This window comes from Myxococcales bacterium (assembly GCA_016703425.1).
GTDB lineage: Bacteria > Myxococcota_A > Polyangia > Polyangiales > Polyangiaceae > JADJCA01.
Genome location: JADJCA010000001.1, coordinates 1,036,262 through 1,093,932, shown reverse-complemented (window position 1 = coordinate 1,093,932; position 57,671 = coordinate 1,036,262). Strand labels below are relative to the sequence as shown.

Below are 57,671 nucleotides of genomic sequence, written 5' to 3'. Positions count from 1 at the left end.
GGGGACGATGCGCTTGAAGCCAGAGGCCGTCGGATAGGAGTTGCCACCCGGCGCCTGGTTGGTGTGCGCCACGCCAACGGCCGTCTTGTAGACCGGCGTGTCGGCGGCGTTGAGGCCCGCGCCGCCGTCGACGAAGGCCTCCGCCACCGGGAGGTTCATGTGCAAGCCGGTGCCAGCCGCGTTGCCGCCCGGCTTATGGCAGAAGCCGCAGTTGTTGTAGTAGAAGCCCATCGCGCCGTTGAACTTGCCGGTCGTGTCTTCTGCCACCGCGAGGCTCGTTGGGTGATCCCAGCTCGTGAGGAGGTTGTCGGCCTTGAGGGAAGCGAGCGTGAGACCCGTGGCTCCAGCGCCGCCGAGGCTCCACGCGTCGAGCGACAAGAACTTGTCAACGTGGCCCGTGTGGCAGGGCGCGCACGCGGAGTTCGACGGGACCTCGTAGGTCGTGCCGGGCTTCGCCGGGTTTGCGATGACGGTGCCGTCGTTCATGAGCGTCGCCGTGGACTCGTCGTCGGCCCACCGCCACACGGAGAAGATCCACTCGGAGGGCCCGGCCTTCCACGTCCGGCGCGTCTCGATGCGCTTGCCGTTCAACTGAAACTCTTTGTAGACCATCGTGCCGACGGGGAAGATCCACTCATCGGGGGTGCCGGGGCCGCCGCCGCCGGTGTCGATCTTGGTTCCCGCCGGGAGGAGCATCCAGCGCTGCTTCTCGGAGCCGTCGCTGTAGAGCTTGTAGGCCGGCACGTAGTTCTTGTGCGTGGCGGCCACGGTCTTTGTGGCGAAACACGCGTAGAGGCCCGTGCAGCGGATGTCGGTAGGCACTTGTTGCGCGGCTGTGGAGGTAGCGCCGCTGCCCCCGGCGTCCGTGTTGCCGGCGTTCTTGGTGCAGTCGAAGACCGGGTCAGCGCAGGCCGGTGCGCTGTCGGGCGTGCCCGTGTCGGGCGTCGTCGTGGTGCCGTCGGTCTTCGTCGAGGTGTCCGAGCCCTGAGCCACGTCGCTACCGCCGTCGGTGCCATTGCCCGGGGTGACCGTTGGGTTCGTCTCCTCGTCGCTCGAGCAACCCGCGTAGGCCGCGGCCGTCACGGCGAGAGCACTCAGCGTCATGACAGAAGCGCGTGATACCGATAAGCGACGACCCAAAGCCTTCATGAAACCTCCCGGGGAAGAACCGCTGATGCTACGGCGGAGCTTCGCCAAATCGCAGCAATTTTTCCTGCGCCGCGCGTGTTTGGTCGCACAACCGGCCACGGAGGGCACGCCGGAGAGCGCAGCGCGGCCACGCCAGCGCGCGGGCCGGTTGCCCCCGACGCGCGCGCCGGCGGCGTCGCGGCCGAGCGACCGATGTGCTACCCCGACCTTTCCGTTTGGAGGCGTCATCATGAGTGAAATCGTTGCCGTTGTGGCCCGAGAGATTCTCGATTCGCGTGGAAACCCGACCCTCGAGGTCGAGGTTCAAACGGAAGGCGGCCGCGGCCGCGCCGCGGTGCCGAGCGGGGCCTCCACCGGCGAGCACGAAGCGCTCGAGATGCGCGACGGTGACAAGAAGCGGTTCCTCGGCAAGGGCGTCAAGAACGCCGTCAAGAACGTCAACGAGACGCTCGCCCGTGTCGTCGTCGACATGGACTCGCTCGACCAAGCCGCCGTCGATCGTGCCATGCTCGAGGCCGACGGCACGCCCAACAAGTCGAAGCTCGGGGCCAACGCCATCCTCGGCGTGTCGCTCGCCGTGGCGCGCGCCGCCGCCGACGACATGCAGCTCCCCTTGTGGCGTTACCTCGGCGGCGTCGCCGCGCGCGTCTTGCCGACGCCGCTCATGAACATCCTCAACGGCGGCGCCCACGCCGACAACGGCCTCGAGATTCAGGAGTTCATGATCGTCCCGGCGGGGCTGCCCAACTTCGAAGAAGCGCTCCGTGCTGGCGCCGAGGTGTTCCACGCGCTCAAGGGCATCTTGAAGGAGAAGGGCCTCACCGTCGCCGTCGGCGACGAAGGGGGCTTCGCGCCGCGCGTCGATACCAACGAGGGCGCGCTCGCGCTCGTCGTTAAAGCCATCGAGGCGGCCGGCTACACGCCCGGCAAAGACATGTTCGTGGCCCTCGACTGCGCCGCCAGCGAGTTCTTCGACAAGAAGACTGGCAAGTACACCTTCGACAAGAAGGCCGTCTCGCCGGAGGAGCTCATGGGCATCTACGAGAAGCTCATCAAGTCGTTCCCCATCGTGTCCATCGAAGACGGCTTCGCCGAAGACGACTGGCCCACGTGGAAAGCCTTCACCGACAAGGTCGGCAAGGACGTGCAGCTCGTCGGCGACGATCTCTTCGTGACCAACGTAGAGCGCCTCCGCCGGGGCATCGACACGGGCACCGCCAACGCGATCCTCGTGAAGCTGAACCAAATCGGTTCGCTCACCGAGACGCTCGACGCCATCCGCATGGCCACCGAGGCCGGCTACCGCAGCATCATCAGCCACCGCTCCGGCGAGACGGAAGATTCCTTCATCGCCGATCTCGCCGTCGCGACCAACGCGGGCCAAATCAAGACCGGCAGCTTGTCGCGCTCGGACCGCGTGGCGAAATACAACCAACTCCTCCGCATCGGCTTCGAGCTCGGGCAAGGCGCCGTCTACGCCGGCAAGGGCGCCTTCCGCAAAGCTGTCTGAGCGGGCGGCTTCCCTGATGGCCCTCGCGTGCGGCCCCTCTTCTCGAGGGGCACGCACGTTTACGGTCCGAGCTTCGCGCGCATCGCGTCGACGAGCGAGTCGACGCCGCCGGTCACCGACAAGCTGCCGATTCGCTGCGCGATGCGCTCGGTGATCTCCAGCTCCTTCAAGCGAAGCAGCGTCGGGTTGCCCTCGAGGAGCTTCGCCGTGTTGAGGAGGCTGCGCGTGGCGGCCGTCTCTTCGCGGCGCGCGATGGCCGTGGCCTCCGCGCGCTTCTCGGCTTCAATGACCTGGTTGAACAGGGTGCGCATGTCGCCCGGCAGGACCACGTCACGAAGACCCGCCGCGATGAGCGAGAGGCCGCGCTCCGCGAGGGCCGGCGCCGTGCGGGAAACCAACGCCGCGCCGAGCGCGCCCTTCTTGAGGAGCAGCTCGTCGAGCGTGAGCGCGCCCACTTCATCGCGTAGCGCGAGCTGGAGCTCGCGGTAGAGGGCCTCGCGGCCGTCGGCCAGCGTGCGCACCATGAGGCGCGCATCAAGGACCGCGAAGCGCACCGAGAGGTTGATGCGGAGCGACACCTTGTCCTTGGTCATGAGCTCCTGGCCTTGAACCTCCACGAGCTGCTGACGCAGGTCGACGTGGGCGAGCGCGAGCTGGCGCACGGCCTTCCAGAAGACGTGTCGGCCCGGCGCGAGCAAGTCAGCGATGGCGCCGTCGACGAAGAGGACGCCGCAGAAGCCCTCGGTTACCTCGAAGACCTCCAGAAATCCCGCTGCGTCGCCGCTTCGGCTCACGGCCTCCTTCGCCGGGTGCACGACCGACAATGAGCTCGCGTCCACGACGTCGACGCGCAGCACGTCCTCGGCGAGGCGCAAGAAGACATGGACCCCCGGGGCGAGAAAGCGCTCGAAGTTGCCGTGAGCGAACACGAGCCCGCGCTCCGCGTCGGCGATCTTCACGACGAGGAAATGGGGCGCCAGCTCCGGCAGTTCGGCGAAGGCGCGCGCGTCCGGGAGATCGACGTAGGGCGTCAGCGTGGAGAAGCGTTCGACGCGCGGCGCCGGTCCGAAGCCGCGGAGCCGGTGACGGCCGGCGGCGAGCCAGCGGTCGAAGAGGCCCCCCTTCCAGACGATGGCGCGTTCGTGCTCCTTCAGCGTGAGGTCGATGGAAAACATGGGCGGACTCCGTGGATGGGAAGGAAACGGCTCGGTGCGAAGGCGGGAAGTTGAGGGACGCGAGTGCTCTCGATGGGAAATGTCACCCCTCGGTCGAACGGCGCCGCGGCGACAGGGAAGGGAACATCGCGCACGCGCGATCGGTCTCGCCGGAGCGAGTCGCGTCGTGCGAAGCGACGTTGCAGCTTCCAAGCGGCCGTGAGAGTCGGGCCGGCGCACGCGCCAACTTCGCGCGTGCTGAGGCTCGCTCTCGTGGTGCTCAGCTCGGCGAGGGGTGACCGTTCCTTTTGCGACCTTGCAGAGGGATTTGAACCCGGTTGGTTGGCGCGTCCGTTTTGACCCGACGGGTGAACCACGAGGCACACGGTGCTGCGGCTCCGGCGGCGGTTGCGTCGACGGGTCATGGTGCAGCCCGCGTGCCGCAGGCCGGTCACGTCGCGAGGAGTCGAAACGCGCAGGGGGCGCAGGGCGGCAACGATTCCTGTGGATAGCCCATATCAAAATGGATAAGTCGCGCGCTCGGCCCGGCGGCGCGCGACCCGGGTACCATCGGCGCAATGGCTTCTGGGAGAGCGCCCCGCGTAGGTCGTCCGCATCGGGCCCGTCTGGCTTCTGCTCTGGTTTCTATTGTTCTTGTTGGCGGGGCCTCGTTGCCGGCTTGCGGTTCGGCCGCCGCAGACCCGGCGCCGGCGGCGGGCCCGGTGGATGCCGCCGCCCCCGCCGACGCAACGGTTTCGACGACGCCCGACGCGGCTCTCGCCGAAGGCTGTTCCGATGGCGTGAAGAACGGCGACGAAACCGGCGTGGACTGCGGCGGGACGTGCGCCCCCGCGAAGCGCTGCGCCGACGGCGCCGCTTGCCGAAGCGGAAACGACTGCGCCTCGTCGGCATGCAACGGGACCTGCCAGGCGCCCTCGTGCGCCGACGGCGTGAAGAACGGCACCGAGACCGGCTTTGACTGTGGCGGCTCCTGCGCGCCGGTGAAGAAGTGCGGCACCGGCGTCGCGTGCACCGTGAACGGCGACTGCGTCTCGGACGCCTGCGCCGGTGGCCTCTGCGCCGCATCCTCCGCGCAGTGCGGCGACGGCGTTCAGAACGGCACCGAGACGGGCATCGACTGCGGCGGCTCTTGCGCGCCGCTCAAGCGATGCGCCGCCGGCGCCTCCTGCGGCGCGCCGTCGGACTGCAACTCGGGCGTCTGCACCCTCGGCAAATGCGCTGACTGCACCGCTGCCTCGTGCATCGCGACGGACACCTGCGTCGCAAAGGTCTGCATCCCGGCGCCGACGTCTTGCGGCGCACTCCACGCGTCCCATCCCGCAGCGACCGACGGCGTCTATCGCATCGACGCCGACGGCGCAGGGGCCGGAGCGCCCTTCTCGGTGTATTGCGACATGACCACCGCGGGCGGCGGCTTCACCGCGCTGCCGCTGCGCTTTGCCGACGCCGCGTTCTGGACCGTTTCGCAGAGCGGCGCAGCCTGCGTCACCGTCGGTTCCAAGACCAACGACGGCGTCTTCGAGCAAACTTTCTCCTCAAACGATCCGGGCTTCGCCACGACGACGCTCCGCTTCGTGCCACCGGTGGCCGTCAGCGAGGTCCGCTTCGTGGACTTCAACCATTCACCCGGCGGGAGCGGCAACTCGATGGACTTCACCGTCGGCGGCGCCGTGCCGCCGGCGAACTCGTCGGAGGCCTGGCACTTCACCAACGCGGCCGGCGCGAGCGTGGGCCTGATGTTCGCTGCGGCATCGAATTGCTCGGCGCCGTATGTGAGCAGCGGCGGCTATTGCAGCCGCGACACGAACCTGGGGGGCGCGCTGTTCAGCTACCAAAACACGGTCACTTTCTCGTCCGCCGCCACCGTCTTCCAGATGCTCGTCGTCCAAGGTTGTGCTTCGGGCCTGACCAACTTGGCCTCCGAGGGGGAGCGCCTCTATGTCAATGTTCCCCCCGGCGGCGACGGCGTCTGGCGGAAGGGCATTTTCGTCCGCTGAGGCGTCGGTGCTTTCCGGCCTCCGCCGCGCTCGTCGGCGCTCCGCGGCCGGCGTTCTTGCTATAGTGCGCGCCTCAACGAACAGCCCGGTGGAACACCCTTCCGCCGGACACTCCGAGGACATGGCGATGGCGAAGGCGAAGGTTTCCGTAATCAAGGTCAAGCCCGAGACGATCCTCACGGACATCGAGCGGCTCTGCGAGCTCGCGGACATGAAGTCGGCGCTCGAGAAGGGCAAGACGACGATCCTGAAGGACAACATCTCGTGGCACTACCCGTTCCCGGGAGCCAACACGACGCCGTGGCAGATGGAAGGAACGATCCTCGCGCTCAAGAACGCGGGCCTCGGCGACATCACCTGCGTGCAGAACAAGACCGTCGTCACCAACGCCTTCAAGGGCGAGGACCTCAACAACTACGTCCCGCTCTTCAAGAAGTACGCGATCCCCGTTCTCTACAACTTCCGCGAGAACGACATGAAGTGGGTCGAGTACCGGCCCAAGGCGAAGATGCACGTCTTGCACAAGATCTTCCCCGAAGGCATCCGCATCCCCGACTACTTCTTCGGCAAGAACATCCTTCACCTGCCCACGGTGAAGTGCCACATCTACACGACCACCACCGGCGCCATGAAGAACGCCTTCGGCGGCCTGCTCAACACGAAGCGTCACTACACGCACTCGTGGATTCACAAGACGCTCGTCGACCTGCTCGCGATCCAGAAGGAGATCCACTCGGGTCTCTTCGCCGTGATGGACGGCACGACGGCGGGCAACGGTCCCGGCCCGCGCACCATGTTCCCGGTCATCAAGGACTACATGCTCGCGTCGTCGGATCAGACGGCCATCGACGCCGTCGCGGCCAAGATGATGGGCTTCGATCCCATGAGCCTCGAGTTCATCAAGGTGGCCCACGACGACGGCCTCGGCGTCGGCGACCCGCGCGACATCGAGATCGTCGGCGACGACATCTCAAAGGAGAGCTGGGGCTTTCAGGTGGGCGACAACGGCGCCAGCAAGGTCGGTGACCTCATGTGGTTCGGCCCCATGAAGCGCTTTCAGAAGATCTTCTTCCACACGCCGCTCGTGAACGTCTTCATCTTCGGGAGCGAGGCGTACCACGACTATTACCGCTGGCCGCTGAAGGACAAGAAGACCTTCGAGGACTGGAAGCGCGACACGCACTGGGGGCAGCTCTTCGGCGCCTACGAAAGGGGCGAAGCCGACCGGCTCATGAAAAAGACCTCCGGCGGCGCTGCGAGCGCCAGCGCCTAGGATCGGAGGGACTCGTGCCGGGTCGCATCGTCACGCACCTCCTCCCCACGGGGGAGTTCGACCTCCTCCCTGAGGTGGAGCGCGCGGCCTCGCTCGGCACGTTTGTCTGGCAACCAACGGGGACGGTCCAGTGGTCGCTGGGCATGATCGCGCTCCTCGGCTTCGACCCCGAGCAGCCGATCGAGGCGGGCCAGTTTTTTATCCGCGTCCACGAGGACGACCGCGCGCGCGTCACGGAAGCGTTCACACAAATGGTCGCTGGCGTCGACGTCCCGCCCGTCGTCTACCGAATCGTCTTGCCCGATGGGCGCGAGCGCCAATTGCGCGGTCACGCCATCGTCAAACGTGACAACGAGGGGCGGCTCGTGCGCGTGATCGGCACTCTCGTCGACGTCACGGCACAAGCGGCCGCGACCCGCGAGCTCGAGCAAACGCTCGAACGCTTGGCCGACACGCAAAGGTGGGCTGGCGTCGGCTCCTTCGCCTTCGACCTGCAAACGGGCGCCGTGGAGTGGTCCGACGAAGTGAGGGCGCTCTTGGGCGTGCCACCGGGGACACCCAGCGACGATGCCGAGCGGTTCATTCTTCCTGAGGATCGGCCTCGTCGCGGCGAGTGGCTTCAACGCATCGCCAACGGCGAGACGCCGCCACCGCTGTACGTGCGCATCGTGAGGCCCGACGGCAGCGTGCGCCATGTGGAGTCGCGAGGGCACCTCACGAAGGGGCCCCAAGGCCCGCGCGTCGTTGGCGTGGCCATCGACGTGACGGCGCGTGTGGAGCTCGAAGAGCAGCTCAGGCACGCCGCGAAGATGGAGGCCATCGGCAGCCTTGCCGCCGGCGTCGCCCACGACTTCAACAACTACCTCACGGCCATGGGTCTGCAGTTGGCGCAGGTCCAGCGTCGCGGCCTCGATTCACCGGCGGCGCTGACGCCGGCCCTCGACGCCATCGATCGATGCGCGAACCTCACGCGCCAGCTCTTGTCCTTCGCGCGGCGCCACCCGACGACGTTCAAGCCCGTCGAGCTGACGGGCGTCGTGCGACGGACCGCGCTGCTCTTCACGGGCCTCGCCGGCACCATCACCGTCGAGGTCGTCTTGCCGGACGAGCCGATCTACGTCGAAGGCGACGACGCTCAACTCGAGAGCTCGCTCCTCAACATCCTCGTGAACGCGAAGGATGCGGTTACCGACGCAGGTCACATCAAGGTCGCGCTCACGCTGGAAGGTGAGGGGAGCGAGGAGGTCGCGCGGCTGGCGGTCAGCGACGACGGTGCAGGCATCGCCGCCGAGCACCTGCCGCGCATCTTCGAGCCTTACTTCACGACGAAGGAGCTCGGACGCGGCACCGGGCTCGGGCTCGCCGCCGTCTACGGCACCGTGCAGCAACACGGCGGCACAGTGCACGTGGAGAGCGAGCTCGGCTCTGGTGCCACCTTCGTCCTCCGCTTGCCGACGCGGGACATCCCGTCGAGTCGCTACAGCATGGCGCCGCCGTCGCTGCGGGCGCCGCTCCCCGTGGGGGCGCAAGTCCTCGTCGTCGAGGACATGGAGGCCTTGAGGCGCGTGGTGGCGCGGGCGTTGCGCAGCGCCGGAGCCACCGTGTGGGAGGCCAAACACGGTCGTGAGGCGCTGGCGGTGCTCGAGGAGCAGCCGACCGTTGAGCTCGTGCTCACCGACGTTCGCATGCCCATCATGGGCGGTGTGGAGCTGGCGCGTTCGCTCGCGGCTGGGGCGGGCGCCCCGGCGCTCGTGTTCATGACCGGGTTCGCCGACGTCAGCGATTCGAACGACCCGGTGATGCGCGGCGTGCCCGTGCTCTACAAGCCCATGACGGAGGCCGACATCCTCCGCCTCGTCGGTCGCGAGATCACGGCCCGCCGTCGCCGCCTGGAGGCGTGAGCGGCGGGGGCCGGCGTTCGTGCGGTGTGGCTCTGCGCCCTCCGGCGTCGATGTCGCGCCGCCGTAGGCCTATTGCCGGGTGAAGTCCCGGCCCTCGCGCTCGAGGTATTCGTCGTAGGCGCCGCCGTAGACGACGAGCTCCGCCGCCTGACGCGTCTCGCCGGTGCCGTGGGTCTCGTCGCCCGCGCTTGGGCGGAGCTCGAAGATGCGGTTCGCCAGTGAGCCCACGAAGTGGCGGTCGTGGCTCACGAAGACGATGGTGCCCTTGAAGGGTTGAAGGCCGTCGAGCAACCCCTCGATGGACTCGATGTCGAGGTGGTTCGTCGGCTCGTCGAGGATGAGGACGTTGTTCTTCAGCAAGAGCAGCTTGGCCAACATGAGGCGTGCGCACTCGCCGCCGGAGAGGGCCTCCGTTTGCTTGAGGGCCGCGTCGCCGGAGAAGAGGAGCCTTCCGAGGGTTCCGCGGACGTTCTCCTTGGTGGCGGACTCGTCGAATTGGTAGAGCCAGTCGTAGGCCGTGAGGCCCTTCGCGGTGGCGCCGATGGCCTCGTGGTGGTCTTGCGCGAAGTAGCCGACGCTCGTGTCGTGGCCCCAGCGCACGTCGCCCTTGTCGGGCGACAGCACGAACGAGCGCGTGTCGTTGTCGAGGTCCGCGAAGGCCCCGACCATGAGCTTGAGGAGCGTCGACTTGCCGATGCCGCTCTGGCCAATGACGGCGATGCGATCGCCACGGTTCACGTTGAGCGAGAGGTCCTTGAAGATCTCTTTCTTGCCGAAGGCGTGGTTCACGCCTTCCATGCGGAGCACGTCGCGCCCGCTCGGCTTGTCGACCTCGAAGCGGATGAAGGGCCGAACGAGGCTCGTGCGTTTGCCGCCGCGCGCTTCCATTTGCTCTTCGAGCTTTTCGATCTGCTTGAGGCGGCTCTGCGCCTGGCTCGACTTGGACTTGTGGGCGCCGAAGCGCTGCACGAAGCCCTTTAGCTCGTCGATCTTCTTGCCAGCGGCGGCGTTCTGCTGCTCGGCGCGCTGCTTGTTCTCATACTTCTGCTCGACGAAGTCGTCGTAGCCGCCGGTGTAGATCATGATCGTCTGGTAGTCGACGTCGGCGATGTGCGTCGCCATGGCGTTCAAGAAGTGGCGGTCGTGGGAGACGACCACGAGCGTGCCTTTGTAATCGAGCAGGAACTTCTCGAGCCAACGGATCGACTCGAGGTCCAAGTGGTTGGTGGGCTCGTCGAGCAGGAGGACGTCGGGGCGTCCGAAGAGCACCTGCGCGATGAGGACGCGCAGCTTGTAGCCGGAGGCCAAGGTGTTCATCGGCCGGGCGTGGACGTCCGACGGGATGCCCAGACCCACGAGCAGCTCCGCCGCGTCGCTCTCGGCGGTGTAGCCGTTCTCTTCGGCGATGACCCCTTCGAGTTCGGCGAGGCGCATGCCCACCTCGTCGGTGACCTCGCCGGCGAGGAGCGTCTCCTTCTCGCTCATCGCCTCCCAGAGGGGCTTGTTGCCCATCAAGACGGCGTCGAGGATGCGCTGCGCGTCGTATTCGTAGTGGTTCTGTTTGAGAACGCCGAGCCGAAGCTTGCCGGGGATCGAGATGGTGCCCGTATCGGTGTCCTCGATGCCCGACAGCATCTTCAGCAGCGTCGACTTGCCGGCGCCGTTGGCCCCCGTCAGGCCGTAACGCTTGCCGGGGTCAAACTGCATGCTCACGTCGGTGAACAGGATCTTCGGACCGAATCGCTTGGTGACTTTGTCGAGCAGGATCACGGAAACCTCGGGGGAGCCGGCGCGCGTTTGCCGGTCGGCGTCGATCTACCACGGGTCCTGACCGGCTGGGGCCCGCGAAAAGCCGCGGCGAAGGGCGCCGCGCTTTGCCGGACGCCGCCTCCGACCTTTGCCCCGGTCTCTGCAAAGACCACGGCCCGGAACCGCGCCCCGACCGCGCCCCGACCCCGCCCCGACCACGCCCCGAACCACGCCCCGACGGAGGCGCCCCTGAGCGATTGTGGCGCTCCGAAGGAGTGTCCTGATAACGTGGTCGGTAGCGTGAAGGGGCCCTGGGCGTACGTCGGAGAGCTCGTCGAGCTCCACAAGGTCACCGATCCCGTCGAACGACGAAGCACGTGGCGCCAGTCCATGGCCACGCTCGGTCGCTTCGGCGCGGAGGATGGCCCCAGTCCGCTTGAAGCGCTGAACCCCGACGCGCTCGCTCGCGGCGTTCAGGCAGCCCTCGCCGCCGGCCTCGTCGACGACCTCGATTGGTTGGCGGCGCCGGCGGCCGGCGTCGCGCTCTACGCCCTCGCGGCAGCGCTGCCCGTTGGCACCGAGCAACGCGAGCTCGGGCGCCGCGTGGTCTCGCGCCTCCACGGCGGCAACGCCGAGACCTTCGTCGCCATGGCGACGCGCATGGCGCTGAGCGGGGGCAAAGGCCTCGGCAGCGCCGCGGTGCGCGCCCGTGTGGGCCTCGTCAGCGACTTGCCGCTCGCGGCGGGGGTTCGCGACGGCGCCTTGGCCCTCGGTCTCGCGTCAGGCCGCGAGCTCGCCCGCGAGTGGCTCGGGGCTCCGTCGACCGGCTCGCTCCACAGTCGACGGTTCGCCGCCCGGCTCATCGAGCGGGCCGCCCGCGAGGTGTCTCGACGTGCGCTGTCGGGCGAAGATCACGCGCTCCGCGTCTTCCGCAGCGACGCCGTGAAGGAAGCCTGGAAGCGGCTCATCGAGGATCGCGAGTCGCTCGTCTGGCGCCATATCGCGACGGCCCGCGGCCTGCTCGCGCCGTTCATGCCCGAGCTGGAAGAAGCCGTCACCACGGGGCTCCGCCCGGAGCGAGGCGCCACCGACTGGCGCCGCGCGGCGACGTCGGCGGGCGCCATGATCGCGGTCCGCCCCGAGCAAGCCCTTCGTCTCTTGAAGCAGCTCGTCCAAGGGCCCCGTCCTCGAGCGCGATCCGGGGACCGCCGCCACGATCTCGTGGGGCCTCGCGCGCGCCGCGGAGGCCGAGCCGGAAGCGACGAAAGAGGCGCTGTTGCTCGTGGCTCGCCGCGCGCCCGTCGAGGTCGGCGAGAGCCTCGCGGAGCTGCGGGCCGAGCTCGTGGGCTTCGACAACCCGGTGCCCGAGCTGATGCACGCGGCCGCTGAGCTTTCGCGCCGAGCGCTCGGCGACGCCAAGAGCGACGACGACGCGGAGCGCGCCCTTCGCGCCGAGTTGGCGACCGAGCTCTCGAGCGTTCCGGAAGGCTCGTTGCGGCAGCGCGTGGCGTCGGCCCTCTCGGCCTACTCGCACAGCGGCGCGAAGGCGGCGCACGCGGCGTCGCGCGACGTCATCGAGCGCATCGACGAGGCGCTCCGCGAGCTCGACGAGCTGGGACCTGGCGGCGAAGGCGCCTCTGCGCGTCGCACCGGTACGACGCGCCTTCGCGACCTTGACCTGGCGATCCTCGAACGCGGAACGCTCGACCTCCTGCTCCGTCTCGGCACGCCCACCAAGGGCGCCGCCGACGACACGAAGGCCCTTACCGAGTCGCTCGATGGTCTGCGCGAGCGGGTGGGCCTCTTCATCTTGGCCGCCGAGAAGAGCGCGACCGGCGCCGATCAACACCCGACGCTTCGGTTCCGCCGCCTCCGCACCCTCGTGCATCTCGTCGACGGCGAGGTCGGTGCCGACGACCGCGACGCGAGCCATCGGCGCCGCTGGGCCAACGTGGCAAGCTCGCTCTTGGAGAGCGCGAGCCAAGGTCCGCCGCCGGCGTTTCGTCGAACGCTCATCGCAGCGCTGGCGCGCTCCCTCGACGCGCTCGTTCGCGCAGACCTCCTCGATCCCGCCGACGTGGTGCTCCTCGCGGCGACGCACTTCGATCAGAAGGGTGACTTCGAAATGCTCGAGGAGGCGTCGATGGACGTCGACCTCGTTCAGGCGCTCCACCGCTACGGCGAGTTCCTCGGGTACCGCGCGAAGACCGCCTCCATGCCGCCGGACTCGATGTTGCCATCGCTCCGAACGCCGCCGCCCGAGGTCATGAAGCTGCGCATTGGCCTGGAAGCGCTGGATGCTCTCGGTCGCGACCTGGCCATCCCGACGAGCCGTGGCGAGGCGCTCCGCACCGCGCTCGTGCGCGTCGGTGCGGCGCTGACGGCGCTGCTTCGCGCCCCGACGCTCAAGGCCGTCGCGTCGGGCGACTCCGATGTCGTGAGCTCGCTCGAGCTGGCCTTGGGCTCCATCACGCAGCTCGTCTTGGGGGCGCGCGGGCGCCTCGACCCAGAGCGAAGCAGCGTTCCGCCGACGTCGGCCGTCGAGGGGCCGTCGTTGGCGGTGGCCGCCGCGCGCGTGGTCTCCGGCGCGGAGGAGGCGAACCGGCTTCGCGCCGAAGGGATCACCGATTGGCTCCGAAGCCTCGAGAGCGTCATGCCCAAGGCGATCCTCGAGCTGGTCTCGGGCGTCGCCGGCAAGCTCGCCGAGGTGCCCGTCGACCGCCCGAGCCAAGAGATGAAGGCGGTGCGCGTCGCCCAAGAGGCCGCGCTTCCGGCTTGGATTCCGCCGCGCCGCACGCTCGGGGGGTTCTACATCCTTCGCGCCTTGGGCGCCGGCGGCACGGGCTCGGTCTTCGTGGCCAACCGCGTCGAAGATCGCCACGACGAATCGGCGGAGCGTTTCGCCCTGAAGGTTCCCGACTACTCGCCGCAGGCGGCGCGGCTCCTCTCGGAGGTCGAGTTCCTTGCGCTCTTTCGCAGCGAGGCCTCGGCGCTCCTGGCGATCCCGACGCATCCGAACGTGGCGCGCTTCGTCACCTTCGACACGGCGGCGCGGCCCAAGCCGATCTTGGTCATGGAGCTGGTCGAGGGGCTCACCTTCGAGCGCGTCATCCAAGCGCGCGCCCTCGACATGGGCCGCTCGCTTTCGATTTTGGACGACGTCTTGAAGGGCCTCTCGGCGATGCACTCGGCGCAGATCGGTCACCTCGACGTGAAGCCGGCCAACGTGGTCTTGCGCGGCGGAGAGACGGGCGTGCTCGTGGACTTCGGCCTCGCGGGACGCCACGTCAGGCCGGGCTGCGCGTCGGGGCCCTATGGCGCGCCCGAAGTGTGGACCGCCTCGGCGGAAGAGGCGTCGGCGCTCACGCCGATGGCCGCTGACGTCTACGCCTTCGGCTGCTTGGCCTTTGAAGCGCTCACGGGGCAAATGCTCTTCGAGGCCCCGAACGACACGGCGCAAATCGCGCTTCACCTGGCGCACGACGGCTTTCCGCCAAGGCTCCGCGACTTCTCCGCGAAGCCGGGGATGTCGGGCCTCGCAGAGCTGCTCTTCTGGACGCTCCGCCGCGAGCCCGCCAACCGGCCGCGCATCGATCGCGTCCGCGACGACTTCCGCCGCGTGGCGTTGCCGCTCTTGGGCGCGAAGTGGCCCCTCGTCTGATTGGGGCCGGGATGGAACCCAAGCCATCCCGCATCGGGCCTCCGTGACCGCCTCTCCGCTCGTTTCGCTGAAGCTGCTCCTCCACGAGCGGCGCGCTCGCGTCGTCCCCCGGCAGGGACAGGACGGCGCGCCGTTCGTTGGGCCTGGCGTCGATCTCTTGAACGAGCGCTTCGAGACGCTCGTGCGCTTGTGCCCGCCGCTCTTCCAGTGGTTCTCGGCGCGCGAACCTGGCATCGCGCTTCGCTCGCTGTCGCTTGACTTCGTGAGCCCGCGCCTGCTCGCGACGTATTTCCCCGCCGGCGTCGCCGAAGGGGACAAACCCTTCGTGATGCGGGTCGATGCACCGCAGGTCTACGAGCTGCTGACGCTCGCGAGCCCCCTTTCGGACGCCGCGCGGCGAGAGGCGTTGGCGGTGGCGGCGCTTCGAGACGCAGCGACGAGCTCGGGCGCGCGCTAGCGCTACCGGCCGCGCTCCGTCTCCGAGTTGACGATGGCCTCGAAGGCTGCGGCGTCGAGATGTTTGGGAGAATACGTTCCGCCCGCCGCCTTGAGCTTGGCGTAGAACGACCGCAAGTGATTGCGAGAGCCGCGCGTCAGGTTGTCATAGGTCGTCGCGATATCCTCGTGTGAGAGCCCGACTCGGGCGGCGTCGATGTCGTGGATGTCGAGCTCCTCGATCTCGACGCCGACGGTGAGGGCGGCTGCGTACGAGACGTTGCCGCTCGCCACGAGGGCGTCGTAGAGGCTTTGCAGCGTGGGGTTCGTGAACGCACCGGCGGCCTTGCCGACGGCCGGATCGCCCAAGCCATAGCGGGTAAGCAGCGTGGCGATGGCGTCCATATGGGTCTGCTCACTCGCCCCGATGTTCGTGAACATGGGGTCATGTGCGGCGAGCGCGGCGTAGACGTCGCGAGCCAGCTTTTCTTCTTCTCGAATGAAGGCGAGCGAACTCTGCTCGCTCGAAGACAGCGCGACGCCGGACGAGGCCCCTACCGGCGCCGCAGACGGGCCGCCCCCGGCTCCATTCCCGGAATCGGCGCTGCAGGCAACGGAGAGAGCCATCGAGAGCAGCAAGCCAGCTTTGAGCACAAGGTGGTGGACCATGACGTGACCTCCGTCTTCTGGGAGCCGCCCCGTGCTCCAAAGGGTTCGCCCTGGGTGTGCGCGCGCAGGACGGGCGCGTCAGTCGTCGAGCCGCTCGAGCTCGTCGTCGATGCGGCGATCGAGGTCGTCGGGCGGCCCGGCGGTCGCGGTGGTCGGCGATTCGGCGCGGCGCCAGCGTCTCATCATCAGCGCCACACCTGCGGCGCCGGCGAGCAAGCACGCGGTCGAGAAGAGCAACATCGCCGTCCGCGGATCGGCGTTGCGCGGGAGCGCCCGTACCCGGTCGCCGAAACGTCTCGCGAAATCTTCCTCGATGGCGGAGGGGGACTCCCCCGCCGCAAGCCGGGCCTTCACCTCCGAGCGGAGCTCGGACGCCATCGGTGAGTCATGGACGTCGAGCGTCTGGACGTAGCAGCAGGGGGCGAGCAGACGCGCTTCGAGTCGGGCTTCCTCCCCGGCAGGGGCGTCGGCAGCGGCCGCCGCGGCCGGCGGAGCCTGGACAAGAAGGAACATCAGCAGTGCTAGCGTTCGCGCGGCGTAGGCCATCCCGGTGAGAGCCGACGGGGACTCGCGAAGGGTCGTCCCCAGAGCGTCCCGCGGCGCGGCCGACGGCCACGAGACGCCCAACTCAGGGCGCGTTCACCCGAGACCCCCGCGCCCGAAGCGCGATATGCTCCCGCGCCATGACGAAGCCGCGCGCGCTGCTCCCTTTGGGCCTGATCCTCTTCGCTGCCGCCTGTGACGATCCGAAGCCCGACGTCAAAGCGGCGCCGAGCGCCACCGCTTCCGCAAAGGCCGCGCCGGTGGTCGCTGTGCCGAGCGCGGTCCCCTCGGCCGCACCCGTGGCGAAGAAGCGCGAGTTCTCCTGCGACGCCGCGTCGATCACGTTCAACCTGCCAGGCCTCGAGCAAGAGGTCAGGAAGAAGACCGGCAAGGACGCCGGCACGATCACCAAGAGCGATCTCGCCACCATCAAGTCCATCAACCTGACGCAGGGGCAGGTCGACTACCTCGATCCTTGCGTGTTTCCGTACCTCACGGGCGTGAAAGACATCTTCCTCGGCCCCGGCGATCTCGAAGACTTGAAGGGCCTAGAGCCTCTCACGCAGCTCATCTCGCTCCGCGCCGCCATCAACAAGGTGAAGGATCTGAAGCCGCTCTCGCGCATGACCAAGCTCGACCGCCTGGACGTCTCCCGCTCGCAGGTCGAGAACATCGAGGCCATCGGCAACATGACCGACCTGACCGAACTGGCCCTCGACGACACCCTCGTGGAAGATCTCTCGCCGCTCGCCAAGTGCACCAAGCTCGAGCGCATCAGCATCAAGGGCACGCGGGTCAAAGACCTTCGCCCGCTCCTCGGCCTTCGCAAGCTCAAGTCCCTGTCCATCAAGGGTTCGCCCATCACCGACACCAACGTTCTCGCGCCGCTCCGCGCTTCGGGGCTCAAGATCGAGACGGGCTGAGCCATGAAGTGTCCTCGGTGCGGCATCGGCCTCGGTCCCACGCGCTTCGATTGGATGCACGCCTGCGCCCGTTGCGGTGGCGTATTTGCGGCGAAACACGGCCCAGATCTCGACGCGCGCGCGGCCGAGGCTGCGGCGGAAGCGAGCCTCGCCGCCAAGGTCCGTGCGTCGTCCGCGCCGTTGGCCTTGTGCCCGGTGTGTCACGCTCGCACCGAGCGCCAGCTCATCGGTGCCGTAGAAGTCGACGAGTGCGGCGCCCACGGGACTTGGTTTGATCGGGGTGAAGTCGAGGCGGTGATGGCCGCAGGTTCCGCCGCCGGGCCGCGCCGCGCCAAGGTCGCGGCCGCCGTCGGTGCCGTCGCTGCGGCCGGCGGCGCCGTCGCGCTCTCTCAAGCGGTGGGCCAACAGGCCGGTAACAGCGTTCTGGGCGACTTGACGCGTTCAGGTGTCGAGACCGCCGCTGAGGTCGCCGTCGACGTCGCGCTCGACGTCGGCGTCGAAGGATTGCCAGTGGTCATCGACGCCGCCGGTGAGGTGGCCGGCGCCGTCGTCGAGTTCGTGGCGGGCCTGCTCAGCAGCTAAGCCAGCCTGTGGGCTGTGGGGGGCCAGGCGCTCGCGTCAGAAGCAGACGGGGCTGCCGGCGACCGAGCCCGGGCAGAAGTTGCCCGTGGCGTTGCGCCAACGGCTGACCTTGCACGCCGGTGCGTTGACGAAGGAGTTTGTGCTCACAAAATCGGGGCCCGTCATGTCCGAGTCCCAACCGAGCAGGATGCCGGTGTCACCGGCGCCGTCCTTGACGGTCGTGTTCTGAATGAACGCGTCGTCTGGGCGCCCCGACAGGATCAAGATCGTCGCGTCGTTCTCGGCAGGGCCGCAGCCGAAGCCTTGCGCTCCGCTCGGCGCGCCGGCGTATTCGAAGGTTGCGTGCGCGACGCGGTTGCCGGTGCTCGGGGTGTGCGAGAAGTAGAGGTTGCGCCAGTCACCGGCCGCAGGCGGCGACTTCGCGGACGTGAACAAGATCGGCGCGGCGGCGGTGCCCTCGGCGACGATGACGCCTTGGCGCTGCGGCGAGGTGCCGATCTGAAGGCCGCTGTCGCCCGGGTGATCGAAGCGCACCGTCACGCCCGGCTCGATGGTGAGCTTGACGGCAGCGCCGTCCACGTACGGGGCGACGCGGAGTCGCCCCGCCATGCGGTAGGGGACACCGCGCGCCTTCAGCGTGTCGTCCAACATGGCGGTGTTGCCGGCGGCGATGACCACCTCGTTGCTGACGTTGCCTGTAAACTGCACCTTGGGCAGCGTGCCCACGGCACCGGGCTCGAGGCGGATCGGAAACGGGGTGTCGGCGCGGCCCGAGTCGGTCACGACGACGTCTGTCGAGTCGTCGGAGAAGCCAGACGTCCGCTGGAAGTTGAAGGCGTGGCCGCGCGAGGCCTTCACGGTGACGTCGACGGCGCGAACGTTCTTCGTCACCGGCGGGAGCGTGGCTCCGACGCTTTGGCCGTAGGCGAGGATGACGCCGCCGCCGTTCTGATCGCTCGAGGGGTTGGCGCCATCGGAGAGCGTCACGGTCTCCAGATCGACTTTGCCCGTGACGTCGACGGTGAGGCCCCGCCACGGCTTGAGCGGATCGGCGGCCGCGAAGGTGATCCCGCGGCGAAGCACTGCGCCCGCCGCGTCGACGCCACGCTCGCCGCGCGCGATGACGGCGCCGGCGATGTTCGGGGTGTTGCCGATGGTGAGGCCCACGCCCTCGGCGAACGTGACCGTCGCGCAGGGCTCCACCGTGACGTTGGCGGTGATGCGCACGTTGACGGTCACCTTGTGCGGGCTCGCCGCGGCGGTCCACGTCTCGTCGGCGGTGATGTCGGCCTTGTGTTCGGTCCCGGGCCCTGTCGGTGCCGCGCACGGGGCAAGGACCTTTCCGCCATCGGGGCCCGCCGCGTCGGTCGCGCCGTCCGCCGTGCCGGTCGTGACCGCGCTGTCGGGAAGGCCAGCGTCGAGGGTGCCCGCTGGATTCGCGGAAGAGCTGTCCTCGACGCAGGCGCTCGCCAAGAGGGTGAAAGGAAGGGCCGAGGCAAGGAGGCGCAATGCTTGGGTATTCACACGCGTTCTTTACCACGCCGCGCCCCTCGGCGACGAATCCACGGGGCGCTGCGCAGATCGCGCCGTCGCGCGCAGGTTGGCGCCGCTTGACGGAGGCCCGAGGCTCGCCCACCCTCCGACTTTCATGCGTCCCAAACGCAACGCGCTCGCCATCGAGCTCACGGGCTACTGCAACCAGAAGTGTGGCTATTGCTACAACGACTGGCGTGGCGACAAGAAGGACTCCCAGGCCCTCCCGACGGCGCAGCTCCTCGAACTCATCGAGCGCGCCGCCACGGAGGTCGAATGGGATCACGTCACGCTTACCGACAATGAGCCTTTTGCGCGCGCCGACCTCTTCGTCCTACTCGACAAGCTGAAAAAGCACAACCTTCGCGCCCTCATCATCTCGAACGACGGCCTCATCACCGAGGTGCACGCCAAGCGGCTCGCGCCCTACCGTCCGTACTTCGTGCAGATCACGTTGAACGGGCCCGAGCGCGAGCTTCACGAAGAGCACGTCGGCCGCGGTCACTTCGACGCGACGCTGGCGGGCATCAAGGCCCTTGTCGCCGAAGGCGTCGCCGTCTCCGGTTGTGTCGTCGTGACGCGAAAGAACGCGCACAGGGTCGGCGACATCCTCGCCCTTTGGCATTCACTCGGCGTGCGCGACGTCGCGCTCTCGCGCTATTCGCCTGCCGGGTACGCCTCGGAGCAGGTCGCGGAGCTCTTGCCGTCGCGTACCGAGCTCCTTGGCGCGTTGCGAGCCGCGGAGCCTTGGGCTCGCGATCGCGACATGAAGCTTCAAGTCACCATGCCGGTGCCGCCTTGCGTCGTGGACCCGAGCGAGTTTCCGAGCATCCGCTTCTCGTCCTGCCCCATCGGCACCGAGGCCCAAGAGTTCGCGCTCGGCACCGACGGCAACCTCCGAAACTGCACGCTTCACACCGACGTCGTCGGTGAGACGAGCCGTGGCGAGAGCTTCGCGTCGGCGGTGTCGGCGCCTCGCGTCGCCCAGTATCGCGATGTCACGCCCGACTTCTGCGAGCCGTGCCCCAAGCGCGCCCAGTGTATGGGCGGTTGCGGCGCCGCGGCGGTGAGCGTCTTTGGCGCGCGCGGGCTCGATCCGTTCGTGGCGCAACACGTCGACGACGCCTTCGCCGCGAACCTCTCGGCGTCCCGCGCGGGAACCACCAGCTTCGTGCCCGCGGGCCGCCTCGCGCGGCGCGTCGCGCCTCTGTCGTGAGCGCGTCGTGAGTCGTCCGCGCGTCCTTCTCCTGTGGCCCGGCTCCGACGGCGCCGCCTCCGGCAACTTCGGCGTGCCGCAGCTGGTCGGCTTGGGGACGTACCTCGAAGCGGAGACGCGCGCCGAGGTGACGCTCGTCGACCTCTCCTGCGAGCGCGCCTTCGGCAAGGTGGACCTCCCGAAGCTCTTCGAAGGGGCGGACGGCAACGGCTACGACGTCGTGGGCTTCTCCTGCTACTCGTCGTTCGACTATTTACCCCTGTGCGCGCTGGCAGAGCTCGCACGCGTGAAGCTGCCCAGCGCCATCCTGGTGGCCGGCGGCTACCACGTGAGCGCGCGGCCCGACGACTTCGTCTTCGACGGCTCACCGTTCGACGTGGCCGTCGTTGGGGAAGGGGAGCGGCCTCTCGCCAAGGTCGTGCGCTCGGCCGCCGGCGGCGCGCCCCTCCGCGGCGTCGTCCTCGGGCCCGACCCGATTTTGTCGCTCGACGAGCTCCCGGAGAGCAACTGGTCGCTGCTCTCGCGCTACCAACCGATCGCGCGACGCGTCGCGAGCCAGGTGGAGGTCTACCTCTCGCGCGGCTGCCCCTTCGACTGCGCATTCTGCATGGAGAAGGCGAAGCGCGAGGTGAGTTGGCGCGGCTTCTCCGTGGATCGCGCGATCCAAGAGCTTCGGAACCTCCACGCGTTTCTCAATCCGGGTGGCGGTCCCGGCGGAGACTGGACCGTCTACTTCGCCGACGCCCTCTTTGGCATGCCCAAGGCGTGGCGCCGCGCCTTCTTGCAGCGCCTCGCGAGCGAAGGGTTTCCCGTCCTCAAGCACTGGCTCCTCATTCGCGTCGACATGGTCGACGAAGAAGACATGCGGCTCTTCGCCGACGCGAACTGCTCGCCCGGCTTCGGCCTCGAGTCCGGCGATCCCGACATGCTCGCCACGATCCGCAAGGCCGGGCGTCTTCACGACTACCTCGAGCGCATGCTGGAGATCAGCGAAGTGTCGCGGCGCTTCGGCGTGCCCTGGGGCGCGAACGTCATCGTCGGGCACCCCGGCGAAACGGAAGAGACGCTGCGGCGCTCCGCGGCGTACATGCGGAAGCTCTTCCTCGAGCCCGAGTCGACCATGGGCTTTCTCTCCGTCGATCCGTACCGGTTCTACCCCGGCTCACCCATCGACGATGAGCGGCAGGAGTACGCGGCGCGTTTCGGAACGCGCATCCACAGGCCCGAGTGGTGGAAGGACGGCGATCAGGCGTTCCTCTCCGAGTGGGTCGACCCGTCACGCGAGCTGTCGTACCGGCGCCGCGACGAGCTGATGACCGAGGAGTTCGCGCCCATCTTGCGTGAGCTGCCGGCGCGCTTCGCGCTGCAAGGGCCGGCACGGCCGTATTTCCTGCGCGCCCTCGAGGGGCAAGTCGAGCAGTTCTCCGATTCCGTGAGGCTCGCGTACGCCGATCGCTACTACGCGTGGCAGAAGTACACGGGCCAGAGCCGAGCGGCCCAGCGCGAGCTCGAGGGCGACGCGGCGGCGGCGGCCTTGTGTCAGCGCGAGCGAGAACGCTCTCTCTCGGACGTTGCGTCGCGCGCGACCGTCTCGAGCGACGTCCGCGCCGCGCTCGTGGAGACGCCGCGAGAGCTTCATGCGCCGCTCGACGCGCTTCGCGCGAGCACGCGGGACGTGGCCATCGCGCTCGACGGGAGCGGCGCCGCCACCGTGAGCGCGATGCACGCGTACGCGCGGACGTACGAGCTCGCGCAGATCCGCGCCGGGGCTCGCGTCCTCGACTTGGGTGCGGGCACCGGTTACGGCACCGCGCTGCTGGCGCGCCTCGTCGGACCTACCGGCCTGGTGCGCGGCGTCGAGCTCGACCCGGCCCTCGTTGCGCGAGGCGCTCCGCTCCTCCGCGCCTTCGCGAACGCGTCGCTGATCGCGGGCGACGCGTTCTTGGAGGCGTCGTGGCAAGTTGATCGCGGGCGCGCGCGCGCGCGATGGGACGCCGTCGTGGTCGGCTTCGCCGTGGCGGAGATCCCGCCGGAGTTTTTCGAATGGATGGGCGACGCGACGCTGGTGATCCCTCGTGGCCCGCGCGGCGCGCAGCGGCTCGTGGTGGCGCGCCGCGTACGCGCGCGAGGGCAGGGGCTCGAGGGGGCGGCCGCGCCCATCCGCATCGAGGAGCACGATCGCGTGGAGTACGTGCTCGCGCGTCGCGAGGTGCCGGAGCCGGCGCCGGCTCGCACCGAGGCTGACGCCGAAGCGGCGCACGTCGTCGCGCCGCCGGGCAAGGTGCGGCTTCCGGTGGTGCGGGCGCCACGCCCATAGACGAACGCCGTGGTCCGGCGCGAACCGCCGCGATCCGTGGCGCAAAGCGCGCTTCTTCGCTACCGTCTCGCGCCCGTGAGCTCTTTCAAAGTTGTCGCCCGTTCCCAAGACCTCCTAGGGCAGGGCCCCCACGCGCTCGCCGCCGGCGACACCGATCTCGTCGTCTTGCGAACGCCCGGCGGGCAGCTTCGCGCCTTCGAGGGGCGCTGTCCCCATCGCGGCGCGCTCCTCGGTGAGGGAGAGCTCCACGACGGCGTGCTGGTTTGCCGCAATCACCGCTGGCGCTTCGACGTCGAGAGCGGTCGCCGCGACGGCGGCCCCGAGTGTTTGGCCGCGTGCCCCATTCGGGAAGAAGGCGGCAATGTGCTCGTCGATGTCACGGCGCTCACCGAGGCGCGCGACGCCGCCATCCTCGGCGAGAACGCGCGCCGCGTGGAGGAGTTGCCCGGCCCGCCGCAGCTCCCGCTCATCGGCTCGTCGCATGTGCTCGACCCCGACCGTCTCCACTTGCAGCTCGAGGCGTGGGCGCACGAATACGGAACGCCCTACACGTTCAGCATCGGGCCGCAGAAGACCGTCGTCTTCAGCGACATGAACGAAATGGCGCCGATGTTCCGAGAGCGCCCCGAGCGCTTTCAGCGCGGGTCAAACCTCGCGCCGGTGTTCAGGGAGCTCGGCGTCGAGGGGGTTTTCTCCGCGGAGGGCGCCGCGTGGCGGCCGCAGCGGCGCTTGTCGATGGAGGCCCTCTCGCACCGGCACCTTCGCGGCTTCTACCCGACGCTCGCGACGGTGGCGGGCCGCCTCAGGGCGCGCTGGCTGCGCGCAGCGGAGCGCGGCGAGTCGCTTGATTTCGCCGAGGAGCTGAAGCGCTTCACCGTCGACGTCACGACGCAGCTCGTCTTTGGCTACGACATCGACACCATCGGCAAAGAGGACGACGTCATCCAAGAGAAGCTGGGGCTCTTGTTCCCTGCGTTCAATCGGCGCCTGTTCGCCGTCATTCCCACGTGGCGCGTCGTGCGCATGCCGTCAGACCGCGCCGTCGATCGCGCCGTCGCCGAGCTCCGCGAGTGGATCGGCGGATTGGTTCGTGCGTCGCGCGAACGGCTGGAGGCTGATCCGGCGAGGGCGGCGTCACCGGCGAACTTCCTGGAGGCGATGCTCGTGGCGCGCGACGAGCGCGGCGAGCCTTTTAGCGACGATGCCATCTTCGGCAACGCGATGACCATGCTCCTCGCTGGCGAGGACACGACGGCGTACACGCTCGCTTGGGCCGTCCATCACCTGCTCGATGCGCCAGCGGAGGTGAAGGCCCTTCGCGAGGAGCTGCGCAGCGTGCTCGGCACGCAGCCGGTGCCTCCCGACATCGAGGTCGCGAACCGGCTCCAATACGCGGGCGCCATCGCCAACGAGGCGATGCGCATCCGTCCCGTGGCGCCGATGTTGTTCTTCGAGCCGACGCAGGACGCCGTCGTGGCGGGCGTGGCGCTCAAGAAGGGAACGCTCGCGGTCGCGCTCATTCGCGCCCCGGCCATGAGCGAAAAGAACTTCGCCGCGCCGCAGGAGTTCAGGCCCGCGCGGTGGGTCGATGGCGCGGGCCTCGACGGACCGCACGAGGCGGGAGCCCACCAACCCTTCGGGTCGGGCCCGCGCATCTGCCCCGGTCGAACGTTGGCGCTTTTGGAGATGAAGCTCCTCTTGGGGACGCTGTTTCAAACGTTCGACGTCGCGCGGGTCGGTGACAAGCGCGACGTCACGGAGGTGTTCTCGTTCACCATGATGCCGCGGGGGCTCAACGTGAAGCTGCGCCGACGCGGGCTCGCGGTGTAAGCGAGGCGGGGGTGGGGCGTGGCGAGCGAGAGAAGCTGATGGTGGCCGCCCGGCACGCCGGTGTTCTCCTCGCCCTCGCCGTCGGGTGCGCGCCGACGAAGGCGTCCGGTCCTCCGGCCCCTGACGCGCAGACCGCGGACCCAAGTGCCGCCTGCCTAGATCTCCCGGATGCGGCGGACTGGCGCGTCCTCCCCCTGCCGAACGCCGACCGTCGGTATCCCGTCGCCGTGTTTCGGTTCGACGACGCTCGTGACTGCTTTGTCCCGGTCATGGCCGAGCTGCCGGGCTTGTGCATGCGCATCGCTGTCTCAACAACGGGGCAACTTGGCAGTCGCTGCGTCTTCTCGGCGCAGGCGACCTCTACTACATGCTCTGGTACAGCGGAGCCGAGGCGTTTGGCGCAGGCTGGGTGGCCGGGGACGACGCGCCGCTCGACGACGGGGTGCGATGCCGTAGAGACCATCCAGCTGCCACCGAAGAAGTGAGCGACGCGGGTGGTTTGTCGCACCGCCGCATTGCAGGCCCGCTTTGTCCTGGGTGAGGGGACGTTCGACGTCGCGCGGGTCGGTGACAAGCGCGACGTCACCGGAAGTGTTCTCGTTCACCATGATGCCGCGGGGCTCAACGTGAAGCTGCGCCGACGCGGAGGCTCGCGGTGTAAGCGAGGCGGGGGTGGGCCAGGCTCGCCAAGACTGTCGACAACGGCGCTCATAGCGTTACGTTCGGCGCTACCGCTCCGGGAGGAATCAGGATGGACGCAGCCACCGCTAACGATCACGCCTTGGTCCAAGCCGCGCTCGACGCGGCGACCGACGAAATTGGTGACCGGGTGACGAGCGCGCTCCACAGCGGAAAGGCCTTGGGCGAACTCGCCGTCGTGGTGGATCGTGCCTTCGACGGCGGCCTTTCGATCGAATGCGTCCTGCGCACCGAGGTCGCTCGGCGGCTTGGCAAAGACGCGCGCCTCGGCGGCAGCGCTCAAGCCACTCTGGTCGCCGCGTGCAAGGCGGCGCCGCACGACGAGCTCCCCATCGTGCTTTTCGTGCAGACCGAAGGGTACCTGGCGGTCGGCATTCGCCGAAGCCAGGGGGCTCTCTACACGGTCCACTGAGGGGCGAGGTCGGGGTCGGGGTCGGGGTGACTAGGGTCCTACGGACCCGTCGACATGACTGGACGCCGTCCCCTGCGTGGGCTCCGTCCAGTAATGGTCGAGGTCGAGGTCGAGGTCGAGGTCGAGGTCGAGGTCGAGGTCGAGGTGGTACAGTCTAAGGAGATGGTAACCCTCGAGATAGGTCGTCAAGCGGAGATAGAGGTGACACTCCGGCATGCGAACAACGGCGGAAGTGCCGTGGTTTGGAAAGCGAAGAGTGTCTTGGAACAACAGATCCACTGGTGCTTCGCTACCGCGCGGGCGAGCGAATGACGGAGCTGAGTCGGGAGTACGGCGTGAGCCGGAAGACCGGCTACAAGTACGTCGAGCGCTACGAAGCGCGGGCGATGCCGGGCTCGTGGACCTTCGCAGCGGCCCAAAGCAGACGCCGGCGGCGCTGGCGGAACAGTTCGTGAGCCTCATCGTCGACGCGCGGCGGCGGCTCCGACGTGGGGTCGAAGAAGCTCAGGGTGCTTCTGATGTCGGAGCACCCGGCGTAAAGCTGCCGAGCCAGAACAACGGTTGCCAACGTGCTTCGTCGCCAACAGCTGACAGTGCCGCGACGTCGTCGCGGCGGGTGGCGGCTTATCGCGCGCCGCCCCGACGGACGCGAAGGGCCCCAATTCCAGGCTGTGGTGCATGGACTTCAAAGGGCAGTTTGAGCTCGGAGACGGAACGGTCTGCTACCCGTTTACGGTCACGGACGCCTTCAGCCGGTACGTGCTCGTGTGCGAGGCCTTCGACGGGACGGCCGGCAAGGGCGTGCGAGCGGCACTCGAGCACATCTTCAGGGAAAAAGGCCTGCCGCGAGCTATTCGAAGCGACAACGGCGACCCTTCGTTTCGCCGCGTGCGCTCTTTGGATTGAGTCGACTCGGAGCGTGGTTCGCGCGACTCGGGATCCTCCACGAGCGAATCGAGCCTGGGTGTCCGCAGCAGAACGGACGCCACGAACGGATGCATCGCACGTTGAAAGCAGAAACGACACGTCCTGCGGCTCGGACGCTGCTCGGCCAACAGGAACGCTTTGACGCCTGGCGCTCGTGCTTCAACGAAGAGCGGCCCCACGAGGCGCTTGGGGTCGAACCCCAGCCAGCGCGTACGAGCCTTCGCCGCGCGTCTGGAAGAGGCGAGTGCCCGGCCCGGTTACCCCCTGCCGACATGACTCGACCCGTTTGGAAGGAGGCATTGTCGCGATCGATCGGCGTCGGCGCTTCAGCCTGACGGCGTCGCTCGTCGACGAGCAGGTCGGACTTCGAGAGGGTTGAGGACGGGAAGTGGCTGGTGAGCTTCGTAGCCCGTGACCTCCGGTCACTACGACGCAAAAGAGAAAGGCGATTCATCCCCTCAGTCGCCACAGAAGAAAATAGGGAAAGAATCGGCGATAGCCGCAGAGTAGAAAATCCATCCGCCGAAAGTGTCACCCATCTCCATGGACTGTCACCTATCTCCTTGACCGCTCATAGTGTGCATGACCGCAACAAGGGCTGCTGCTTGCGCGATCGGCCCGAGAGTTGGTTGGTCCTGCCTAAGACGCGCACACCGCGCGCCAGCGCCTTCTCGCTGACACGCGGAAGAGCGTGGCGCCGTCACGCGGTCTGCGCTGGGGAAGGCATGACCAACCAACTCTCTGGCCTCCCTCACCACAAACTCATCGCCTACGGCGCCGCTGTGAAGCTGCTGCTGGCCGTCCGCGCGGCGAACATTCGCGATTCGAAGCTGAGAGACGAGGCGACGCGCGCGGCGAAGAGCGCCGCGCTCGATTGCGCGGAAGGCGCTGGGCGCGTTAGCCGGGCCGACAAGGCTCGCGCTTTCACCATCGCGCGCGGCGAGGCCGTCGAAGCCGTCGCCGCCGTCGAGCTCGCCGCCCTCTGCGGCGACGCCTCGCCCGAGTCCGCCGCAGAGTGCGTAGCCCTCGCACAGCCGCTCGTCGCCATGCTCACGCGCCTCATTCGCTAGCTCGGCTTCGGTCGAGGCCTCAGCGAGGCCTCGACCAAGCTCTCTACCTCGCCAGCGCGATGAGCATGCCCCTTAGCCGATGCGCCGCCGCAAGCACCTCCTCGCGCGCCCTTCCGCGATGGCCCCCAACGCGAGCGCCAAGTCGATGGCCGCCACCACCTCGCAGAGGCTGTTGCGCGCGATGTAACGCGCTTCGCGACACCCGACGGGGTGAAGTAGCGGCGGCGCATGCCAGGCGCGTCGTTGGGCAAGCCTTCGCTGAGCTGAAGGAAGGTGCTCACGCTCGCGCGCTCGGCCTGATCCCGCAGCTCGCGATGCGAAATCTTCGCGCCGTGCACAGCCATCGCCATCGCCTTCGCGACCGCATAGGCATCAAGTTTCTGAAACTGGGAATTGTTCCGTCATGTTCGGCACCTCTCCCCCCGCCGCCGAAGGCGGCGAGGTGCCGAACATGACGGAGCGAGTCCCTTCGAAGCGTTGCCTGTTGGGCGAAGAAGCTCCTTCCCCTGCAAGCGCAAAGTGCCGCCCTTAGGCGGCACGCGCTTGCGAGTGAGTCCTCACCGCGAGTGCGCAGGTCGGCAAGGTCCGAGGTCGGGGTCCTGGTCGAGGTCGGGGTCGAGGTCGAGGTCGAGGTCGAGGTCGAGGTCGAGGTCGAGGTCGGGGTCGAGGTCGAGGTCGAGATCCCGGTCGGTGTTGCGTGAGGCGGGCGGGGCGTGCCGAGCGAGGGAAGCTGATCGTGGCCGCCGGGCACGCCGGTGTTCTCCTTGCGGGACAAGCCAAAGCCCGGCAACCCTGCGGGGCCGGCCCCGCGGATCGGATGTCCACAACGGCGCCCACAGCGTTTTACGTTCGCGTCACCGCCCGGGGAGGAATCAGATGGACACGGCCACCCCGCACGATCACGTGCGTCCTGCGCGCCGACGTCGCTCGGCACCTTGGCAAAGATGCGCGCCTCGGCGCCAGCGCTCAAACCGCGCTGGATGACGCGCTCGGGCGTCCACTGGTAAACCCTGCCGGCGGAGAGAAACGCGACGAACGCGCGCGGCGCCCGCAGCCCTCGGCCGTCATCGAAGCCGCGCGTGAGGCCGCGCTTTTGCGCCGAACGAGAGACTGGAGCCCCGTCCGATGCGGCTGCTAAGCTTGTCCTCGTGTCCGAGCGCGTGAACCTGAGCGATCCCGACTTCGAGCCAACCGACGAGCAGCTCGTGGGCCTTTCGACTCGCGCCTTCGCCCACGTGAAGGCTTCGCGAGACGCCGCGCGCGTACGAACACGCGACGCGATCGCGGTCGCCCGCGCCGCTGCGCTCGCTCGCCTGGTGGCGGCGAGAGCGCGCCTTGGACAGTCGGGCACGTGAATCCGGTTCTGCTCGTGATCGCGGGCCCGAACGGCGCCGGCAAGACGACCATCACGGGCCGTCTTCGCGAAGAGAAGTGGAGCGACAACGTCGAATATCTCAACCCCGACGAGATCGCTCGCGACCAATTCGGCGACTGGAACTCGCCGGACGCCGTGCTCAAGGCGGCTCGATGGACCGAGGCGCGTCGGGAAGAGCTGCTCGTGGCGGGTTTCGGCATCGCGTTTGAGACGGTCCTTTCGACGGAGAGCAAGATCGACTTCCTCTTGCGCGCGAAGGTGGCCGGCTACTTCGTGCGCGTCTTCTTCATCGGCACGAGCGATCCTCGGATCAATGCGGCGCGCGTTGCTGGCCGCGTGATGGAGGGGGGGCACAGCGTGCCGATCGACAAGATCGTCGCCCGCTACATCAAGTCGCTCGCGAACCTAGGACCGTCCATTCAGATCGCCGACCGCGTCTACATCTACGACAACTCCATCGAAGGTGCCGAGGCCCGCCTCTGTGCGCGCACCCATGGCGGGCAACTTCGAAAGGTGTACGGCGAGCTGCCCGAGTGGGTCGCGGACGCGACGAGTGGCCTCGAGCCGCATTCCGCCTTCGTGGACCTCCGCGTCGCGTGAGGCGCGACGCACAGCATGCGCGCTCAGGTCGAGGTCGCGCCCTCGAACCCACCAGCCGCGGTACCATCCCCTCAGCATGGCAACCCCGCGCCACTGGAGGACCGCATGCGTCATCGCGTTACTCCTCGCCGTCGGTGGCGCCGGTGCCGCGTACGTCGTCTTGAGGCAGGCGGATACAGACCCCAACGAAGGGCAATGGGACCTCGAACCCATCGCCGACGCGTCGCCCGACGCTCGGGCCGGACGAAAGACGAAGCCCCCCAAGAAGGGCTCGCGCAAAGGCAAGCCAAGCGCCGGCGGCGGCCGAAGCGGCGGCGCCCGCGGTGTCGGCGGAACTGCCGGCGGAATTGCCGGAGGGAGCGGAAATGCCGACGGCGACGAGGATCCCAGCCCCGTCGCCGCCCGTCCCTTCACCGGGCGCGGACCCGCCGGCCCCACCTACGAGGCCGCGATCGCCTCGAACAAGCGGGACATCACCATCGGAACGCAGGGCCGCCCCGACCTCACCGACGTCCAGCTCTCCGGTCCCATGCGGAGCGGCCGCTTCGTCGGGGAGTGCGGAGCCCCCGACAGCATGAAGGTGACGGTGAAGGTCGCGATCAAGTTGGGGCGCCCCGTCGGCGTCAGTGTCACCACAAGCCCATCAGACCCGGACGTCGCGGGCTGCGTCGACCGCTACGTGCGCACCTTCTCGTGGCCCTCGAACGCCAACATGGACTCGTTCACGACGACCTACTGACGCGCCCGCGCTCGGCTGGGACGGCGGATCATCGGCTCAGCCCCGATCAACCGCACGAGGCGGCGCGGCCCCGTCGCCCGCCGCTTCAATGGCGTCGAGAAGGTCCTGGCGCCCGAAGGGCTTCGCGAGGACCTGGAGCACGCGCAGCGACGCCGCGCGGCGCTGCAGGTCCTCGTCGTTGCGCCCGGTCATCAGCACGACCTTCAACGCGGGGCTGATGCGGCGCAGCGCGGCGATCAACGCAGTGCCCGTCATCTTGGGCATCGATTCGTCCGACAGGAGCACGTCGAACGTTTCGGGCGCGCGCGTGAAGACTTCGAGAGCGGCCTCTGGGGACGTCAAGGCCGTGACGGTGTGGCCGCTTTCGCGGAGGATCTCACCCGCCACCTTCGCGATGGGCGCCTCATCGTCGACCAGGAGCACGCGCAAACCTTGCCCCATCGCACGATGTGGACGGCGTGGCGTCTCGGCCGCCAACGCTGTGCCCGAGGGAAGGTGAACCACGACGGTGGTGCCCTCGCCGGGCGCGCTACGGAGCTCGACCTCACCGCCGTGCTCGCGGACGACGCCGTGAACGATCGACAAGCCCAAGCCGGTGCCTGCGCCGAGCGGCTTCGTCGTGAAGAACGGCTCGAAGGCGCGCCTTTGGACCTCCGCGTCCATCCCTGGCCCGTTATCCGTGACCGACAACACGACGCCGCTCTCGGCGCGACGGAGCGAAATCGCCACCCTCCCACCGCGCTGCTCCAGCGCCTGAAGCGCGTTGCTCACCAGGTTGGCGAGCACCTGCCCCAGTTGAGCGGGATCGGCCAGGACGTAGAACGGTTCGTCGGGCACGTCGATCACGAGCTCGATCGTGGCTGGCAGCGACGCTCGCACGAGAGACGTGTCGCTACGTACGATGTCTCGCAAATCGACCGTCGCCTTCTTCGGCTCTTGCCGGCGACTGAACAGGAGGACGCGCCTCACCAGGTCGCTCGCCCGGTGACTCGCGACGCGGATCGCGTCCAGGTACTCCTGGACTCGGTGCTCGGAGCTGAGCTCGCGCTGCGCGAGCTCCGAGTAGGCCACGATCGGCGTCAAGACGTTGTTGATGTCGTGCGCGATGCCCCCTGCGAGCATGCCAAGGGTCTCGATCTTGTGCGAGTCTCGCAGCCGCTGCTCGGTGCGTTTGAGCTCGTCCTCGGTGCGCTTCTGCTCAGTGATGTCTCGCGTGAGAATGGAGAGACCGGTGACTTGCCCGTGCTCGACCACGGCCCCGACAACGCTCGCGTACCAGGCGTCGAGCTGCGGTACATGGACGTCGTAGGCGGTGGCTTCCCCGGTCCTAAAGGTCTTCTCGAAAGCTGCGCGCATCGCGTCGTGATGCTTGGCATCGACGAAGTCAAACGGCGTGGCCCGGCCGATGAGCGACTCGCGCGAGAGGCCCGGTGCCGTGTGATTGACGTAGGTGTACCGGTGCTCGCGATCGATCACCACGACGAAGTCGAAGGGGTTCTCTGCGATCGAGCGCCAGCGCTCCTCGGCTTCGCGCAGAGAGCGCTCCACGCGCTTCTGCTCGCTGATGTCCTTGATGGTGGCGCAGCGCGCGACGACGGCGCCAGTTTCGTCCGTCAACGTGACGGTCGCCACGGTCACGTGAAACCGCTCGCCGTTCTTGCGCTGGAGCACAAGATCGCAAGGCTCCGAGCGTCCAGTCGCGCTGCGATGAACGGCCGCTTCGAGGTTCGGGAGCTCCTCGACAGGCCAATACGGATACGGCGCGTGCTTGCCGAGCAGCTCGTCGCGGCTGAACCCGAGCATCGCGCACAGCGCGTCGTTTACGTAGCTCTGCTCGCCGCTTGCGTCGACCACGGAGACCCCATCGAACATGGCCTCCACCATCCTCGACAACAGCCCCGAGCTTTCGGTTGTCAGCATCGGTCCCCCCGGCAGGACCCCGCGGCCCCGGGGCGAGCATATCGCCGAGCAAAGGCTGCAGGTGCAGACTTTCGGGAGGTTCGCCCGACCTTCGTGATTGGCGTTACCCCGGAAGGCAACCTTGGCGGCGTGAGCTGTCGAGCTCGTGCTCACGCGTTGGATTCGCGGAGCCGCGCTCGTTGCGTGAGCCCCTCCGCCGCTCGCTCACGGGAAGCTCACTTCCTCCACCGAGCGAATCGCCCCGTTCGGTCCGTTGGCGTACGTCGTCACGCGATACGACCCGTTGGGCAAGTCGATGCCCGTGTGCGTCGCGAAGGCCGCGTTGCTGCCGCAGCGGTACGGCGTCCACGAGCCGCCGCCGCTCTTGAGCTCGAGCGAATACGTGCCGCGGAGCGGCGCCGTCGCCGACGGCACCACGACGTCCTCCACCTCGAGGCGGTTCAACGTGATGGTGGTCGTCGTGCCGGCCGCCATCGGGTAGCTCGCGACGTCGGCCTGATCGCTGAAGGCCACGCCGCGATTCAAGGCCACCGGCACGTCCGCCGGCACATAGACGGGACCCGCGCCGAGCTCGCGCAGCGCCGGGCTCTCGCTCCAACGGGTGGCTGTGTAGTTCGGGTAGCGATCAATGTCGTTGCGGAGCGCACGCAAACGAAGGCAGTTCTCGCCGACGGTCGGGTAGCTCGGATCGATGGGGTCGAACTGAAGCACGAGCGTCGCCGTCGGCACGACGAGATCGGCGAGCGCGCCCGCGGTGAGCGTGCCGGTCCACGTGAACGCGCCGGCCGTCACGTCGAAGCGGCCAGCGTGAGCCGCGAGCGCGATCTCGGCTCCCCCGGCGCGTAGCTGGTAGCCGCTCGTGCCCTTCACCAAGATCTGATTCGAAGCGAACCAGGTCGAGTGGATCGGGTTTGCGTAGCGGATGCGCAGGCCCGCCGGCGTGAAGGTCTCGGCGGCGCCCGCCCTCACCTCGATGGAGCTCTCCGAGGCGGGGAGGGTGAGGCGATACGTGTCCGGCGGCTTGCTGAGGGAGTCGCCCAGCTTCACGGTGCTGCCGCCAAAGAAGAGCCCCTGGTCGAACGCGGCCGTCGCCCACGAGGGCTTCGTGATGCGGACGACGCCCTCAGTCCCCTGCGGCTTGATGCGCTTCTTGACCGCGTCGGCCGACGTGCCTTCGTCGTCGAGCTCGCCCGCGCCGCCGCACGCCACGAGCGCAAGGGTAGCGACGAGCGGCATCGCGAAGAGCGAGCGGTGAGGGGAACGGGAGAATCTCGTGCGCATGGCGTCCTTTCGGGAGCACCCGCGGGCGTCCGTTGCCCGAAGGAGCCGTGCCGCGCGGCGAGGTCGCAGGGATTCGTTCGCGGGCCCGCTCCGGGTCGTGGTGACTAGGGTCCTTCGGACCCGTCGACATGACTGGACTCCGTCCACTGCGTGGACTCCGTCCAGTAATGTTCGGGGTCGCCCGGCCGCCCCAACCGGTCTACGCCCTCATCAGCCTCGCCAGCACCGCCCGCGTCGCATCCTCCGCCGCTTCCCGCGTCGCAATGGCCGACAAATCCAGCGATGCGATCCGCTCGGCGAACGCGTCCCTGAACGCCGTCTCCTGAACAAGCATCGCGCACGCGTCGATGGCTGCGCGCTCCGCCACGCTGTGATCGGCCGGCCCGTGCATGACCGCGAGCTCGTGCAGCGCGACGAGCGCCGCGTGCATGGCGGCAGCCCCCTCATCGCCAGCCGCGAGGCCCACGTACGCCAGCGGCCTCGGGCGCTTCAGAAAGCCGCGCCCGGCTCGCGCCAACTCGGCCGTGACGACGATGTCGAGGGAGCCCACGTGAGGCGCGATGGCGGCGAGGGCGCGCACGTTCGCCTTCATGGCCGGGAGCGCCGCTGTCGTGCGGGCTTCCGCCTCGGCTCCCTCCGTGGCCTCGAAGCTCGATGCGGCCAGCGCCATGTCGCAGAGCAAGAGATCCGCGAGCCTCGCGTCGCCGCTCTGGAGCGCGAGCAAACAGTCCGCGTCGGCGCCGTCGTCGGTCGAAAGCTCGCGCACGGACTTCTTAGCCGTCGCAAGGAAAGCTTCCACGTCCGGGAACAGTCGCGGCAGGTGTTGCGCCGTGAGGACGCCGTTCTGCGCGAGCGCGAGGAGCGCAGGCCGATCTTCGTCGAAGGGACGGGCCGTCTCCTCCGAAGCGGCGCCCGAGCGCGCCCCCACGAACGCCGCCGATCGCGCGGGCAGCGATGCTTGCTTCGGAATGGGGACGCGAGAGAGCGCGAAGAAGGCGAGCTCCTCGTAGACCGTCGCGGAGCGAATCACGTCAGTCGCCGCCGCTATCGCCCCCGCCCCCGCTATCGGGCGGAGGCGGGGAGAGGCACGGCTGCGGCGTTGCGTCGAGTGAACCGGCGTCGAAGGCGATGTCGAGGCACGGTTGCGGCTTCGCGTCGTTCACCGCGTCGTTCGCGGCATCGCCAGCGGCGCCGTCTTCCGGGTCGGCCCTCTTGCTCAGGCACGGCTGTGGCTGCGCTGCGATGACGCCGTCGCCGGCGTCAGGGTTGGACGGCGCGGAGGTCTCGCCGCACGCCGCCACGAGCGACGCGCCGGCAAGCCCCGCGAGCGCCGCCGCCACGAAGCGGGTGCGTCGCTCCAAGATCGCTGCGCGGTCCTGTTCGTCGGCCGCGGTTGGTGTCGCGGGTATCGGGGCCGCGGTGCTTGCGGGAGGCTTCTTCGCGTCGTCGGTCACAGCGCGAGAGTCGCAGCTCTTCGCAGGGGCGGCAAGCTCGCCCTCGTCTCCCGTAGCGGCGGTGCGCGGACGCGATTTGTCGGACGAGGCCCGTCAGACGTACGTCAGTCGCGCTTCGGCGCGAGCTTGAGGCAAGGCTGGGGCGCCGCGCTCGCATCTTTTGCCGGCCGCCCACCGTCGCCGGCGTCGAGCACGCGTATGAAACTAAGGCACGGCGACGGCACAGCCTCGGCGTCGAGCTGGACCGGTTTACTCAGGCAAGGCTGCGGGCTCACGCCAGCGTCGGGGTCAGCGAGCGCCTTGCCGCACGCGAGCAAGGTCGCCCCCGCGAAGCCCGCGAGGGCTGTCGTGACCATGCGTCGACGACGCTCGAGGATCGCATCGCGATCTTCGTTCGGCGCCTTGGCGGGGTCCGTACCAGGGTTCGGCGCAGCGTCCGTCGCGCTCGCGTTCGCGCTGCCCGTGCCGTTCGTGTCGTCGTCGTTCTCCGCGCTCACGGCGCGAGCGTGGCAAGGAGCGCTCGGCGCGGCAAGGTCTCAGTAGCAGCCGCCGCTCTCGCCGCCGCCGCCTTCGTACCCACCGTAGGAAGACCCGCCGTCGTAGCCACCGCCGTAGCCACCGCCTTGGTAGCCGCCACCGTCGTACCCGCCGCTGTAGCTGTTGCCGTAGGGCTCGCAGCCGCCAGGCCCGTACTCGCCGCGCGAGTAGTGGCTCGAGCCTCCGTAGTTTGGGCCGTACTCGCCGCCGCCGTACTGCGCGCTGTCGTCAGGGGGCGCAGCCGGCGCGGCCTCGCGTGGCGGCGCTTGGCGCGGCGTGTCGTTCGGGACCGGCGCTTCGTTGTTCGGGTCGAACGCCGGCGGCGGGAGATCGCTTTGAGCCTCCGGCAGCTCCGGTGGCAAGTCACTCCGTGCCTCCGGCAAGGCGAGATCGGTGCGGGCTTCGGGCAACGCCGGCGTGAGACCCGCGGGCGCGATCGCGGGGGCCGGGTCGAAGGGCGCGAAAAGCTCGCTTTGCGCGTCGGGCAACGACGGAGTCTCGGCGGCCTGAAAGCCAAACGACCGCACGGGCCGGATGGACTCGAGCGCGCGGCCGCCTGCGACGCCACCCAGCGCATCGACGTCCAGGGAGCGGAAACCAGCGATGGAGGGAAGCATCGACATTTGAGCAGCAACATTTGAGCCCGTCTCGCGGGGCGAACTGGCGCACCAAAGGGAGGGCATTTGGCCCGACGTCTGGCGCCGCCACGGCACCGCGCGATCCACGCGTCGCTGCGGGGAGACGGCCATGCTGGCGGTGAACGATTCCAGTGGCGTGGCGCAAAAGTCCCGCTAGAGCCAAACGCGACCTCTTGTGCGTGCGACAGGTCGGACGAGCAGGCCCCCCCACTATGCGCATCTTGGTTTGTGACCACGACACCGCCGCGACCAAAACGGTCGCTGAGCACCTCTTGGGCTGGGGCTTCGAACCCGTCGTGATGAGCTCCGGCGTGGACGCCTGGCGCGCCCTTGACCGAGACGACCCGCCCCCCGTGCTCCTCATCGGCTGGGACACGCCGGGCCTCTCGGGCCTCGAGGTCTGCCGCATGCTCCGCTCGACGCCGCAGGGTGCCAACGTCTACGTCATCGCCCTCGTGGAGTCGAAGGCGACCGGCGACCTCATCGAAGGCCGCGAGGCCGGCATCGACGACGTGCTCGTCAAGCCCGTGATCGGTCGCGAGCTCCGCTTTCGGATCGCGCGGGGACTCGCCTTTCGCGAAGGGCGGCCGAGGCCGCGCATGGCGAGCCTCCCGCCCGGCAGCGTCACGCCGTCGAGCATCCCTCCGCCCATGGGGTCGCCGATGGCCTCGCCCGAGTTGCGCGGACCCCGCGCATCGGAGCCCACGATCACGCTGGGTGGGCGCTACCGGCTCGAACGACTGATCGCCGAAGGCCCGCGCTCCACCGTATGGCTCGCGCTGCATCTGTCGCTCGGCATCAACGTCGCCATCCGCTTCATGAAGGCCGACGCCGCTGAGCTCGCCGACTATTCATCCTTCGAGGCCGACGCGCGGGCCGCCGCGCAGCTCCGAAGTTCGCACGTGGCGCGCATCTATGGGCACGGCAGCCACGAGGGCCTCCCTTACTTGGCGATGGAATACCTCGCGGGCGAGACCCTCGCCGATCGCGTCGCGCGCCGGGGCCCGCTCACGATGGCGGAGACGGGAGCGCTCGTTCATCAATTGGTCGACGCGCTCGGAGAGGTGCATGGCGCGGGGCTCGTGCACGGCAACGTGAAGCCCGAGAACGTCGTGCTCTTGCCCGCCGCGGATCACAGCGCGGGGTTCGTCGCAAAGCTCGTCGACTTTGGCTTCGTGCAGCGCGCGCTCTCTCCCAACGCCAGCGGCGCCGTCACGACGGGCAACGCGGCGACGACGAGCCCTGAATGCCTGCGAGGTGACGTCACGCCCAACAAGGCGCTCGATCTCTGGGCCCTCGGCGCGACCATCTTCACGGCAGCGACTGCGGCGCGCCCTTTCAACGGGGACACCTTGGCGCAGATTTTCGCGCGCGTGTGCCTGGAGGCTCTGCCCGTTCCCTCGCAGTTGCACTCGGGCTTGCCGCCGGAGTTCGACGCATGGTTTGCCAAGGCGTGCGCGCGCGATCCGCACGTGCGGTTTCGCACCCTCGCCGAGATGGTCGAGGCCATGGGACCGACCAGCCGCGCGCCCGCAGCGGGGGCGGGGGCCCGCGCAAAGACCGGCCCGCCCCGGCCCACCCCGCGGTAGCGACATCAAGATTTCACAAAGATGAACCGGCCCAGGCCACGGAGCCCGCGCTCCGAGCGTGCCTCAGCTAGATCTGAGCCGTGACCGACGACGACAGGCCCGATCCGGAAGCGCTCCTCGCGAGGGTCAAGGCGGATCTGGCGAGGGAGAGCCGCGGCAAGCTGACGATCTTCTTCGGGGCGTCACCGGGCGTTGGGAAGACCTACGCGATGCTGGAGGCGGCGCGCCTCGAGCGCGAGGCCGGCCGCGACGTGGCCATCGGCCTCGTCGAGACGCACGGACGCTACGACACGGGCGCGCTCGTTTTGGGTCACGAGCTCTTGCCACGCCGCCAGATCACGCATCGCGGCATCGAGCTCGAGGAGTTCGATCTCGACGCCGCCCTCGCGCGGAAGCCCGCGCTGCTCCTCGTCGACGAGCTCGCGCACACCAACGCCGAAGGCTCGCGCCACAAGAAGCGATGGCAGGACGTCGAAGAGCTGCTCGTCGCGGGCATCGACGTCTTCACGACGCTGAACGTGCAGCACCTGGAGAGCCTGCGCGACGTCGTGACCCAAGTGACTGGCGTCGTCGTCAAAGAGAGCGTGCCGGACCGCATCTTCGAGGCCGCCGACGACGTTCGCATCCTCGACTTGCCCATCGATGAGCTCTTGGACCGGCTCCACCAAGGGAAGGTCTACGCGCCCGCGCAGGCGGCTCACGCAGGAGAGAACTTCTTCCGTCCCGGCAACCTCATCGCGCTCCGCGAGCTCGCCCTTCGCGTCACCGCGCAGCGCGTCGACGCCGAAATGCGTCGCTATCGCGATGCTCAAGGGATCGACCGGACTTGGCCCGTCGGCGAGCGGCTGCTCGTCAGCGTGTCGGCGAGCCCCGCCTCGGAGCGCCTCATTCGAAGCGCACGCCGCCTCGCGGCGGGGCTGCACTGCGACTGGATCGCGGCCTACGTGGAGACGCCCGCCGCGCTCGGGATGACCGCGAGCGACAAGGCGCGCCTCGCGCATCACCTGGACCTCGCGCGGGCCCTCGGCGGCGAGCCGGTGACGCTCGCGGCGGAGCGTGGCCCCGAGGCGATCGTCCGCTTCGCACGGACGCGCAACGTGACACGGATCCTCGTGGGCAAGCCCACGCACGCTCGCTGGCGCGACCGGCTTAGGGCGCCGTTCCTCGATGAGCTCGTGCGTCTCTCCGGCGACATCGATGTGCACGTCTTGTCGGGCGAGCCGCTCGACGGGCGGCCGCGGGCAGGGGAGCGCCGGCCGAAGCGTCGCGGCGCGTCGCCCTCGGCGTACGGTGCGTCGGTCCTCGTCGTGGTCCTCGCGACGTTGGTCTCGGACGCGACGTTCGGCAAAACTCAGCTCGCCGATGTGGCCATGGTCTACCTCCTCGGCGTCGTGCTCGTTGCGCTTCGGTGGGGCCTCGGGCCGTCGCTCACGGCGGCCGTCGCGGCGGTCCTCGCGCTCGACTTCTTCTTCGTGCCCCCGTACCTCACGTTTGCCGTCGCGGATCTGCGCCACGTGGTGACCTTCGCCGTCATGTTTGTCGTCGCCGCGGTCACCAGCGGCCTGACGGCGCGCGTGCGAGGCCAGGCCGACGCGGCGAGAGAGCGCGAGCTTCGGACCGCGAGCCTGTACGCGCTCACGCGCAAGCTCGCCGCGGCCAAGGCGCCGGCCGAGGCGCTCGCGCTGGGCGCGGAGCACATCGTCGACGTCTTCGGCGTGCGCGTCGCCGCTTGGCAAGGCAAGAGCCGGGACGCGGGTGCGCCGCTCGTGGCGGTCGCGCTTGGGGCCGCCGGCTACGAGCCCGACGAGCGAGAGCAGGCCGTCGCCGAGTGGGTGTGGAAGAACGGCGGAGCCGCAGGAAACACGACCGACACGCTGCCTTCGTCCCGAGGCCTCTACGTGAGCCTCGAGTCGCCGACGAAGCGCCTCGCCGTGCTCGGCGTCCTCGTCGCCGACGATGCGGCCCGGATAGGCGTCGATGAACGGCCACACCTTGACGCGTTCTTGGTGCAAATTGCGGCGGCGCTGGCGCGGACGACGCTCGCCGAGGAAGCGGCCGCGGCGCGCCGCGAAGTGCTGGCCGAGCAGCTCCGCAACGCGCTCCTGTCCTCGGTGTCGCACGACTTGCGCACACCGCTCGCGGTCATCACCGGGACCGCCAGTACGCTCCTCGACGAGCGCCTCGCGCCAGCCACGCGCCGCGAGCTGACCGAGTCGATCCTCCTCGAGGCCGCGCGCCTCCACCGCCTCGTGCGGAACCTCCTCGACATGACGCGCCTCGAGGCGGGTGAGGTGCGGATCACGCGCGAGTGGCAACCGCTCGAGGAAGCCGTGGGCGCGGCGCTGGGACGCACGCGAGCGCTGCTTGGGCGCCGCAGCGTTTCCACGGACCTCGCGGCCGATCTGCCGCTCGTGCCTTACGATTCGCTGCTCATGCAGCAACTCCTGGTGAACCTCCTCGAGAACGTGGCGAAGTACACGCCCGACGACAGCGCCGTCGAAATTCACGCGACGTTCAACCCGAACGCGGGCGAACGCGGCGAGGTGGAGATCGTGGTCGCCGACCGCGGCAAGGGGCTCGCGCCCGGCGACGAGGCGAAGGTCTTCGAGAAGTTCTACCGGGCGGAGACAGGTCCAGGGGTTCGCGCGGCCGGCGGGGGCGTCGGTCTCGGTCTGACCATCGCGAGGGGCATCGTGGAGGCGCACGGCGGCCGCATCTGGGCGAAGAACCGCGCCGGCGGCGGCGCCGAGTTCGCCTTCACGGTTCCGATCGTAGGCGAGCCGCCCACCGTGGAGGCTGAGCCATGACCGACGTTTCCCTCGTGGTGCTCGTGGTCGAAGATGAGCCGTCGATGGCGAAGTTCCTCCGAACCTCGCTGTCGACGGAAGGGTACCGCGTCGTGCTCGCGGCGACGGGCGCGGAGGCGCTCGCGCTGGCGCGCACGCACAACCCCGATGTCGTGCTCCTCGATCTCGGCTTGCCGGACATGGACGGGATGGACGTGACGAAGGCTCTCCGCGAGTGGTCGACGCGCCCCATCATCATCATCAGCGCGCGCGGCCAAGAGGAAGACAAGGTCCGCGCCCTCGACGTCGGCGCCGACGACTACCTGACGAAGCCGTTTGGGACGAGCGAGCTCTTGGCGCGGATGCGCGTCGCGCTGCGTCACTCGCAGCGAGTCCGCGAAGGACGCACCGAACCGGTGCTCGCCGTCGGCGATTGGCGCGTCGACCTCGACAAGCGTCAGGTCTTTGCCGGTGAGCGTGAGGTGCACCTCACGCCCAACGAGTACAAGCTCCTCGCGTACCTGATGAAGAACGCCGGCAAGGTGCTGACGCATCGGCAGCTCTTGAAGGAGGTGTGGGGTCCGGCTTACGCGACCCAGACGCACTACCTGCGGGTCTACATGGTGCAACTGCGCCACAAGCTCGAGGCCGAGCCCGCCGAGCCGCGGCGGCTCCTCACCGAGCCCGGTGTTGGCTACCGCTTGCGCACCGACGAGTGACGCCCCGCCCGTTCGCCTTGACGACTCCTTGATCTCCCACGCGCCACAATGGGCGCATGGCGGGACGAGACGGATGGATCGACCCATGAGTCGGAGGCGTCGGGACGTCGACACCCTCCACGCGCGGGCCCTTGCCGGAGCCGGCGCAGCCATCGTGCTGGGCGGCGCGTGGGTTGGGGGCCGGGCTGTCCTCACCCTCGGGCTGCTCCTCTGCGCCATGAGCGCGTACCTGTTTCTTCGCCCACCGAGAGGACCCGATGCTGATAGATAGCCGCATGCGCATGACCGTTCCCATGAAGCGAAACGCAGCCTTGGCGCGGCGCCGTGGCGCGGCGCTCATCGTGGCCTGCTCCGCTTGGGCACCGTGGGGGGCGCTTGCTCAAGAAGCGCCGGCGTCGTCGACGCTCACGCCGCTCGCCGAAGCCGCGCCGGTCCCGGAGAGCTCTCCGTCGGCTCCGCCTCCGCCAGTCGCGAAGCCGGCACCGGCGCCCGCGGCGGAAAGGCCGGCCCCGGAGCCCGAGAAGCTAGCGCCCGTCAAGATCACGCCGCTCGGCTACGTCGAGGCCTACTACGCGTACAACCTCAACAGGCCCTCCAACGGCATCACCAACGCCCGCGGCTTCGACAACCGGCACAACACGTTCTCGTTCACGAACGTGGTGCTCGGGGCGACCGCCGAAGGTGGCCCCTTCGGGGCCAAGCTCGCCCTTCAAGTGGGCAGCATGCCCAGCACCATCTACCTCGGCGAGCCCACGCTGCCCGGCGCATCGGGGGCGAACGCCTCGAACGGCGAACTCTGGAAGTACCTTCAGGAGGCCTACGTCACGTACAAGGCGCCCGTCGGTCGAGGGCTGCTGCTGCAACTCGGACTCAGCGCGTCGCCCGTTGGCTACGAGGTGTTGTCGGTGAAGGACAACTGGAATTGGTCGCGCTCGAACCTCTTCTACGGGTTCCCCTATTACCACACGGGCCTCCGCGCCACGCAGGAGCTCACGAAGGAGCTCTCGGCCATCGTCGGGATCTTCAACGGTTGGAACTCTGTCGTCGACAACAACGAAGAGAAGAGCGTGCAGGCGACGTTGGTCTACAAGATCGAGAGCAAGCTCGCCTTGCAGGCGCTCTACTTCGGCGGCATCGAACGCCCGACCGGCTCGCCGGAAGGTCCGCGTTGGCGCCACCACCTCGACGCCACAGCGCAGGTCGATGCGACCGATTGGCTCTCCGTCGCAGCCCAGGGCGACTACGGCTGGGAGACGACGCGCATGGGCCCCGCTCGCTGGATCGCCGGTGCGCTCTACGGCCGCGTGCGTCCCGTCGAAAAGTTCTTCGTGACGCTTCGCGGCGATCGGTTCCACGAGCACCTCGGCACCGACGGTTCGGGGCGCGCCAGCTCCCCGCTCTTTTGGGGCGGCGTCGAGTGGGTGAGCTCGGCGACGGTGACGCTCGACGTCCGGCCGCACGAGAACCTGTCGGTGCGCCTCGAGGGCCGCCACGACGTGGCCGACGAGCCGCTCTACTTCGCGGGCGACGTCGCCGGCGCAGGCGTCGCCGGAGCGCCCTACGTGGCCAACGCGCGAACGCAGACGACGCTGCTCCTCGGCGCCACCGCGTGGTTCTGACGTCTGTCTTAACGAATCCCTGACGCGCGGCTCACTAGAGTCATGGCGAGTGAGGATTCGCCATGCTCGACGCGCTTCATCTCGGTCTGATTGCCGCACTGGTCGTCGCGACGCTCGCGCTCTTCCGCATCTGCGAGCGCGCGTGACGTCGCCGTGGAAGGTGGCCCTAAGCCTATGAGCCCGCTCTACCTCGTGGGCGCCGTTCTGTCGTCGGCGCTCTTCGTCTACCTCGTCTACGCCATGCTCAAGCCGGAGGACTTCTCGTGAACGCGCTCGTGCAGCTCGCGCTCTACGTCGTCGTCCTCGGCGCGCTGGCGTTCCCGCTCGGGTCCTTCATGGCCCGCGTCTACGAGGAGAAGGCGCTTCTAAGCCAGCGCGTCCTCGGACCCGTCGAACGCGCGATCTATCGCGTCGTGGGCGTCAACGCGAAGGAGGAGATGACCCTCCGCAGCTACGTGCTCTCGGTCCTCCTCTTCAACGTGGCCGGGCTTCTCGCCGTCTACGCGCTCCAGCGCCTGCAAGGCGCGCTGCCGCTGAACCCGCAAGGCCTCGCCGCGGTCTCGCCCGACTCGTCGTTCAACACGGCCGTCAGCTTCGCCTCCAACACCAACTGGCAGGGCTACGGCGGCGAGTCGACCATGAGCTACCTGACCCAGATGGTCGGGCTCACGGTCCAGAACTTCGTGTCGGCGGCGACGGGCATGGCCGTCCTCGTGGCGCTCGTCCGCGGCTTCACACGCACCGGCGCTGCCACGCTCGGGAGCTTCTGGGTCGATCTCACGCGCTCGACGCTCTACGTGCTCTTGCCGCTCTCGGTCGTGGTGGCGCTCGTGCTCGTGTCGCAGGGCGTCGTGCAGACGTTTGGGCCTTCCGTGAGTGCGAGCCTCGTGGAGGGCACGAAAGACGCCGACGGCAAGGCGGTGTTGGATCAGCTGATCGCGCTCGGGCCTGCCGCGTCGCAGATCGCCATCAAGCAACTGGGCACCAACGGCGGCGGCTTCTTCAACGTCAACTCGGCGCACCCGTTCGAGAACCCCACGCCGCTCTCGAACTTCGTGCAGGTCCTCTCGATTCTCCTGGTTCCCGCCGCCTTGTGCGTGACGTTCGGAAAGATGGTCGGCGATCGGCGCCAGGGCCTCGTGATCCTCTCGGCGATGTTCGCGCTCTTCGTTCCGTTCCTCGCGCTCTGCCTTTGGGCCGAGCAAGGCCCGAACGCCGCGCTCTCCGCGCCCAGCCTCGGGCTCTCGATCGATCAGGCGGCCTCCGCGCTTCAGGCCGGAGGCAACATGGAAGGCAAGGAGCTCCGCTTCGGCGTGACGGGCTCGGCCCTGTGGGCGACGGCCACGACGGCCGCGTCCAACGGCTCTGTGAACTCCATGCACGACTCCTTCACGCCGCTCGGGGGCCTCGCCCCGATGGTCTTGATGCAGCTCGGCGAGGTGGTCTTTGGCGGCGTGGGGTCGGGCCTCTACGGCATGCTCGTCTTCGCCGTCGTTGCCGTCTTCGTCGCCGGGCTGATGGTTGGCCGCACCCCCGAGTACCTGGGCAAGAAGATCGAACCCTACGAGATGAAGATGGCGTCGCTCGTCGTCTTGATTCCGCCGGTGCTCGTGCTCCTCGGCGCCGCCGTGGCCAGCGTGACCGAGGCGGGCCAAAAGGGAGTCCTAAACCCAGGCGCGCACGGCTTCAGCGAGATCCTCTACGCGGCGTCTTCCGCGGGCAACAACAACGGGAGCGCCTTCGCGGGCCTCTCCGCCAACACGCCGTTCTACAACGTCGTCCTGGGCCTCTTGATGTTCGGGGCCCGCTACTGGCTCATCGTCCCGACCTTGGCGCTCGCGGCGTCGCTCGCCAAAAAGAAGATCGTGCCCACCACGAGCGGCACGCTGCCGACGCACACGTGGCTCTTTGGCGCGCTCTTGGTCTTCACCGTGCTCGTGGTCGGCGCGCTCACGTTCATCCCGGCGCTCGCGCTCGGCCCCGTCGCGGCGCATCTCAAGCTCGGAGCACACTGATGGCCTCCTCCGCCTCCACCGCAAGCGCCACCTCAAAGGCGCCGCGAAAGCTCTTCGACGGGCCCATCGTTCGGCGCGCCGTCGTCGATTCGTTCCGCAAGCTCGACCCGCGTCACCAGGTGCGAAACCCGGTCATGTTCGTCGTCCTCGTGGGGAGCGTCCTGACGACGGCGCTCTTCGTTCAAGCGGCCGTTGGCACCGGCGAGGCGCCGGCGGGATTCATCCTCGCCGTGAGCCTGTGGCTCTGGTTCACGGTTCTCTTCGCGAACTTCGCCGAGGCGATGGCCGAAGGTCGTGGCAAGGCCCAGGCTGACGCCCTGCGCGGCGCGCGCAAAGACACGCCGGCAAAGAAGGTCACGAGCCCAGACTTGTCGGCGGACGCCTCGTCGCTCGCGGAGGACAAAGATCCGCGGCCTCGGCTTACCTGGGAGACCGTCTCGTCGGCGGCGCTGCGGCGCGGTGACGTCGTGCTCATCGAGGCCGGCGACGACATTCCCTGCGACGGCGAGATCGCCGCGGGCGCCGCGAGCGTCAACGAGGCGGCCATCACCGGCGAGAGCGCGCCCGTCATTCGCGAGGCCGGCGGTGATCGAAGCGCCGTCGTCGCGGGCACGCGCGTCCTCTCCGACTGGATCATCGTGCGGGCGTCGGCGAACCCCGGCGACACCTTCCTCGATCGCATGATCGCCATGGTCGAGGGCGCGAAGCGGAGGCGAACGCCCAACGAGATCGCGCTCTCGATCCTCCTCGCGGCGCTCACCATCGTCTTCCTCCTCGCGACGGTGACGCTCCTGCCGTTTTCGATCTTCACCGTGAAGGCGCAGGGAGCCGGTCAACCGGTGACCCTCACCGTGCTCGTGGCGCTCTTGGTGTGCCTCATCCCGACGACCATCGGCGGGCTGCTCTCGGCCATCGGCATCGCCGGCATGGATCGCATGATTCAGGCGAACGTCATCGCCACCTCGGGCCGCGCCGTCGAAGCGGCCGGCGACGTCGACGTGCTCTTGCTCGACAAGACCGGCACCATCACGCACGGAAACCGGCAGGCGACGGCCTTTCATCCGGCGCCGGGCGTCACCGTCGCCGCGCTCGCCGAGGCGGCGCAGCTCGCGTCGTTGGCCGACGAGACGCCGGAAGGGCGGAGCGTCGTCGCGCTGGCTCGTGAGAAACATGGGCTCGAGGAGCGGTCGCTTCGGGCGCTCGGCGGCGAGTTTATTCCGTTCACCGCGCAGACGCGCATGAGCGGGGTCGACGTGGCCGGCCGCGAGGTGAGGAAAGGCGCTTCGGACGCTGTCCTTGCCTACGTCACAAAGCTTGGCGGCGAGTTCCATGAAGCGGTCCGCGCCGCCGTTCGCGACGTCGCCAAGAAGGGCGCCACGCCGCTCGTCGTCGCCGATGGCGCGCGCGTCCTCGGCGTCATCGAGCTGAAGGACATCGTCAAGGGCGGCATCAAGGAGCGTTTCGTCGAGCTAAGGCGCATGGGCATCAAGACGGTGATGATCACGGGCGACAACCCGCTCACGGCCGCCGCCATCGCCGCCGAGGCTGGCGTCGACGACTTCCTCGCGCAGGCGACGCCGGAGGCGAAGCTCGCGCTCATTCGTCAACATCAAGCCACGGGGCGCCTCGTGGCGATGACCGGCGACGGCACCAACGACGCGCCGGCGCTGGCGCAAGCCGACGTGGCGGTAGCCATGAGCTCGGGCACGCAAGCCGCGAAAGAAGCCGGCAACATGGTCGACCTCGACTCGAACCCGACCAAGCTCATCGAGATCGTCGAGATCGGCAAGCAGATGCTCATGACGCGCGGCGCGCTCACGACCTTCAGCATCGCCAACGACATCGCCAAGTACTTCGCCATCATTCCCGCGGCCTTCGCCGTCACCGTTCCCGAGCTGGGCGCCCTGAACGTCATGCGCCTCGCCACGCCCGCGAGCGCCATCATGAGCGCCGTCATCTTCAACGCGCTCATCATCGTGGTGCTCATCCCGCTGGCGCTCCGCGGCGTCGCGTATCGGCCAGAAACCGCCGAGACGCTGCTCCGGCGAAACCTCGTGGTCTACGGCTTGGGCGGCGTCGTGGTCCCGTTCATCGGCATCAAGGTCGTTGACGTCGTTCTGTCGGTTCTTCGGTTGACCTAAGCCTTCGCTCGCCCGATTCGCCGCCGCCTTTCCCCAACGGAGTCACCAAGCCATGCGCGCATCCTCCACACATCCCGCAGCGAATGCCCCACCGCCGGTCCGTCTTGGCACGGTCGCCCTTCGAGCGGCCCTCATGCTCGCTGTCTTGACGCTCCTCACGGGGGTCGTCTACCCGCTCGTCGTGACGGGGCTCGCGAAGGTCGTCTTTCCGGCGCAAGCGGAGGGCAGTCTCGTCGAGGCCGGCGGCAAGGTGCGCGGCTCGCGGCTCCTCGGTCAGCCCTTCGAGGGGCCTGGTTACTTTTGGGGGCGCCTCTCGGCAACGTCCCCGTCGCCCTACAACGCGAGCGCATCGTCGGGCTCGAACCTCGCGCCTGGCAACGAGGCGCTGACGAAGGCGGCGGCGGCGCGCATCGACGCGCTCAAGGCCGCCGAGCCTGGTGTGACCCTCGGCGCGGTCCCCGCCGATCTCGTGACGGCGTCGGCGAGCGGGCTTGATCCCCACGTGAGCCCCGCGGCCGCCGAGTTTCAAGTGCGGCGCGTCGCTATGGCGCGCGGCCTGTCAGAAGTGCAAGTGCGCGCGCTCGTGGCGAGGCACACGGAGGGGCGGACCTTCGGTCTTCTTGGCGAGGTTCGCGTGAACGTGCTCGCGCTCAACATGACGCTCGACGAAGAGCGCCCGAACAAGGCCGCGCCGTTGCCGTCACGGTGACGCGCCCGCCTTTCCGTCGTCGAGCTTGAGCTTGTCGATGGTGTCGAGGACGCCCGAGCAGGTGGTCTCGTGGCAGCCGCGGCAGGCCGCCACGACCTTCTTGTACGCGTCGCGTCGGCTGGTGGTCGCGGTCTCCAGCTCTCGCAGGCGCGCGAGGTAGTCCGCGGCGCGAGCGTCGAACGCCGCGTTGCGATCGCTCGGCTCGGTGGGCCAGGCGCAGCGCATCTTGCGATGGCGACTCCAAAGCGCCGGAAGGGCGCGATTGTCCACGACGGCGGTCTTCGCCGCTTCCGTGTCCTCGAGCATCGAACGCATGAGCAAGGCGAGCTCGCTCGCGCCGTTGGGATTGCGCTCGGATGGGACGAGGTGCCCGGGGCTCCCCGGTACGCCGCTCACGAGCGGCGTCGCGAGCGTGCACTCCGCGCTGCTGGCGGCGTCGGCGGCGTCGGCGACATTGGCGGCGTCGGCCAGGCTCACGAGGGGAGGTGCCACCGGCTTGATGCAGAACTTCCGCACCTCGCGCGCGCCCTTCTCCGTGATCCAATTGACGTCGCTGCACGTTGTGGGAGCGGGGCAGTCGCCGGGCGCTGTGCAAGCCTTCGTGCACACGCTCGCGCCGCCGATGAAGAGGCACTGGCCGCGGCACATCGCGTTCGGCGCGCACACGTCGCCGACGACGGCGTGCACCATGTAGACGTTGGCGTAGACCAAGTACCCGGCCATGAGGACGACAACGATGGCGGGTCCGAGCCACAGGCGAAGGCGCTGATTCAAGCGGCGACGACCATACCATCGGCACGGCGCGGTCTGCGAATCGAGCGGCGCCGGCGCGTCGGCCCCTCGGCCCGCCGGTGAGGCGATCAGGGGCCGTCGGCCAGGCCCTCGACGACGTGCACGAGGCCCACGACGACGCGCGCGAGGCGCTCGTAGTCGAGCTTGTCGGGGGTGTCGGCTGCCGTGTGGTAGTGCGGATAGCGGAAGGGCGCCGTGTCGGTGACCATTAGCGCCGGGACCCCGAGCAAGGTGAACGACTCGTGATCGGACCAGCCGACGCCCGGGAGCTTCCCGGGCAACGCGCCGCCCTCCGAGGGAATCGTCGCGGTCTCGCGGAAGAGGCCGACCGAGCGTCTCACGAACGGCGCGACGTCGAGGCTGCTCACGAAGCCGATGAAGTCGCCTTGGCTCGGGTAATAGAGGCTGAAGGGGAAGGGGTATTGCTGGCTGCCGCGAGTGTCCGAGAAGTAGCCCATCGTCTCGAGGCTCAACATGGCGACGACCTGCTCGCCGCGCGCCTTCATGCGTGCGGCATGCACGCGACTTCCCATGCGATCGGCCTTGCGAAAGTGCGGCGGCTCCTCGTTGGTAAACGCGACGAAGCGGAGCGTCCGCGCGAAGCGCCGTCCCGCCATGCGACCGGCGAGCTCAAGGAGCGCGGCGGCGCCGGAGCCGTTGTCGTTGGCGCCGGGGGCGCCTTCTGCTGAATCGTAGTGAGCGCCCACGAGCACGATCTCAGTGGCGCGCGCCGCGCCGGCGATCTCCGCCTCGACGTTGGCGCAGCGAACGCCGTTCACCTCGAAGGTCTCGAGCGAGGCCTTGAGCCCCGCCTTGGCAAGCTCGGTCTCGACGAAGCGCTCCGCGGCCGTGAGCTCCACGGGATGGTCGAGGTTTCGCTCTTTGGCAAAGCCCGCCTGCACGAACGCGCGCAAGCGAGCGGCGGTGGCGCGCTCTGCGTCGGTGAGCGGCGAGAGCGAGCGCCCCGCGCTTCTACCGGGCATCCGCACCATCTGGAACCAGACGACGGCGAGGGGAGCGCCGACCAAGAGGAGGAGCGAGACGAGGACGACCGATGCGATCCGCCGTCCGCGCGAAGGTCGAGTCACGGACCGTTGAGCCACGGGCCGACGCTACGACAGATTCCGGAGGGAAGCGGGGTCTTTGCCGGGACTCTGCCGGAATGGGACTGGTGGATCCGCACCGGGGCACGGGTCTAGGGACATGAGGTCAAAAGCGCCGAGCGGCGCTTGGGCGCGGCTCCGCCGAGGCGTTTCGTGCAGGCACCAACAAGGCATGGAAGCTGCTCGTTGGGGAATATGCCCCGCATCTGGATCCTGCTCGCGCCCGCGCTTCTCGCGGCCGCAGCGTGCTCCGCGACGCCCGACGACTTTGGGACCGACGAGGGACCAAGCACGGACGGAACGCTCTCCTACGTGGGCAAGAGCGTCGTCCAGGCGCTCCGAGCGACGCAGTCGGCCGAGGAGGGCAAGACCTGGAACCTGTCGCTCGGCAACACCCTCCCGGCGGGCTTCGTGAAGCAAATTCCCTTCGCGGATACTTGGGGTCAAGCGAACGTGATCGTGGCGGCCCGCTGCAAGGCCAAGGAGCCGGGCTGCGAGCCCGACTTCCTCCTGAAGCGCTGCAGCTCCGACGCCGATTGCGGCGGCGCGGGCAAGTGCGCCGCGCTCAAGGCCACCGTGGCCCACCGCACGGCGCAACCGAAGTCGCTGTGCGTGGGGCACTCGGACGCGCTCCTCGACGAGGTTTGGTCTGCCATCACGGAAGCCAAAGAGAGCGTGGACATCTCGAGCCTGACGCCGCCCGAAGGACGCTTTGAGGCGACCGTGCGTAACGCCGTGACCTACGCGAGCGAGAGCGCGAACCCGGCGCGCGTTCGCATGCTCTTCGGGGACTTCCCCGGCTCGTTCGTCTCCGCGCAGAAGACCTACGACGCGGTGACGCGAGACATCCCCGCGAGCTCACGCATCGACGTCTCGGTGGCGGCGGTGCGCGACGGCGTGACGTCGTGGAACCACTCGAAGATCATCGTCCGCGACCAGCGCGCCAGCTTGGTTGGCGGAGTGAACCTGTGGGATGAGCACTACCTCGGGAAGAATCCGGTCCACGACACCTGGATCGCCGTGGAAGGTCGCGCCGCTCGAGATGCGTCACGCTACCTGGATGAGCTTTGGGGTTATGCCTGCGGGAAGGGCAACCCCATCGACTCCAAAGAAGTCGTCATGCGCGCTCAGCCGCAGGCCCAGGCCCAAAGGTGCCCCGCGCCGCTCACGAGGCCCACCGGCAACGGTGCCGGCGGCACGCCCATCATTGCCGCGGGCCGCCTCGGTGGGATGGGCGCCAACGCGAGCGATCAAGCGCTCGTGGCGCTCTTCGCGTCGGCGCGTCGCTCGATTCGCATGTCGCAGCAAGACATCGGACCTCTCAAGCGCGCGGGGCTCTCGTTTGCGGGCTGGCCGGAAGAGCAGATGGTCGCGATGATCGCGGCCATGGCGCGCGGCGTCGAGATCAGCATCGTCCTCTCGAACCCGAAATCTGTTCCCGGCGACGTCGGCGCCATTCAGGCGATCTACAACAGCTACGACAACGGTTGGTCGCTCGAAGAGGTCGGCAAGAAGTTCATCGGCGTCGCCGAAGGGCGCCGCGACGTGCTCGGCGGAAAGGAGCCGACGGCGCTCGTCTGCGAGAAGCTCAAGCTCATGAACCTTCGCATGGGCGCCGGCGAGACCTGGCCCGACGGCAACACGTTCGCCAACCACGCGAAGTCGATCATCGTCGATGACCGCGCCTTCTACCTCGGTTCGCAGAACACCTACGTCGCGAACCTCGCCGAGTTCGGCTACATCGTCGACGACAGCCGCGCGACGGAGAAATTCATCGCCGAGTACCAGGCGAAGGCCGAAGAAGGCTCGCGCCGCACCGCCGTGAGCGGCCCCGGCGTCGCTTGCCGGCTGCGGTGACGCGTCGCGGGCGCGCCTCCTCGTTCGTTAGGGACACTTGACGAGCGGCGCGAGGGGAGCGAACGACCAGCCGTCGTTCGGCGTCGCGCCATCGGCGGCGACCATCGCGTTCTCGAGCGCGTCTTTGATCTCCGCGAAGGTCTGTCCGAGCTTGTCCGCCGTGGCCGTCGTGGCGACGCACAAGAACTTCGGCTTGCCGCAGATGTCGAGGTCCTCGCAGCCGGGCTTCTCGGGGCCGAGGCTCTTGAACTCCTGATCGCCGTAGAGCGCGACGCCCCCCACCATGACGAGGCGAACCTGCTTCGGCGTCGCCGTCACGACCGCGTCGTACGGATCTTTGGCTCCGCCGGCGAAGACCACGAGATCGGCGAGGAGTCCCTCCTTGATGGCGCCGAGCTTGTCGTCGACGGCAAGGACCTTGGCGCCGTTCTCCGTCGCCATCGTGACGAGCTCCCTCGATGTGAGCTTGCCGCCCCACTTGGCCGCGTCCCAGTCGCGCGCGAAGCGCAGTTCGTCCAAGAGGTTTTGGCTCCCTCCCATCGACCAGTCGGGGCCGAGCGCGACGAGCACGCCGGACTCGCGAGCCAAGGGAATGTTCGTGGTGTCGCCGTAGAGCGCGATGTTCGACGCGGGCGACCACGTCAGCTTCATGCCCACTTGCGCCATGGTCTGAAACTCGGTGGCCGTGAAGGCCGTGCCGTGCGTGATGGTTGTTTGCGCGGCGTAGAGGCAGTTCGCTGGCGTCGACGACGCTCCGAGCGTGGCGAACTCGTTCTTGCTCTTCTGGTCGAGCCCCTCGCCGCAATGGACGAGGAAAGCTTCCGAGGTTTGGTTTTGAAAGTTTTGGCAAACGCCGGTGGCGTTCGACGGAGGAAACGTCGCCGACGTTTGCACGCGATCTTCGTCGAGCCCGTTTTGGGCGACGTCGGCGGAGCGGGCCAGCGAGCCGAAACACGCGGCGCTCGTGCCGGGAAGGCCGACGATGCTCGTTGTGCCTGCGATGAGCCCTTTCAGCTCACCCCACTTGTCCATCTCGCAACGCAGGCTGCCCTCGCGCGTCCCGTAGGGCGTTTGTGCGCACCACGCGGGCTTGCCTTGCGAGTCGTTGGCGAGGCACTGCTTGACGTCGAGCATCGCGCCGTAGCGGGGCTCGAGCGTCCATTGATCGTGGTTTTGGTACGCCTTCTCCGGCAGCCAATCGTCGTTGTCGAAGACGTCGAAGAGGATGTGGTTGTGCGTGTCGATGAGGCCTGGCGCGATGACGCCGCCGGTGTCGAGGATCGACGCGCGGCCGGCGACGTCGCGGCCGCGGCACCCCTGGCCCTTCGCGACGCAGGTGATGCGCGGACCTTCGACGAGGACCTCGCCGTCGATGGGGCCTTCTGGCGTGAGGACCGTGCCCACCAGCAGTACGACGTCGCGCGAAGCGATGGTCGTCGCGGTCTCGCGGACGCCCGCGTCCTCGATGGGCGGCAGCGCGGTCGTTGGTGGCAACGTGCTGCCCGGTCCGCCTCCGTCGCCGCAGCCAGCCCAGAACGCGGCAGCGGCGGCGGCCCACGCAACGCCAAGAATGTGTCGCGCGATGGGCACGGGCCCAAGATAGCCGGTCCGCGGGCCCGTGGCGTTCCCTCGGTCGTCCGGTCGGTCGGAACGCGAAGCTCAGCCGCGCGGGCCGGCGGCCGGCGGGGGGGGGGCGGCAAACGGCGGGGGGAGCCCCGACGGCCCCCAACAATTAGCATGCTAATTGTCGAGCTTGGCGCCCGCGGGGCGGGCCGGGCCCGGCCCCGACGGTCTCGGTAATTAGCATGCTAATTGGCGAGCCCGGCACCCGCGGCCCGGCCGCCCGTCGCCGTCGCCGTCGCCGTCGCCGTCGCCGTCGGGGTCGTGGTCGTGGTCGGGGTCGGGGTCGGGGTCGGGGTCGGGGTCGGGGTCGGGGTCGCGGGTCGCGGTCGCGGTCGCGACGGGTGGATTCGGTGACGCCGCACACCATCCGGCCCGCTCAGTCGTCCAATGGGGGCGGAGCACGGTCGGCTACAGGGGCGTGTGCCTAGGTCGCACCCGCACGGCGAATAGGCAACTCTCGAAGGATCCGGTAGAAATACCAAGGAGCATGACGGTGTCCCGATCGCACTTCCGACCGTGGCTGATGGCCGCCGCGCTCCTGGCCGGTCCGTCGACCGCGAGCGTCGCCTGGGCCCAGCCCACTACGACGGCGAAGCCGGTTCAGCCGCTCGGTACTTCGCTGACGGGCCCGGCTCGCGTGGCCTACGACGCTGGGAAGCTAGCCTACGCCGCCGGCGACATGCCGGGCGCCCTCGCGCAGTTCACGCGTGCGCACGAGCTGTCCCGGGACGCCCGCCTCCTGTGGAACATGGCTGCCTGTGAGAAGTCCGTGCGCCACTACGCGCGCGCCACCACGCTCGTGGCCCGCTACCTCAAGGAAGGCGCCGGCATCCTCCCGCTGACGCCGTGGCGAGCGCCGTGGAAACGCAGAAGGCGCTCCGTGCATTTTACAGCGTTCTGTCGTTTCGCAACGCACCCGATGGCGCGCGCGTCACGGTCGATGGCGAGCTCGTCGGCACGTTGCCCCTCGCGCAAGACCTCGCCATCGACATCGGACCCCACGCGGTGCGCGTCGAGAAGGAAGGGTTCGTCCCGTTCACGGCCAACGTCTCGGCGCCCGGTCAGACCGACCTCACCCTCGAAGTGACGCTGCGCCGTGAAGACAACGCGGCGCGCCTCGCCATCCAAACCGACGCCGCCGGCGCCATCGCCGTCGATGGTGTCGTGGTTGGCACGGGGCGTTGGGAGGGAGCGCTCGCTGCGGGACCTCACACGGTCCGCGTCTCCGCGACCGGCAAGAAGACCCACGAGGCGTCCGTCGACGTGGCCGCGAAGGAGGCCCGGACGCTGCAGATCTCCCTCGAAGACGAAGCCAAGATGCCCCTCTGGCCGTGGATCGTCGGCGGTGCGGCGGTCGTCGGTGGCGCGGTCGTCGGCGGGTATTTTCTCTTCAAGCCGAAGGAAGAGCCGGGACAAGTGCCCGTGGGCAAGCTCGGAACGGTCGTCCTTCCCTCGGGCGTTAGGTTCTGACGTGAACCGACCTCGCGCTGCCCAACGCTGTCGCCGTCGCCCTACCGCGCGGAGGCTCGCGTGAGCGCCGTCGACGACGCGTCCCTCAAGCCGGGGCTGCTCGTCACAGCCAACATTCGTCTCGATAAGCCGTTGGGCCGAGGCGCCATGGGCAGCGTGTGGCTCGCCGATCACCTCGTCCTGCAGACTCAGGTCGTCGTGAAGTTCCTGTCCGGCGACTACCTCGACGACTCCGTCTTGATGGCGCGCTTCGAGCGTGAGGCGGCGCTGGCGGCGCGAGCCAAGGGGCCCCACGTCGTGCAGGTCTTCGACCACGGCACGACGGCGGGGGGGATCCCGTTCATCGCCATGGAGCACCTCGAGGGCGAAGACCTCGGCAAGCGCATCAAGCGTGATGGGCGCATCGACGCGCAGGTGTTTGCCCGCTGGCTCTCGCAGCTCGCGAAGGGGCTCGGCAAGGCGCACAAGAACGGGGTCGTTCACCGCGACATCAAGCCCGAGAACATTTTCCTCTGCGACAACGAAGGGGAGATCCTCGTCAAGATTCTCGACTTCGGGGTTGCCAAGGGCGAGACCAGCTCGGCCTTCAGCGGAACGGCGACGAACGCGATGATCGGCACGCCCTACTACATGAGCCCGGAGCAGATGATGGGCTCCAAGGACATCGATCACCGCGCCGACCTCTGGGCCGTGGCGGTGGTGGCCTTCAAGGCGCTGACCGGTCAGCTGCCCTTCGAGGCGCAGGTCATCGGGCAGCTCGTTCATGCCATTGGCAGCAAGGCGCACCCGCTGCCAAGCTCGCTCGTGCCGGACCTTCCCGCTGGCGTGGGCGAGGGCATCGACGCCTGGATGGCCAAGGCTCTCGCAAAGCTCCCGGAGCACCGGTTTTCGTCGGCCAAGGAGCTCTCGGACGCCTTCTCGCTGGCGGTGGGCGTGCCGCTCCCGCCGATCATCGACGAGCAGTCGAGCCTCGGCCGCGGCTCGAAGGCCGACCTCGGCGGCTCGGGTCCCGCGCCGCGAGGCCTGAGCGGTTCGACGATCTCGGCGACGACGAACGAGTCTTCCGGTCCCACGCTGTCGCGCAAATCGCGTTACCTCGCGGCGGGGGCGGCCACCGGCGCGCTCGTCGCGGGCGCGCTCGTGGTGGTCTTGCTCTTGCCGGGCCCCCGCGGCTCGCGCGATACGCCTACCGCCGACGCGCGCGTCGCGCCGATCGCCCCGGCCACCGCTGATCTTCATCCGTCGGCCACGACGGTCGTCGACGCGAATCCAGGAGAGCGACCCGCGGCGCCGCGGGTCGCGGACGTCGTCGCGCCCGTCGCGGCTGTGGCCGACGCGGGGGAGACCGCGGTGCCGTCGCCGTCGCCCGGTCCGTCGGCCTCGTCGGGTGGCAAGGAGGGCGGCAAGGAAGGCGGGCGCCGCCGTCCGCCGCCGGCCGCCATCGAGCCGCGCCGGCCGCCGCGTACGACCAATCCGCTCGACATGCCCATCCAGTAGCGCCTCCAGGCGGGCAGGGCAGGGCAGGGCAGGCGCGGCTCAGCGCAGTGCCGATGCCTCGGTCTTGTGCACGGGTTCGCGCGGCTCACGCTCGGCGGTGGGCACGTGGGTCTTTCGCGTGCCCATCACGTAGTCCATCAAGGGAAACGTGACGCAGTAGTTCGCGTCTTGGTCGCCACCCATGTGGTGGTCGAAGTGCCAGCGGAGGTGCCTTTTGGCCCACGCGCCATCGAGATGGGAGCGCTTGTGCACGTGGTAGTAGGTGACGCCCGAGACGGCGAGCGCGGCCGCGAACCAAGGGGCCACGAAGGCCAAGGGGGCGTGCAAGAGCCCCATGCCGACGAGGAGCAGCGCCTCCTTGTTCTGGGCGTTGCCGACGCCGGCGCCGAGGCTCAGCGGCGCTTCGTAGGCGGCGTCGCGCATGCCGTGTTTTCGCGAAGTCCGGTGGTGCTCGTGCCAGTGAAACGCGAAGGTGCTCTGCTTCGAGCGCCCCAGACCGTGGAGCACGAAGCGATGGAGGCCCCACTCGAGAGCGTTTGCGTACAGAATCCCCAGCGGGAAACCAATCATGGCATCCTCCAAAAAGATGACCAAACAGTCATTGTTTGTACCTCGCGGCGCCGGTCTGTCAAGGTCAGCCCGGGCTCACTCGCGTCCGCCGCCGAAGGAGCGGCCGGGCCCCGAGGGCGGTGCGCGGGACAAAAACCGGCGTGAGCGCGTCGCGTCTCTTGAGCGAGCGGGCCTCGCGCTGTTTCTCGAGCAGGGCCTCGACGCGGTCACCGTCGACGGAGTCGTCTTAGCCGCCGGCATGGCCAAGGGGAGCTTCTACCGGTACTTCGACGACCTCGAATCGTTGGTCGCTCATGTCGTCAAACCCGTCGCGACGCAACTGCGTGGCGCCTTTGCCACCTGCGAGGGCGCGCTCCTTGCCGCAAAGACCCGCGAGGCGCTCGTCGACGCCTACGAGACGCTCGCCGCGCAGCTCGCCGTCATCATCCTCGCCGCCACCGACGTCGTCCGGCTCTACTTGCAGGAGGCCCGCGGCGCCAAGCGCGGCGCGCGCGCGCCGCTGGTGCTGCTCGCCACCGACGTTCGCCGCCACGCCCTCGGACTTACGGAGGCGGCGCAGCGCCATGGCCTCCTGCGGCCTGCGTCGCCGTTCGTCAGCAGCCACGCCGTCGTCGGCGCCGTCGAGGAGCTCGTGTTCGAGGGGCTCACGCGACCAAAGCGGCTCGGACCTCCGGCGGCGGCTGCCGCCGAGTTGGTGGGCCTCGTGCTCGAGGGCCTAAGGCCGCGCTGAGGGGAATGAATTAACGTGGGTGCGATCCAGCCGCGCGTTGCGCCGACGGCGCTCGCCGGGAATCATGCGAGCCGTGAAGACCACCAAGAAGGCGCCCGAACCCAAGAAGCCCAAGGGCGTGCCTGCCGACGCAAAGTACAACGCTCCGGACGAGCAATGGGAGCTCGGCAAGCTCGACAAGAAGGGCAAGCCCGTCGGCGAGTGGCGCTACTGGTGGCGCACGACCGGCCACCTCTGCTGCGTCTCGCACTTCGAGGACGGCGGCCGGAAGGAGACGTTCACGCGATTGCATCCCGACGGCACCTATTCGGTCAAATGCGTCCACGTCGACGGCAA

Annotated in this window: 51 protein-coding genes (2 of these 51 running past the window's edge); 34 read left to right on the top strand and 17 right to left on the bottom strand. The window is 68.7% G+C overall.

All coding sequences use genetic code 11. The annotated features are described in order from the left end of the window. A protein-coding gene (locus IPG50_04785; protein ID MBK6691506.1) for a hypothetical protein crosses the window boundary here: on the bottom strand, positions 1–1,104 show its 5' portion. It extends 156 nt beyond the left edge of the window; 1,104 of the gene's 1,260 nt are visible here — the first part of the coding sequence; the start codon lies at positions 1,102–1,104; the stop codon falls past the left edge of the window. A 274-nt stretch (positions 1,105–1,378) separates the two neighbouring features. Between IPG50_04785 and eno the strand changes: the two genes are divergently transcribed. Further along, positions 1,379–2,659 carry a phosphopyruvate hydratase gene (gene eno / locus IPG50_04780; protein ID MBK6691505.1) on the top strand — a complete coding sequence of 427 codons (1,281 nt, stop codon included), beginning with the start codon at positions 1,379–1,381 and terminating at the stop codon, positions 2,657–2,659. 59 nt (positions 2,660–2,718) lie between these two features. On the opposite strand, the gene IPG50_04775 is transcribed toward eno, so the two are convergent. Further along, positions 2,719–3,834 (bottom strand): slipin family protein, encoded by a 1,116-nt coding sequence (locus IPG50_04775; protein ID MBK6691504.1) that lies wholly within the window; start codon positions 3,832–3,834, stop codon positions 2,719–2,721. A gap of 650 nt (positions 3,835–4,484) precedes the next feature. Between IPG50_04775 and IPG50_04770 the strand changes: the two genes are divergently transcribed. The 3 genes from IPG50_04770 to IPG50_04760 all read left to right on the top strand — a co-directional run bounded on the left by IPG50_04770 (position 4,485) and on the right by IPG50_04760 (position 9,005). Next, positions 4,485–5,831 (top strand): hypothetical protein, encoded by a 1,347-nt coding sequence (locus IPG50_04770; protein ID MBK6691503.1) that lies wholly within the window; start codon positions 4,485–4,487, stop codon positions 5,829–5,831. 127 nt (positions 5,832–5,958) lie between these two features. After that, positions 5,959–7,104 (top strand): DUF362 domain-containing protein, encoded by a 1,146-nt coding sequence (locus tag IPG50_04765; protein ID MBK6691502.1) that lies wholly within the window; start codon positions 5,959–5,961, stop codon positions 7,102–7,104. A 14-nt stretch (positions 7,105–7,118) separates the two neighbouring features. Continuing rightward, a complete protein-coding gene (locus IPG50_04760) occupies positions 7,119–9,005 on the top strand; it encodes a PAS domain-containing protein (protein MBK6691501.1) in 1,887 nt (628 codons plus the stop codon). 69 nt (positions 9,006–9,074) lie between these two features. Here the strand turns inward: IPG50_04760 and IPG50_04755 are convergent, their stop codons facing one another. Continuing rightward, positions 9,075–10,712, bottom strand: coding sequence for an ATP-binding cassette domain-containing protein (locus IPG50_04755; GenBank protein MBK6691500.1), 1,638 nt, complete (start codon positions 10,710–10,712; stop codon positions 9,075–9,077). A 342-nt stretch (positions 10,713–11,054) separates the two neighbouring features. On the opposite strand from IPG50_04755, the gene IPG50_04750 reads away from it, so the two are divergent. Genes IPG50_04750 through IPG50_04740 form a run of 3 tightly spaced genes read left to right on the top strand, consistent with a single transcriptional unit; the run spans position 11,055 to position 14,872 of the window. Beyond that, complete coding sequence (locus IPG50_04750; protein ID MBK6691499.1) at positions 11,055–12,143, top strand: hypothetical protein; 1,089 nt, start codon at positions 11,055–11,057, stop codon at positions 12,141–12,143. Further along, positions 12,037–14,415, top strand: a complete 2,379-nt coding sequence (locus IPG50_04745; GenBank protein ID MBK6691498.1) for a serine/threonine protein kinase — start codon at positions 12,037–12,039, stop codon at positions 14,413–14,415. Before IPG50_04750 ends, IPG50_04745 begins: the two co-directional genes overlap by 107 nt. Before the next feature lie 43 nt (positions 14,416–14,458). Then, the gene (locus IPG50_04740) at positions 14,459–14,872 is read left to right on the top strand and encodes a hypothetical protein (protein MBK6691497.1); all 414 of its coding nucleotides are present in this window, start codon (positions 14,459–14,461) and stop codon (positions 14,870–14,872) included. A gap of 2 nt (positions 14,873–14,874) precedes the next feature. Here IPG50_04740 and IPG50_04735 read toward each other — a convergent pair whose 3' ends face one another. Next, complete coding sequence (locus IPG50_04735) at positions 14,875–15,519, bottom strand: DUF2202 domain-containing protein (protein MBK6691496.1); 645 nt, start codon at positions 15,517–15,519, stop codon at positions 14,875–14,877. Positions 15,520–15,597: 78 nt separating this feature from the next. Beyond that, positions 15,598–16,032, bottom strand: a complete 435-nt coding sequence (locus IPG50_04730; GenBank protein MBK6691495.1) for a cytochrome c-type biogenesis protein CcmH — start codon at positions 16,030–16,032, stop codon at positions 15,598–15,600. Between the two features lie 170 nt (positions 16,033–16,202). On the opposite strand from IPG50_04730, the gene IPG50_04725 reads away from it, so the two are divergent. Next, positions 16,203–16,985 carry a leucine-rich repeat domain-containing protein gene (locus IPG50_04725; protein ID MBK6691494.1) on the top strand — a complete coding sequence of 261 codons (783 nt, stop codon included), beginning with the start codon at positions 16,203–16,205 and terminating at the stop codon, positions 16,983–16,985. 3 nt (positions 16,986–16,988) lie between these two features. Continuing rightward, entirely contained in the window at positions 16,989–17,567 is a 579-nt protein-coding gene (locus IPG50_04720) for a zf-TFIIB domain-containing protein (GenBank protein ID MBK6691493.1), read from the top strand. A gap of 36 nt (positions 17,568–17,603) precedes the next feature. Here IPG50_04720 and IPG50_04715 read toward each other — a convergent pair whose 3' ends face one another. Then, positions 17,604–19,091: a hypothetical protein gene (locus IPG50_04715; GenBank protein ID MBK6691492.1), complete on the bottom strand. Its 1,488-nt coding sequence runs from the start codon at positions 19,089–19,091 to the stop codon at positions 17,604–17,606. A 124-nt stretch (positions 19,092–19,215) separates the two neighbouring features. Here IPG50_04715 and IPG50_04710 point away from each other — a divergent pair, with 124 nt between their 5' ends. The 5 genes from IPG50_04710 to IPG50_04690 all read left to right on the top strand — a co-directional run bounded on the left by IPG50_04710 (position 19,216) and on the right by IPG50_04690 (position 25,574). Beyond that, entirely contained in the window at positions 19,216–20,316 is a 1,101-nt protein-coding gene (locus IPG50_04710) for a radical SAM protein (GenBank protein ID MBK6691491.1), read from the top strand. A gap of 7 nt (positions 20,317–20,323) precedes the next feature. Then, positions 20,324–22,633, top strand: coding sequence for a radical SAM protein (locus tag IPG50_04705; GenBank protein ID MBK6691490.1), 2,310 nt, complete (start codon positions 20,324–20,326; stop codon positions 22,631–22,633). Between the two features lie 75 nt (positions 22,634–22,708). Further along, on the top strand, positions 22,709–24,463 hold the full coding sequence (locus IPG50_04700) for a cytochrome P450 (protein MBK6691489.1): 1,755 nt from the start codon (positions 22,709–22,711) through the stop codon (positions 24,461–24,463). A gap of 227 nt (positions 24,464–24,690) precedes the next feature. After that, positions 24,691–24,948: a hypothetical protein gene (locus IPG50_04695; protein ID MBK6691488.1), complete on the top strand. Its 258-nt coding sequence runs from the start codon at positions 24,691–24,693 to the stop codon at positions 24,946–24,948. A gap of 266 nt (positions 24,949–25,214) precedes the next feature. Then, positions 25,215–25,574, top strand: coding sequence for a hypothetical protein (locus tag IPG50_04690; GenBank protein MBK6691487.1), 360 nt, complete (start codon positions 25,215–25,217; stop codon positions 25,572–25,574). Between the two features lie 30 nt (positions 25,575–25,604). Here IPG50_04690 and IPG50_04685 read toward each other — a convergent pair whose 3' ends face one another. Next, the gene (locus tag IPG50_04685; protein ID MBK6691486.1) at positions 25,605–25,844 is read right to left on the bottom strand and encodes a hypothetical protein; all 240 of its coding nucleotides are present in this window, start codon (positions 25,842–25,844) and stop codon (positions 25,605–25,607) included. Positions 25,845–25,855: 11 nt separating this feature from the next. Here IPG50_04685 and IPG50_04680 point away from each other — a divergent pair, with 11 nt between their 5' ends. The 7 genes from IPG50_04680 (at position 25,856) to IPG50_04650 (ending at position 30,285) form a co-directional block, all read left to right on the top strand. Then, a complete protein-coding gene (locus tag IPG50_04680) occupies positions 25,856–26,029 on the top strand; it encodes a helix-turn-helix domain-containing protein (GenBank protein MBK6691485.1) in 174 nt (57 codons plus the stop codon). A 223-nt stretch (positions 26,030–26,252) separates the two neighbouring features. Further along, positions 26,253–26,480, top strand: coding sequence for a hypothetical protein (locus tag IPG50_04675; GenBank protein MBK6691484.1), 228 nt, complete (start codon positions 26,253–26,255; stop codon positions 26,478–26,480). After that, positions 26,477–26,836, top strand: a complete 360-nt coding sequence (locus tag IPG50_04670) for a transposase (GenBank protein MBK6691483.1) — start codon at positions 26,477–26,479, stop codon at positions 26,834–26,836. The genes IPG50_04675 and IPG50_04670 overlap by 4 nt, the downstream gene beginning before the upstream one ends. A gap of 390 nt (positions 26,837–27,226) precedes the next feature. Continuing rightward, complete coding sequence (locus IPG50_04665) at positions 27,227–27,571, top strand: four helix bundle protein (GenBank protein MBK6691482.1); 345 nt, start codon at positions 27,227–27,229, stop codon at positions 27,569–27,571. Between the two features lie 1,148 nt (positions 27,572–28,719). Then, the gene (locus IPG50_04660) at positions 28,720–28,926 is read left to right on the top strand and encodes a hypothetical protein (GenBank protein MBK6691481.1); all 207 of its coding nucleotides are present in this window, start codon (positions 28,720–28,722) and stop codon (positions 28,924–28,926) included. Continuing rightward, positions 28,923–29,546, top strand: coding sequence for a zeta toxin family protein (locus tag IPG50_04655; GenBank protein MBK6691480.1), 624 nt, complete (start codon positions 28,923–28,925; stop codon positions 29,544–29,546). The genes IPG50_04660 and IPG50_04655 overlap by 4 nt, the downstream gene beginning before the upstream one ends. Positions 29,547–29,622: 76 nt before the next feature. Further along, complete coding sequence (locus IPG50_04650) at positions 29,623–30,285, top strand: hypothetical protein (protein MBK6691479.1); 663 nt, start codon at positions 29,623–29,625, stop codon at positions 30,283–30,285. 36 nt (positions 30,286–30,321) lie between these two features. On the opposite strand, the gene IPG50_04645 is transcribed toward IPG50_04650, so the two are convergent. From IPG50_04645 to IPG50_04620, 6 genes are all read right to left on the bottom strand, one after another. Continuing rightward, on the bottom strand, positions 30,322–32,157 hold the full coding sequence (locus IPG50_04645) for a PAS domain S-box protein (protein ID MBK6691478.1): 1,836 nt from the start codon (positions 32,155–32,157) through the stop codon (positions 30,322–30,324). Positions 32,158–32,409: 252 nt separating this feature from the next. After that, complete coding sequence (locus IPG50_04640; protein ID MBK6691477.1) at positions 32,410–33,486, bottom strand: hypothetical protein; 1,077 nt, start codon at positions 33,484–33,486, stop codon at positions 32,410–32,412. 199 nt (positions 33,487–33,685) lie between these two features. Then, positions 33,686–34,516, bottom strand: coding sequence for a hypothetical protein (locus IPG50_04635; protein ID MBK6691476.1), 831 nt, complete (start codon positions 34,514–34,516; stop codon positions 33,686–33,688). Position 34,517: 1 nt separating this feature from the next. Further along, the gene (locus IPG50_04630) at positions 34,518–34,940 is read right to left on the bottom strand and encodes a hypothetical protein (protein ID MBK6691475.1); all 423 of its coding nucleotides are present in this window, start codon (positions 34,938–34,940) and stop codon (positions 34,518–34,520) included. A gap of 104 nt (positions 34,941–35,044) precedes the next feature. Continuing rightward, entirely contained in the window at positions 35,045–35,437 is a 393-nt protein-coding gene (locus IPG50_04625) for a hypothetical protein (protein ID MBK6691474.1), read from the bottom strand. Between the two features lie 39 nt (positions 35,438–35,476). After that, positions 35,477–36,094 (bottom strand): hypothetical protein, encoded by a 618-nt coding sequence (locus IPG50_04620; GenBank protein ID MBK6691473.1) that lies wholly within the window; start codon positions 36,092–36,094, stop codon positions 35,477–35,479. Between the two features lie 233 nt (positions 36,095–36,327). Between IPG50_04620 and IPG50_04615 the strand changes: the two genes are divergently transcribed. The 8 genes from IPG50_04615 (at position 36,328) to kdpC (ending at position 47,693) form a co-directional block, all read left to right on the top strand. Continuing rightward, positions 36,328–37,704: a protein kinase gene (locus IPG50_04615; protein MBK6691472.1), complete on the top strand. Its 1,377-nt coding sequence runs from the start codon at positions 36,328–36,330 to the stop codon at positions 37,702–37,704. Positions 37,705–37,784: 80 nt separating this feature from the next. Beyond that, positions 37,785–40,511 (top strand): sensor histidine kinase KdpD, encoded by a 2,727-nt coding sequence (locus tag IPG50_04610; protein MBK6691471.1) that lies wholly within the window; start codon positions 37,785–37,787, stop codon positions 40,509–40,511. Next, positions 40,508–41,209 carry a response regulator gene (locus tag IPG50_04605; GenBank protein ID MBK6691470.1) on the top strand — a complete coding sequence of 234 codons (702 nt, stop codon included), beginning with the start codon at positions 40,508–40,510 and terminating at the stop codon, positions 41,207–41,209. Before IPG50_04610 ends, IPG50_04605 begins: the two co-directional genes overlap by 4 nt. 293 nt (positions 41,210–41,502) lie before the next feature. Further along, complete coding sequence (locus IPG50_04600) at positions 41,503–42,828, top strand: porin (protein ID MBK6691469.1); 1,326 nt, start codon at positions 41,503–41,505, stop codon at positions 42,826–42,828. 174 nt (positions 42,829–43,002) lie between these two features. After that, a complete protein-coding gene (gene kdpF, locus IPG50_04595; protein MBK6691468.1) occupies positions 43,003–43,095 on the top strand; it encodes a K(+)-transporting ATPase subunit F in 93 nt (30 codons plus the stop codon). After that, positions 43,092–44,843 (top strand): potassium-transporting ATPase subunit KdpA, encoded by a 1,752-nt coding sequence (gene kdpA, locus IPG50_04590; GenBank protein MBK6691467.1) that lies wholly within the window; start codon positions 43,092–43,094, stop codon positions 44,841–44,843. Before kdpF ends, kdpA begins: the two co-directional genes overlap by 4 nt. After that, a complete protein-coding gene (gene kdpB, locus IPG50_04585) occupies positions 44,843–46,984 on the top strand; it encodes a potassium-transporting ATPase subunit KdpB (GenBank protein MBK6691466.1) in 2,142 nt (713 codons plus the stop codon). The genes kdpA and kdpB overlap by 1 nt, the downstream gene beginning before the upstream one ends. 52 nt (positions 46,985–47,036) lie before the next feature. Continuing rightward, the gene (gene kdpC / locus IPG50_04580) at positions 47,037–47,693 is read left to right on the top strand and encodes a potassium-transporting ATPase subunit KdpC (GenBank protein MBK6691465.1); all 657 of its coding nucleotides are present in this window, start codon (positions 47,037–47,039) and stop codon (positions 47,691–47,693) included. Here kdpC and IPG50_04575 read toward each other — a convergent pair. Both IPG50_04575 and IPG50_04570 read right to left on the bottom strand, forming a co-directional pair. After that, entirely contained in the window at positions 47,685–48,467 is a 783-nt protein-coding gene (locus IPG50_04575) for a hypothetical protein (protein ID MBK6691464.1), read from the bottom strand. The two genes, kdpC and IPG50_04575, sit on opposite strands and share 9 nt — an antisense overlap. Before the next feature lie 86 nt (positions 48,468–48,553). Then, positions 48,554–49,477: a M28 family peptidase gene (locus tag IPG50_04570; GenBank protein MBK6691463.1), complete on the bottom strand. Its 924-nt coding sequence runs from the start codon at positions 49,475–49,477 to the stop codon at positions 48,554–48,556. A 306-nt stretch (positions 49,478–49,783) separates the two neighbouring features. On the opposite strand from IPG50_04570, the gene IPG50_04565 reads away from it, so the two are divergent. Next, on the top strand, positions 49,784–51,445 hold the full coding sequence (locus IPG50_04565; GenBank protein ID MBK6691462.1) for a hypothetical protein: 1,662 nt from the start codon (positions 49,784–49,786) through the stop codon (positions 51,443–51,445). A gap of 27 nt (positions 51,446–51,472) precedes the next feature. Here IPG50_04565 and IPG50_04560 read toward each other — a convergent pair whose 3' ends face one another. After that, entirely contained in the window at positions 51,473–53,035 is a 1,563-nt protein-coding gene (locus tag IPG50_04560) for an amidohydrolase family protein (protein MBK6691461.1), read from the bottom strand. A gap of 879 nt (positions 53,036–53,914) precedes the next feature. Here IPG50_04560 and IPG50_04555 point away from each other — a divergent pair. Together IPG50_04555 and IPG50_04550 are read left to right on the top strand one after the other, a co-directional pair. Next, the gene (locus IPG50_04555) at positions 53,915–54,538 is read left to right on the top strand and encodes a PEGA domain-containing protein (protein ID MBK6691460.1); all 624 of its coding nucleotides are present in this window, start codon (positions 53,915–53,917) and stop codon (positions 54,536–54,538) included. A gap of 60 nt (positions 54,539–54,598) precedes the next feature. Then, positions 54,599–56,035 (top strand): serine/threonine protein kinase, encoded by a 1,437-nt coding sequence (locus IPG50_04550; GenBank protein MBK6691459.1) that lies wholly within the window; start codon positions 54,599–54,601, stop codon positions 56,033–56,035. A 39-nt stretch (positions 56,036–56,074) separates the two neighbouring features. Here the strand turns inward: IPG50_04550 and IPG50_04545 are convergent, their stop codons facing one another. Beyond that, positions 56,075–56,605: a sterol desaturase family protein gene (locus tag IPG50_04545; protein ID MBK6691458.1), complete on the bottom strand. Its 531-nt coding sequence runs from the start codon at positions 56,603–56,605 to the stop codon at positions 56,075–56,077. Between the two features lie 16 nt (positions 56,606–56,621). Between IPG50_04545 and IPG50_04540 the strand changes: the two genes are divergently transcribed. Together IPG50_04540 and IPG50_04535 are read left to right on the top strand one after the other, a co-directional pair. Beyond that, positions 56,622–57,335 carry a TetR/AcrR family transcriptional regulator gene (locus IPG50_04540; protein MBK6691457.1) on the top strand — a complete coding sequence of 238 codons (714 nt, stop codon included), beginning with the start codon at positions 56,622–56,624 and terminating at the stop codon, positions 57,333–57,335. A 73-nt stretch (positions 57,336–57,408) separates the two neighbouring features. Continuing rightward, positions 57,409–57,671: the 5' portion of a hypothetical protein gene (locus IPG50_04535; GenBank protein MBK6691456.1), read on the top strand. Its footprint extends 772 nt past the window's final position; 263 of the gene's 1,035 nt are visible here — the first part of the coding sequence; it begins with the start codon at positions 57,409–57,411; the stop codon falls past the right edge of the window.

Coding starts and splice junctions, on each gene's coding strand:
- eno (MBK6691505.1), top strand. CDS start 1,379: ATGAGTGAAATCGTTGCCGTTGTGGCCCGAGAGATTCTCGATTCGCGT.
- IPG50_04775 (MBK6691504.1), bottom strand. CDS start 3,834: ATGTTTTCCATCGACCTCACGCTGAAGGAGCACGAACGCGCCATCGTC.
- IPG50_04765 (MBK6691502.1), top strand. CDS start 5,959: ATGGCGAAGGCGAAGGTTTCCGTAATCAAGGTCAAGCCCGAGACGATC.
- IPG50_04755 (MBK6691500.1), bottom strand. CDS start 10,712: ATGCAGTTTGACCCCGGCAAGCGTTACGGCCTGACGGGGGCCAACGGC.
- IPG50_04735 (MBK6691496.1), bottom strand. CDS start 15,519: ATGGTCCACCACCTTGTGCTCAAAGCTGGCTTGCTGCTCTCGATGGCT.
- IPG50_04730 (MBK6691495.1), bottom strand. CDS start 16,032: ATGTTCCTTCTTGTCCAGGCTCCGCCGGCCGCGGCGGCCGCTGCCGAC.
- IPG50_04725 (MBK6691494.1), top strand. CDS start 16,203: ATGACGAAGCCGCGCGCGCTGCTCCCTTTGGGCCTGATCCTCTTCGCT.
- IPG50_04720 (MBK6691493.1), top strand. CDS start 16,989: ATGAAGTGTCCTCGGTGCGGCATCGGCCTCGGTCCCACGCGCTTCGAT.
- IPG50_04710 (MBK6691491.1), top strand. CDS start 19,216: ATGCGTCCCAAACGCAACGCGCTCGCCATCGAGCTCACGGGCTACTGC.
- IPG50_04690 (MBK6691487.1), top strand. CDS start 25,215: ATGGACGCAGCCACCGCTAACGATCACGCCTTGGTCCAAGCCGCGCTC.
- IPG50_04675 (MBK6691484.1), top strand. CDS start 26,253: ATGGACTTCAAAGGGCAGTTTGAGCTCGGAGACGGAACGGTCTGCTAC.
- IPG50_04665 (MBK6691482.1), top strand. CDS start 27,227: ATGACCAACCAACTCTCTGGCCTCCCTCACCACAAACTCATCGCCTAC.
- IPG50_04650 (MBK6691479.1), top strand. CDS start 29,623: ATGGCAACCCCGCGCCACTGGAGGACCGCATGCGTCATCGCGTTACTC.
- IPG50_04645 (MBK6691478.1), bottom strand. CDS start 32,157: ATGTTCGATGGGGTCTCCGTGGTCGACGCAAGCGGCGAGCAGAGCTAC.
- IPG50_04640 (MBK6691477.1), bottom strand. CDS start 33,486: ATGCGCACGAGATTCTCCCGTTCCCCTCACCGCTCGCTCTTCGCGATG.
- IPG50_04620 (MBK6691473.1), bottom strand. CDS start 36,094: ATGCTTCCCTCCATCGCTGGTTTCCGCTCCCTGGACGTCGATGCGCTG.
- IPG50_04615 (MBK6691472.1), top strand. CDS start 36,328: ATGCGCATCTTGGTTTGTGACCACGACACCGCCGCGACCAAAACGGTC.
- IPG50_04605 (MBK6691470.1), top strand. CDS start 40,508: ATGACCGACGTTTCCCTCGTGGTGCTCGTGGTCGAAGATGAGCCGTCG.
- IPG50_04600 (MBK6691469.1), top strand. CDS start 41,503: ATGAAGCGAAACGCAGCCTTGGCGCGGCGCCGTGGCGCGGCGCTCATC.
- kdpF (MBK6691468.1), top strand. CDS start 43,003: ATGAGCCCGCTCTACCTCGTGGGCGCCGTTCTGTCGTCGGCGCTCTTC.
- kdpB (MBK6691466.1), top strand. CDS start 44,843: ATGGCCTCCTCCGCCTCCACCGCAAGCGCCACCTCAAAGGCGCCGCGA.
- kdpC (MBK6691465.1), top strand. CDS start 47,037: ATGCGCGCATCCTCCACACATCCCGCAGCGAATGCCCCACCGCCGGTC.
- IPG50_04570 (MBK6691463.1), bottom strand. CDS start 49,477: ATGGTGCGGATGCCCGGTAGAAGCGCGGGGCGCTCGCTCTCGCCGCTC.
- IPG50_04565 (MBK6691462.1), top strand. CDS start 49,784: ATGCCCCGCATCTGGATCCTGCTCGCGCCCGCGCTTCTCGCGGCCGCA.
- IPG50_04545 (MBK6691458.1), bottom strand. CDS start 56,605: ATGATTGGTTTCCCGCTGGGGATTCTGTACGCAAACGCTCTCGAGTGG.
- IPG50_04540 (MBK6691457.1), top strand. CDS start 56,622: ATGACCAAACAGTCATTGTTTGTACCTCGCGGCGCCGGTCTGTCAAGG.